Raw genomic sequence first — 53,754 nt, 5'->3', positions numbered from 1 at the left:
TGATCGCCGCCGCCCCGGCGCTGCTGCTGGCGGTGCCGATGGTGCAGGTGTTCCTGAACTCGGCTTCGGACAGCTATGCCAGCATGCCCATCGTGCTGGCGCAGGGCGTCTCGTCGGTGGTGGGCGATGCCTGGCCGATGTTCGCGCCGCTGATCGGGGCCATGGGCGCCTTCGTCGCCGGCTCGAACACGGTCAGCAACATGATGTTCTCGCTGTTCCAGTTCTCGACCGCCGAGCAGATCGGCCTGGGGGCGGCGGGCGCGGGCACCGTGGTGGCGCTGCAAGCCATCGGGGGCGCGGCCGGCAACATGATCTGCGTGCATAACGTCGTCGCCGCCTCGGCCACCGTCGGCCTTGTGGACCGCGAGGGCGCGATCATCCGCAAGACCCTGATCCCCATGGCCTATTACGTGGTGCAGGGCGGGCTGATCGGCTTCGCGCTGCTGACCGGCAACCTGATGTGGTGGGCCGCCGCCGCGATCTGGGCCGCCGCCGTGCTGTTCTTCATGTCGCGCAACCGCGGCGCCGTCCCGGCCGCCGTGACCAACTAGGGGAAAGCCCATGACCGGAGAGCCAAAACCGACGGTCGGTCTGTTCGTGACCTGCCTTGTCGACGCCATCCGCCCGCAGATCGGCTTCGCAACCCTCCAGCTTCTTCAGGAGGCGGGCTGCGTGGTCGAGGTGCCGCAGGCCCAGACCTGCTGCGGCCAGCCGGCGCTGAACAGCGGCGACGACCGCGACGCGGCGCATCTGGCCCGCCAGACCATCGCGGCGTTCGAGGGCTACGACTATGTCGTCCTGCCCTCGGGCTCCTGCGCGGCGACCATGGTGCATGGCTATCCGGAGCTTCTGGCGGGCGACCCGGACTGGGCCGCCCGCGCCCAAGCCATGGCCGCGAAAACCCATGAGATCACCAGCTTCCTCTGCGATGTCATGGGCTACGCGCCCGCGGGGCGGAGGCTCAATGCCTCCGCCACCTATCACGACAGCTGCTCGGGCCTGCGCGAGCTTGGCATCGCCGCCCAGCCCCGCGCGCTGCTCAGCCATGTCGAGGGGCTGGAAATGCGCGGCCTGCCCGGCAACGATGTCTGCTGCGGCTTCGGCGGCACGTTCTGCGTGAAATATTCCGACATCTCGAACGCCATCGTCACCGAAAAGGCCGAGGCCGTCGAGGAGACCGGCGCCGAGATCCTGCTGGCCGGCGATCTCGGCTGCCAGATGAACATGGCCGGCAAACTGCATCGCCGCGGCGCAAAGACGCGCTGCTTCCACGCGGTCGAGGTGCTGGCCGGCCGTGCCGACGGCCCCGCCATCGGCGAGGAGGCATCATGAGCGCCCGGCCCGATTTCAAGACCCGCGCCGGGGCGGCCCTGGCCGACCCGGTGCTGAAGGTCGCCATCGACCGCACCACCGGCAATGCCGAAAGGAAGCGCGCCGCCGCCCTGGCCGCCTTTCCCGAGTTTGAGACCGCCCGCGCCCGCGGCCAGGCGATCAAGGACCATGTCACCGCCCATCTGGGCCACTATCTGGAACAGTTCGAGCGAAACGCCACCGCCCGCGGCGCGCAGGTCCACTGGGCTGCCGACGATGCCGAGGCCCGCGCCATCGTCACCCGCATCTGCCTGGCCGCCGAGGCGAAGCTCGTGACCCGCGCCAAATCCATGCTGGGCGAGGAAATCGGCCTGCCGCATGCCCTGGCCGATGCCGGCATCGAGCGGGTCGAGACCGACCTGGCCGAGCATATCATCCAGCTGGCGGGCGAGGCCCCCTCGCATATCATCTGGCCCGCCATGCACCGCACCCGCGAACAGGTGGCCGAGCTTTTCAAGACCGGCCACCAGCCGCCCCCCGCCGCCGAGGATCCGGCGACCATGGTGCAAAGCGCCCGCCGGGTGCTGCGCGAGAAATTCCTGTCCGCCGATATCGGCATCTCCGGCGCGAATTTCCTGGTCGCCGATACCGGCGCCACCTGCACCGTCACCAACGAGGGCAATGCCGAGCTGACCACCACGCCGCCGCGCATCCATATCGTGACCGCGGGGATCGAAAAGCTGGTGCCCTCGACCGCGCATGCCTTTGCGCTCTTGCGCCTGCTGGTGCGGTCGGCGACGGGCGGCGAGATGACGCAATACACCACCTTCCATGCCGGCCCCAGGCGCCCCGGCGATGCCGACGGGCCCGAGGAGATGCATATCGTGCTGGTCGACAACGGCCGCAGCCGGATGCTGGCCGACGAGTTCCGCGAGATGCTGCGCTGCATCCGCTGCGGCGCCTGCATGAACCATTGCGTCGTCTATCGCCAGATCGGCGGCCATGCCTATGGCGGCACCTATCCCGGCCCGATGGGCTCGGTGCTGACGCCGGTGCTGGACGGGCTCGCGGCCTCGCGCGACCTGCCCAATGCCTGCACCATGAACGGCCGCTGCGCCGAGGTCTGCCCGGTCGGCATCCCGCTGCCGACGCTGTTGCGCGCCTGGCGCCGCCGCAGCTGGCGCGAGGGGCTGGAGCCCGGATCGCTCCGCGCCGGCATCGGGATCTGGGCGCAAGTCGCCCGCCGCCCGCGGCTCTATCGCCTGGCGACCCGCATCGGCCTGCCGCTGATGCGGCTGTTCGGCAAGGGCGGCTGGATCGCGCGCCTGCCGCTGGCCGGGGGCTGGACCGCGCATCGCGACCTGCCCCGCCCGGCGCCGCAAAGCTTCATGGATCAATACCGCGCCCAGCAAAAGGCCCGCAAATGACCGCCCGCACCCGCATCCTCTCGGCGATCCGCACGGCCCTCGGCCCCGGCAAGCCGCCGGCGCAGATCGCCGCCGAGGCCGCCGCCCTGCTCGACGATCCGGACGCCGCCCGCCCGCGCCTGGCCGCGCCGAGCCTGCCCGACGCCTTCGCGCAGAAGGCGACCGCGCTCGGCACCAGCATCGACCGCATCGGCAGCCTGGCCGAGCTGCCGCGGGCCATGGCCCGCTATCTCGACGCCCATGGCCTGCCGCCCCGCTTCGCCATGCAGCCCGCGCCGGAACTGGCGGCGCTCGACTGGTCGGGCCTCGCCCCGCATCCGGGCATCGCCCCGGACGAGCCCGCCGCGCTCGGCCTCGCGCTGCACGGCATCGCCGAAAGCGGCTCGCTGGTCATCCATTCGGGACCGGAAAACCCGATCCTCATGGCCTTCCTGCCGCTGCACCATGTCGTGCTGCTGCGCGAAGCCACGCTGCTGCCCTATCTGGAAGACTACGCCGCCCGCCTTTCCGCGCAGGCCGTGCCGCGCAACGCCATCCTGATCACCGGCCCCAGCGGCACCACCGATATCGAGGGCAGCTATGTCCGCGGCGCCCATGGCCCCGGCTTCCTGCACGTGATCCTGATCGCCGAGGCCGGGGCAGAACCGGGCTGACCGCCGCCCCGATCTGCCCTAGCATGGCGGCACCCGATCGGAGGGCCGCCATGCAAGACGCCGCGCAAGCGCAGGACATGCAGCAGGAAACGCCGCGCGAGCATTTCCTGCTTTTCGTCGCCATCCCGCCGCCCGAGGTCGCGGCACGGATCGAGGATGCCTGGCGGCTCGCCAATCGCCGCGACCGCTTTCGCCGCGCCACGCTGCACATGACCATCCTGCCGGTGATCCGCACCCCGCAGCTGGCGCCGGGCATGGCCGAGGCGCTCGGCCGGCCGCTCGACGGGCTCGACTTTCCCGCCTTCGACCTGGTGCTGGACCGGCTGACCACCTTCGGCCCGCCGCGCCGCCGCGACCGGCCGCTGGTGCTGGTCGGCCAGCAGGAACACCCCGCCCCCGACGCGCTGTGCCAGGCGCTCTGGCGGCGCCTCGCCCATGCCGGCCTGGCCGTCGCCCGCCACCGCGTCACCCCGCATGTGACCCTGGCCTATGGCAAACCCCTGCCGCCCGAGGGCATCGCCGTGCCGCCCGTGCATTGGCGCGTGGACGAGCTGGTGCTGATCGACAGCCTGCAGGGGCTGGGCCGGCATGTTCCGCTGGCGCGCTGGCCGCTGCCCTGAAACGGCCCCGAAGCCTTATCGACAATCCGCGCCCCCCGGCTTATCCATGCCGCCATGAGCGCAGGATCAGAAGAAACCCTGGCGGTCCGCATCAGCCGCGTGCTGGCCGACCGGATCGTGGCGGGCGAGATCGGCCCCGGCGAGCGCCTGCGCCAGGACCGCATCGCCGAGGAATTCGGCGCCAGCCACGTCCCGGTGCGCGAAGCCTTCCGCCGGCTCGAAGCCCAGGGCCTCGCCATCAGCGAACCGCGCCGCGGCGTCCGCGTCGCCGCCTTCGACCTGCCCGAGGTCAAGGAGGTGGCCGAGATGCGCGCCGCGCTGGAAGAACTCGCGCTGCGCCACGCCGCGCCGCACCTGACCCCGGCGATCCTCAATGCCGCCGAGGAGGCGACCAAGGCCGGCGACGCCTCGCGCGACGTGCGCTCGTGGGAGGCGGCGAACCGCCGGTTCCACAAGCTGATCCTGACCCCCTGCGCCATGCCGCGCCTGCTCGCCGCCATCGACGACCTGCATGCCGCCAGCGCCCGCTTCCTGTTCGCCGCCTGGCAGTCGAACTGGGAAACGCGCACCGACCACGACCACCGCGCCATCCTGGCCGCGCTGCGCAAGGGCGAGGTGGACCTGGCCTGCGCCACGCTGGCGCGCCATGTGCGCTGGATCGGCCGCCGCCCGGCCCCCCCGGCCAGCGACAAGCGCGACGCCTTCGCCATCCACGGCTAGGCCGCCTTCCGCGCCACCAGCCAGCTTGCGACATAGGTCAGCGCCACGCCCCGCGCCCCGCCATGCCGCGCCTCGTAACGTGCCATGAAGTCGCGCAGCGCGCCGGGCGAGCGGAACTGCCCGGCGCAGCCGTTGACCCCGGTGGCGCGCAGATGCCGCAAGACCTCCAGCGCGCCGGGGAAATGCAGCACGATCCGCCATTCCCCCGCGCCATGGCCCTGCCAGCCCGGCGGCAGCAGCGCCGCCATCCCGGCCCCGGTCAGATAGGACGGCGCCGCCGCCCGGCTGCCCAGCGCCCGCAGCTCGGGAAAATGCCCCGGCGCAAAGCCCGAAATCGCCAGCCAGCCGCCCGGTGCCACCGCCCCGCACAGCCGCGCCATCACCCGCGCCGGATCCTCGACCCATTGGAGCATCGAGGCCGAGGCCGCCAGCTCCACCGCCCCCGGCAGCGCCACCTCGGCCACGTCGCCCGGCAGGTAATCCGCCGCGACCCCCGGCAGTTCCGGCGCCGCCAGGTCGTTCAGCCACAGCCGCGCCGGCCGCAGCCCCAGCAGGTGCCGGGTCAGATGGCCCGAGCCATGGCCCGCCTCCAGCACCCGCGTCGGCCGATGCCCCGGCGCGGCGCGGCGATAGGCCGCAAACAGCCGCGCCGCGATCCGCCTTTGCGCCAGCGCCGCGCCGTCATAGGTCGCCATGCCGCGCGCGAAGGACCGCGCCACCCGCCCGGCCAGCGCATTCATGCCCCGGCCCCCGGCATGGGGCGGCAGGGCAAGGGCTTCCCCCGGCCCGCGCCTTTCGGACCGCACCCATGCCCCCCGGCCAGCGCGAATGCCGATGCCCGGCTCATGCCAGCACCTCGGCCCAGTCGCGCCATTGCGCAAAGGGATTGTGCCCGCGATCCAGCACCCGCATCTCGACCGGCCAGCCCTGCCAGGCGCGGCGCAGGTTCCTCAGCGCAAAGATGCGGTCGGCCGCGCCCAGCCAGATGCGGTCGAAGCCCGGCACCTGCCCGGCATCCCAGCCCATCACCGCCTGCAATTCCTCGCGCAGCGCGGCGGGATCGGCGCCCGCGGCGACGGCGCAGCCCGCCCGCCGCCCGAATTTCCGCAGCGCGGCCGGCGACAGGTTCTCGGCCGTGGCCCGCACCACGTCCCGCGGGATGCCCAGATCGTCGTCGCAGGGCGCCCATGAGCCGCAGGCCGCCACCTTGCGGCGGAACAGGTCCAGCCCCGGCAGCCGGCAGGCCGCCGCCACGCCAAAGGACCAGGCGACCAGGTCCATCGCCGCATAGCCCCGCGGCCAGTCCGGCGGTGTCAGGTCGCGGTAATCCGACAGCACCAGCACATCGGCCGGACCGGCCAGGTGCCGGAACGGCTCGGGCCCCACCGCCCAGCCGGTCAGCACCACGATCAGTTCCTCGGCGCCCGCGCGCTTCAGCCATTCCGCCCTCATGGCCAGCCCGCGATCTCGACCATGGCGGCGCAGATGCGCGCCACCTCGTCCGGCGCCGCGACAAAGGGCGGCATGCAGTAAAGCAGCCGCCCGAAGGGCCGCAGCCACACCCCGCTGTCGCGGCAAAAGCCATGCGCGCGCGCCATATCGACGGGCTCGCGCAATTCGATCACCCCGATGGCGCCCAGCACCCGCACATCGCGCACGCCGGGCAACCCGCGCGCCGGGGCAAGGCCGCGGCGCAGCCCCGCCTCGATCCCCGCGACCTGCCCCTGCCAGCCGCCCTCGGCCAGCAGGTCCAGGCTCGCGCGGGCCGCGGCGCAGGCCAGCGGATTGCCCATGAAAGTCGGCCCGTGCATCAGCACCGGCGCCGGCCCCTCCGCAATCGCCTCGGCCACCCGGCCTGACGCGACGGTGGCGGCAAAGCTCATCATGCCGCCGGTCAGCGCCTTGCCGAGGCACAGGATGTCCGGCACCACCCCGGCGCGCTGCATGGCGAACAGCGTGCCGGTGCGGCCGAATCCGGTGGCGATCTCGTCCAGGATCAGCAGCACGCCATGCCGGTCGCACAGCGCGCGCAGCCCCTCCAGCCAGCGCGGGTGATAGAACCACATGCCGCCCGCGCCCTGCACCACCGGCTCGACGATGAAGCCGGCGATCTCATGCGCCTTCTCGGCAAACAGCGCCTCGACCGCGGCAAGCCCGTTCCGCGCCGGATCCTCGTCCCATTCCGCACCGAAGGGAATGGGCGGGCGCGGCACGAAATGCTGCACCTGCAAGGCGGCGCCGAAATGGGCATGCATCCCGGTTTCGGGATCGCAGAGGCTCATCGCCTTCCAGGTATCGCCGTAATAGCCGCCGCGGGCGCTGGCGAAACCCGTCCGCCCCGCCTGCCCCAGCCCGGCCTGGGCCTGCACCGCCATCTTCAGCGCCACCTCGACCGCGACCGAGCCGCTGTCGCTGTAAAAGATGCGGTCCAACCCCGCCGGCAGCATCGCGACCAGCCGCCGCGCCAGCCCGACGGCCGGGGCGTGCGTCAGCCCGCCGAACATCACATGCGGCAGGCGCTCCAGCTGCGCCTGCATCGCCGCGACCAGCCGCGGGTGGCGATGGCCATGCGCCGCCGCCCACCAGGAGGACATGGCGTCGATCATCCGCGCCCCATCCGCCAGCGTAAGCCAGACCCCCTCGGCCGCCGCGACCTCATGCACCGGCCCCGGCGCGCGCATCGAGCCATAGGGATGCCACAGGTGCCGCCGGTCGAATGCCAGATCCCGCATCACAGCACCCCCCGGATTGCCGCCACGTCGATGCCGGCAAAGGCATCGGCCAGCGCCTCGGCCGTCACCCGCTCCAGCAGCGGCAGCCGGCCCAGGTCGCGCACCGCGCCGATCTCGCAGATCACCCGGCGGCTGTCCTCGGCCTCCGCGCCGATGAAGGCCACGCCCGCCACCCGGCAGCCCGCCGCCCGCAGCGCCGTCAGCGACAGCAGGGAATGGTTGATGGTGCCCAAGGCGGTGCGGCAGCACAGCACCACCGGCGCGCCCCAGCCGGCGATCACCTGCAGGTAAAGCAGGCGCCGGGTCAGCGGCACCATCAGCCCGCCCGCCGCCTCGACCACCAGCGGGGCCACCGGGGGCAAGGCCAGCCGCACCGGGTCGATCGCGACCCCCTCGCGCTCGGCCGCCAGATGCGGCGAGGCCGGCAGGCGCAGCCGATAGGCCTCGGGCAGCACCGGACGGCCGGAAAGCCGCGCCACGATCTCGCTGTCGGTCTCCTCCTCCAGCCCGGCCTGCACCGGCTTCCAATAGCTCGCGCCCAGCGCGCGGGTCAGCCCGGCGCTGAACACGGTCTTGCCGATGCCGGTATCGGTGCCGGCGACCACCACCGCGCTCATGCCGCCGCCCTTTCCAGCGCCGCGATGGCCGCGAACAGCGCCGCGATATCCTCCGCCCCGACATTGCCGGTGACGGACAGGCGCAGCCGCGCCGTCCCCTTCGGCACGGTCGGCGGCCGGATGGCGCGGATGTCGAAGCCCTGCGCCTGCAAGGCCCCGGCCAGCGCCAAAGCCCGCCGGTCGTCGCCGACGATCACCGGCACGATCTGGCTCTGCGCCGCGATGCCGCAGCCCCGCGCCGCCTCGGCCGCCAGCGCCATGCGCGCCCGCGCGCCCGCGACCAGCGCCGGCTGATCCGCCAGCGCCCGCAAGGCCGCGCGCAGCACCGCCGCCGACAAAGGCGAGGGCGCGGTGGCATAGATGAAGGGTCGCGCCTTGTTCACCAAGGTCTCGACCAGCACCCGGTCGGCGCAGACCAGCGCGCCCGAGCCGCCCAGTCCCTTGCCGCCGGTATGCAGGCTCACCAGCGCGCAGCCCAGCCCATGCGCCAGCCCCCTGCCCTGCGGGCCGAAAACGCCGGTCGCATGCGCCTCGTCGACCACCAGCACCGCGTCCTCGCGCGCGGCCAGCGCGGCCAAAGCCGGCAAGGGCGCCAGGTCGCCCTCCATCGAATAGACGCTTTCGACCGCGATCCAGACCCGGCCGCGGCCGCCCGCATCGCGCCACTCGGCGATCACCCGCGCCGCGTCGCCGGCATCGTTATGGGCAAAGCCGCGGCATTCCGCCCGGCCCAGCCGCATCCCCTCATGCGCGCTGGCATGGACCAGCGCGTCATGGACCACCAGGTCGCCCTGCATCGGCAGCGCCGAAAAGATCGCCTGGTTGGCCTGGAAGCCGCCGCCCATGTAAAGGCACGCCTCGGCGCCGAAGAAATCCGCCGCCTCGGCCTCCAGCGCCTGATGCTCGGCATGGTTGCCGCGCAGCAGCCGCGACCCCCCGGCGCCCACCGGCACGCCGCGCGCCAGCGCATCCCGCGCCGCCCGCGCCAGCAGTGCCGACCCCGCCAGCCCCAGATAGTCGTTCGAGGCGAAGTCCAGCCCCGCCGCCGGCGCCACCCGGCGCAGCCGCCCGCGCCGCGCCAAGGCCTCCAGCGCCGCCCCGTGCCGGGAAAAGCTCATGCCGCGCAGCCCTCCCGCGATGCCTCCGGCACCTCGGCCCGCAGCCCCAGCCTGGCGAACAGCCGCGCATCCTTGTCCTCGCCCGGGTTTCCGGCGGTCAGCAGCACATCGCCGACGAAGATCGAATTGGCGCCGGCGAAAAAGCACATCGCCTGCATCTCGTCGCTCATCTCGGACCGGCCGGCCGACAGCCGCACATAGGATGTCGGCATCAGGATGCGCGCCGTGGCGATGGTGCGCACCATCTCGATCGGGTCCAGCTTGGGCACATCGGCCAGCGGCGTGCCCGCCATCGGCATCAGCATGTTGATCGGCACCGATTGCGGCGGCACCTCCAGCCCGGCCAGCGTCTCCAGCATGGAAATGCGGTCCGCCTCGGTCTCGCCCATGCCGACGATGCCGCCGGCGCAGACATGGATGCCCGCCGCCTGCACCCGCTCCAGCGTGTCCAGCCGGTCCTGGAAGCTGCGCGTGGTGATGATCTCGGAATAATAGCGTTCCGAGGTGTCGATATTGTGGTTGTAATAATCCAGCCCCGCGTCCTTCAACCGCAGCGCCTGGTCCGCGTCCAGCATGCCCAGCGTCATGCAGGTCTCCATCCCCAGCGCCTTGACGCCGCGGATCATCGCCAGCACCGCCGGCATGTCGCGTTCCTTGGGCGACCGCCAGGCCGCGCCCATGCAATAGCGCGTCGCCCCCGCTTCCTTGGCGCGCCGGGCCTCGGCCAGCACCCGCTCGACCTCCATCAGCTTCGAGGCCGAGAGTTCCGAGCCGTTGCGCGCCGATTGCGAGCAATAGGCGCAATCCTCGGGGCAGCCGCCGGTCTTGATCGACAGAAGCTTCGAGCATTGCACGACATTCGGGTCGAAATGCGCCCGATGCACGGTCTGGGCCTGGAACAGCAGGTCCATCAGCGGCTGGCGATAGATCTCGGCGGCGCGGCGCGATTGCTGGGGCATGGATACCTCCCTGAGCCTTGAATCGGGGAGTATCTATAAAACCGGAATCGCGCCCTGTTAATCTGGATATATTATCTATTATTTATCGGGCCGGGATGGGGGCAAGAAAACGTTGACCTTTCAACGCCTTGCGCCTGCCCCTCCCGATCCGGAAGGCCGGTTCAGTCATCCATGCCCAGCTCTGCCAGGCTGGCGGGATGGAACGGCACCTCGACCCGGCGGCCGGTTTCGTCCTTGCCATGCACCTCATTGCAGCCGTCCTCGACGGCGACATTATGGACCGGCCAGCCCTGCCCCTTCAGCCGGGCCTCCAGCCCCTCGACGGGGCGCCCGCCCGCCCGCGGCACAGGGCAATCGGCAAGCGCGGCGACGGGACAGGCCAGGGTGATCAGGGCCGCGGCGCCCAGCGACAGGGCGCATGATTCTTTCTCCTGCATTTGCGTTTTCGCGCCGCCGCAATAGCAGGGCCGGGCTGACAGCCCGCTTGCAGCGCCCGCGCCTTCACGGGCCCAGGATGCGCAGCTTGCCGACGCGCCCGTCGCAGCGTTGCACGGCGATGCGCAGCCGCTCCAGCAGATGCGTCTGGACGTAATTGGCGTGAAAGCGGCTGGGCGCGAACAGGGTCAGGCAGCTTTCGCTGCGCTCGGCCTCGATCAGCCCGGCGAACCAGGCGTCGAACAGCGCCGGATCCTCCTCGGCCAGCCGGGCGCGCGCCTCGGCCCATAGCCCCTCGGCCGGCATCGGCTCGGGCCGGTGCAGCGGCACGACATTGCTCGTCGGCTCGGCGCGCTTGCCGCCGACCCGCTCGACGAAATCCGGGCCGATATTCGGCCATTCCGGCTTTGTATCCAACAGGATACGCTCCAGGTTCAGGCCCAGGACCGACACCCGGCCGCGTGCGCCCTGCTGCTTGATCTCGATCCAGCCCAGGGCGCGCAGCTTGGCCATCTCGCGCTTGACGGTGCGTTCGTCGACGCACCACAGCCGGGCGATCTCGCGCTGGCCGATGGTCAGTTCGTCGCGCTGCCAGTTGTAGCGGGTGGTGATCAGTGCCATCAGCCGCAGCACCAGGCGCTGGCGATGCTTGTCGCCGGCCAGCCCATGCGCCATCATGGCCGAGAGCAAGTCATATTTCTTCGCCGCCGCCTCTCGGCCGACGGCACGCATCACCTGCATGTCTGCTCCTGCGCCCCGGTATTCCCGGCTGCCTTCCATCTGCCCGCCTCGCCCTGCCCATCGGGGCAAGACCGGATGACCGCGTCGGTTTGGCACCGTTTGAAACGCTTTTCGTCATCCCTTTCGTATTTGCGTCCTGAAATCCGATTCTGTCAAGCGATTCCCCGCCGGCCGGATTTCCCGGACCAAATCATCAAAGAAAATCGGTATCAAATGGTATAGGGGGTCATTCAGGCCGTCCCCCATTGCCGCAGTTTTGTCCCCCAATCCGGGGTGCAACGCGCCAACCCGTCCCCCATTGCCGCGTTAGCGTTCCGGGTTTTGCGGCGCCGGGATTCGCCGGGCGATTCGCCGGGCGACGCAGGAAAACCCCGCAATCTCCGCATCCTGACCATTCCATTAAAACGCCTTTTGCCAAATGTGCAAATCCGGCGTAAAAGCGAAACGGAAGAAAATCTGCGTCCTAAAAATACAGGCATCCTATGTATACGCACGAAGACCTCGCCAAGCTGCAGGCGCAATCCTTGAAGATGCAGGGCTGGATCCGGCGCCAGACCTTCAGCCCGGCCAATGAGAAGACGCTGCGCCGCTTCTCGAGCTGGGAGGTGTCCGAACTGATCTTCCGCATCAACCAGTCCACCTTCCGCGGCAAGCTCGCGGCCGAGCCGAACCTTCCCCTCGGGGAAGTCGAGGAGGACGGCCGCCAGCGCTGGTTCTCGCTCGACGAGATCAACGAGCTGCGCCGCCGCATCCGCATCAACCGCAAGACGCTGATGCCCTGGCGCCCCGAGGGCAAGCGCGCCTTCCGCGCCGCCATCGCCAATTTCAAGGGCGGCGCCGGCAAGTCGACCGTGGCGCTGCACTTTGCCCATGCCGCGGCGCTGGACGGCTACCGGGTGCTGGTCGTCGATTTCGACCCGCAGGCGACGCTGAGCCATTCCATGGGCCTGACCGATGTCGGCGAGGACCATACCGTCTGGGGCATCATGGCCCGCGACCTGGAACGCGAGACCGACCGCATGAACGCCGCCGCCCGCGGCGCCGAGTCGGGCACCGCCCTGCCCCAGCGCAAGCTGCCGGCCTCGATCCGCGACATGGGGCTCGGCATGCTGCGCCCGGCGGACTTCATCAAGCCGACCGCCTGGCCGACCATCGACATCATCCCGAGCTGCGCCAATGCCGCCTTCGTCGAGTTCGCCAGCGCCCAGTACCGGCACCTGAACCCGGAATGGACCTTCTTCGGCGCGGTGTCGCGCTTTCTCGACAGCCTGGCGGACGATGCCTATGACCTGATCCTGTTCGACTGCCCGCCGGCCATCGGCTACCAGTCGATGAACGCGGTCTTTGCCGCCGACATGCTCTATATCCCCTCGGGCCCCGGCTATTGGGAATACGACTCGACCACCAGCTTCATCGGCCAGCTCTCCGAGGCGCTGGAAGACCTGTCGCATGGCTTCGAAAACTTCCCCACGGGGAAGATCAGGCTGCCCAAGGCCTTTGCCGACATCCGCTTCCTGATGACGCGCTACGAGCCGTCGAACGAGCTGCACCAGGCGATGTACGGCGCCTTCCAGCAGGTCTTCGGCCAGCACATGGCCCAGCACCCGATCGAGCTCACGCGCGCGGTCGAGCAATCGGGCCGGTTCCTCAGCTCGATCTACGAGATCGACTATCGCGAGATGACGCGCGGCACCTGGCGCCGGGCGCGGGCGACCTTCGACCAGGCCTATGAAGAGTTCAAATCCCATGTCGTCGCGGCCTGGGACAAGCTGGAGGATGAGGCATGAGCCGCAAACGCCGCATGTTCGAAATCGAGATGCCGGACGAGCCCGCCGAGGTCGCGCCGGAAACCTTCCCCGCGGGGAAGGAGGAAAAGGAGCATCGCCGCGGCCCGATGGCCACCGCCATCACCGAGACGGCGGAATCCACCCGCGACCGCGCCCGGCTGGAGGCGCAGATCCGGGCCGAGAACGATGCGCTGGCCCAGGAACATGTGCGGCTGAAGCGGGCCGGGCTGATCACCGACCTGATCCCGCTGGACGCCATCGACGCGCAGAAGCTGATCCGCGACCGCGCCGCGGGGCCGGATTACGAGCTGACCGAACTGGTCGAGTCGATCCGCGACATCGGGCTGTCGAACCCGATCCGGGTCGAGCCGGCCGAGGGCGGCCGCTATGAGCTGATCCAGGGCTGGCGCCGGCTTTCGGCCTATCGCCAGCTGCTGGAGGAGACGGGCGATGCCGAGAAATGGGGCCGCATCCCGGCCGGCATCGCGGCGCGCGGCGACGAGCTGGAGCGGCTATACCGGCGCATGGTCGACGAGAACATGGTGCGCAAGGACATCTCTTTCGCCGAGATGGCGCAGCTGGCGCTGCATTACGCCATGGACCCGGTGACCGAGGAGAGCGACCCCGAGAAGGCGGTGGCGATCCTGTTCAAATCCGCCGGCTACCAGAAGCGCAGCTATATCCGCAGCTTCATCCGGCTGGTCGAGGCCCTGGGCGATGCCTTGCTATACGCGCCCGACATCCCGCGCGCGCTGGGGCTGGCGCTGGCGCAACGGCTGGACGAGGTGCCGGGCACGGCGGCGGCGATCCGGGCCGAGCTGAAGAACTGGGATTCGCGCTCGGTCAAGGACGAGCTGGAGCTGCTGCGCCGCTATGCCGGGCTGGCGGGCGACGCGGAATCGCCGGCCGCCGCGCCGCGCAGCACCACGCCGACCGTCCCCGCGGGGAAGGCCCGCATCAGCTTCCAGATCCAGCGGCCGCAGGGCAGCGCCAAATGCACCGCCTCGAACGGGCGGCTGGAGATCCGGCTGCCGCGCGACTTCTCGGCCGTGGACCGGCGCAAGCTGGAGGCGGCGGTGCGGGTGATGCTGGAGAGCCTGGATTGACCTTCCCCGCGGGGAAGGTCCGGCCCCGGCCGCGGTCCCCGGCGGCCGGGATGGGGCATCGGGGCAGGGGGGTGAAAAGCCCCTCTTCCAGTGATCCGCAAAATGGGGTTATTCTGCGGATAAGGCTGCTTGCAGGTCGGGAAACATGCCATCCGCTTCGGACATAGAATATCACGGAAAATCGGCTGCGCATCAGTTTTTTGATGCGGCGGACTGGTTTTCCGCTCAGGCCGGGCTGGCGCCGGAACTGGCGCGGGCCGCCTTCGCGCTGGGCCGGCTGGAGGGCGCGGTCGCGGCGCTGGAACCCGAGGCGCGGGCCGGCGCCAACCGCCGGCTGGCGCTGATCGAGGTCGAGGCGATGCTGTGGGCGCAGGGCACGCCCTTGCGGCGCGAGGAGATCGGCCGCGACCTGATGGAGGCGCGGGCCGGCGCCGACCTGGAGGCGATGCGGCTGGCGCGCTGGGGCATCCGTCGGCTGGAGGGGCAGGGCGATCCGCGCGAGTTGCGCGGTTTCCTGGGCCTGCACCGGGCCGCGGTCTCGGGGCTGGACGAGCTGCTGGCGACGCGGCCGACCGGGCAGGATTTCGACGCGGCGGTGGAGGAGTTCCGGCAACTGGCCGGGCAGGTCGCGGCGCTGTCGCCGCTGGTCCGGGCGGCGGCGCTGCGGGTGTTGTGGCGGCTGTGCGGTCTGTCGGCGCCCGAGATGCTGGCCGAGCCCGCGACATGGACGGCGCGCGACATGGCCGAGGGCTGCGAGGCGCTGCGCTTTGTCCCGCTGGGCCGGCATGGCCGCGCGGTCTGGGTCGATGCCGGCCCGCCGGCCGAGCGCATGGCGCGGCATCTTGCCGCGGTCACGGCGGGGATTCAGGACGCGCGGCACGAGCTGGCACGGGTCGCCGACTGGCAGGCCCGCGCACAGGCGGCGATGGCCGGGGTCAAGGGCGACAATGCCGGCCGGGTGATCCGGGCGCTGGCGGCGCATCCCCTGCTGAACGCGGCGATGCTGGAGGACAGCGCCGGCATCAGCCGCGACACCGCCGAGCGGATGCTGGCGCGGATGAAGGCCATGGGCCTGGCGCGCGAGATCACCGGCGGGCGGCGGTTCCGGCTGTGGATGCTGGCGGGCTGAGCGCGTCGCGGCGGAAGGCGGCCGGCGTGGTGCCGGCGAGTTTCAGGAAGGCGCGGTGGAAGGCGCTGGGTTCGCCATAGCCGAGCCGGGTGGCGATCTCGGCCACGCTGAGGCCGGTGTCGCGCAGAAGCTGGCGGGCGCGCATCAGCCGGATCTCGGCGCGGATGGCGGAAAAGCCCTGGCCCTCGGCCCGCAACCGGCGGCGCAGGGTGGCGGGGGCCAGGCGCAGCTCGGCGGCGAGGCGGTCGAAATGAGGCCAGTCCTCGGGCGGGGCGGCGCGCAGCCGGCTGCGGATGCGCGCGGAAAGCCCCTGGTCGTGGCGATAGCGCAGCAGGATGTTGGCGGGGGCACCGCGCAGGAAGGTCTCCAGCGCCTTTTCGCTGCGGATGGTCGGCAGCGAGAGGTAGCTGGCGGCGAAGCTCAGCCGGCTGGCGGGCTGGTCGAAATGCACCGGGGCGCCGAAGAACTGGTGATAGTCGCGGCGGTTTTCCGGCGCCGGGCAGGCGAAATCCACCTGCATCAGCGGGATGCGGCGGCCGATCAGCCAGCACATCACCCCCAGCAGGATCAGCCAGTAGCTGCGATAGGCGAAGGCGCGTCGCGGCGGGCCGGCGTCGCTGAGCAGGATCTCGGCCTGGCCGTCGCGCAGGCGCAGGGTGCCGGTGGGGTCGTCCAGGGTGACGGAGAGAAACAGCAGCGCCCGGCGCAGGGCGCGTTCCAGCGTGCCGGCATGCAGCACCGCATGGCAGAGCAGCTGGAAGCTGCCGGGGCGCATGGGGCGGGCGGCCTCGTCGAAAAATTCGTCGCGGATGCGCTCGGCGATGGCGAGCCAGAGCTTGCCGTATTGCAGGTTCGAGACCGGCTCGCCCAGGGCGGGGATGCCGGCATGGGCCAAGAGCGGCGCCGGGTCGATGCCGCGGCGGTGCAGGCAGTCCAGCGCGTCCTCGACGAAGCCGGGGGTGATGGTGCGGCGTTCCATGGCGCCCCTTGTTGCAAAACCGATCAGATATTCTGGCCGCCAATGGCATTGTTTGCAATGTCGCCGGCGCTAAGCTGCCGGCGAACTCGGGGAAACCGCGCCATGCGGGAGAGTTGAGGAGGAGAGACATGTCTGCGACCACCCTGTCCCGGACGCGCTATGACGAGGCCGTGGCGCGCTTTCGCATCGAGGACGCCATCGCCGGGCTGCGCGGCGACCTGGAGACCGGGCTGAATGCCTGCGTCGAATGCTGCGACCGCCATTGCGGCGCGAACCGGGTGGCGCTGCGCTGCCTGTCGCCGGACGAGGCGCTGGTGGAATACAGCTTCGAGGATCTGCGCGGCATGGCGGCGCGGGCGGCGAACCTGATGCGCGACAAGGGCATCCGGCCGGGCGACGTGGTCGCCGGGCTGTTGCCGCGCACGGTCGAGCTGGTCGCGGTGGTGCTGGGCGCCTGGCGGCTGGGCGCGGTCTATCAGCCGCTGTTTACCGCCTTCGGCCCCAAGGCCATCGAGCACCGGCTGAAGACCAGCGGCGCCAAGCTGGTGGTGACGAATGCCGCGCAGCGCCCCAAGCTGGACGAGGTCGAGGATTGCCCGCTGGTCGCCGTGCTGCGCGGCGAGGCGCCGTTGGCGCCGGGCGACGTGGATTTCCGCGCGGCGCTGGCCATGGCCTCGGACCAGTTCGAGCCGGTGATGCGGCGCGGCGAGGATCTGTTCATGATGATGTCCACCTCGGGCACCACCGGCCTGCCCAAGGGGGTGCCGGTGCCCTTGCGGGCGCTCTTGGCCTTTGGCGCCTATATGCGCGATGCGGTGGACCTGCGCGAAAGCGACGTGTTCTGGAACATCGCCGATCCGGGCTGGGCTTACGGGCTTTATTACGCGCTGACCGGGCCCTTGCTGCTGGGCCAGCCGACGATCTTCTACGAGGGCGGCTTTACCGCCGAGACGACCTATCGGATCATCGAGCGCATGGGGGTGACGAGTCTTGCCGGCTCGCCCACCGCCTATCGGCTGCTGATCGCGGCGGGGCCGGAGGCGGCCGCGGCGGTCAAGGGGCAGCTGCGGGTGGTCAGTTCCGCCGGCGAGCCGCTGAACCCCGAGATCATCCGTTGGTTCGGCGAGCATCTTTCGGTGCCGATCCACGACCATTACGGCCAGACCGAGATGGGCATGTGCGTGAACAACCATCACGGGCTGGAGCATCCGGTGCGTCCGGGCTCGGCCGGCCTCGCCATGCCGGGCTATCGCGTGGTGGTGCTGGACGATGACGGTAACGAATTGGGGCCGAACCAGCCGGGCGTGCTGGCCATCGACATGAAGCGTTCGCCGCTGATGTGGTTCTCGGGCTATCTGAACCAGGCGACGCCGGCGCTGGCGGGGGGCTATTACCGCACCGGCGATTCGGTGGAGTTCGAGCCGGACGGGTCGATCAGCTTCATCGGCCGGTCGGATGACGTCATCACCTCCTCGGGCTATCGCATCGGCCCCTTCGACGTGGAAAGCGCGCTGATCGAGCATCCCGCGGTGGTCGAGGCGGCGGTGGTGGGCGTGCCGGACCCCGAGCGCACCGAGATCGTGAAAGCCTTCGTCGTGCTGGCCAAGGGGGCGGAGGGGACCGAGGCGCTGCGCGAGGAACTGGCGCAGCATGTCAAGAAACGCTTGTCGGCCCATGCCTATCCCCGGATGATCGATTTCGTCGCCGACCTGCCCAAGACGCCGAGCGGCAAGATCCAGCGTTTCATCCTGCGCAAGGCGGAAGTCGAGAAACTGGCCCGGAAATAAGGACGCATCATGCAGATCGAGAGCAGGGTTTTTGTGATCACAGGCGCCGGGTCCGGCCTTGGCGCGGCGGTGGCGCGCATGGCGGTGGGCGCGGGCGCGCGGGCGGTGCTGCTGGACGTGAATGCCGATTCCGGCGCGGCCATGGCGGCGGAACTGGGCGAGGCGGCGCGTTTCGTCAGGACCGACGTGACCAGCGGCCCGGAGGGCGAGGCGGCCATTGCCGCGGCGCTGGAGGCCTTTGGCCGGATCGACGTGGCGGTGAATTGCGCCGGCGTGGCGCCGGGCGAGAAGATCGTCGGGCGCGAGGGGCCGCATGGGCTGGAGAGTTTCGCCCGCGCCATCCAGATCAACCTGATCGGCACCTTCAACATGCTGCGGCTGGCCGCCGATGCCATGGCGAAGAATGCGCCGGGCGAGGGCGGCGAGCGCGGGGTGATCGTCAACACCGCCTCGATCGCGGCCTATGACGGGCAGATCGGGCAGGCGGCCTATGCGGCCTCGAAGGGCGGCGTCGCGGCGCTGACCCTGCCGGCGGCGCGGGAACTGGCGCGGCACGGCATCCGGGTGATGACCATCGCGCCGGGCATCTTTGCCACGCCGATGATGGCCGGGCTGCCGCAGGAGGTGCAGGACAGCCTGGGCGCCAACGTGCCGTTTCCGCCGCGGCTGGGCAACCCGGCGGAATATGCGGCGCTGGTGCGCCATATCGTCGAAAACCAGATGCTGAACGGCGAGGTCGTCCGGCTGGACGGCGCGCTGCGCATGGCACCGAAATAAGGGGGGTTCATCATGGATAGCGATCCGATTGTCATCGCGGGCGCGGCCCGCACGCCGATGGGCGGCTTTCAGGGCGATTTCGCCGGGGTCGAGGCCGCGGCGCTGGGCGCCACCGCGATCAAGGCGGCGCTGGGCGGGCTGGACCCGCAGGCGGTGGACGAGATCATCATGGGCTGCGTGCTGCCCGCCGGCCAGGGCCAGGCCCCGGCGCGGCAGGCGGCGCTGGGCGCGGGCCTGCCGCTGGGCGCCGGCGCCACGACCGTCAACAAGATGTGCGGCTCGGGCATGAAGGCGGCGATGCTGGGGCATGACCTGATCCTGGCCGGTTCCGCCGAGGTGGTGGTGGCGGGCGGCATGGAGAGCATGTCGAACGCGCCCTATCTGCTGCCGAAAGCGCGGTCGGGCTATCGCATGGGCCATGGGCAGGTCATGGACCACATGTTCCTGGACGGGTTGGAGGACGCCTATGACAAGGGCCGGCTGATGGGCACATTCGCCGAGGATTGCGCGGAAGTCTATCAGTTCACCCGCGAGGCGCAGGACGAATTCGCGATTGCCTCGCTGACCCGGGCGCAGAAGGCGATTGCCGCCGGGCATTTTGCGGGCGAGATCGCGCCGGTGACGGTCAAGGGCCGCGGCGGCGAGACGGTCGTGGATACCGACGAGCAGCCGGGCAAGGCGCGGCTGGACAAGATCCCGACGCTGAAGCCCGCCTTCCGGCCGGGGGGCACGGTGACGGCGGCGAATTCCTCGTCGATCTCGGACGGGGCGGCGGCGCTGGTCTTGATGCGGGCCTCGGAGGCCGAGCGGCGCGGGCTGGTGCCGCGGGCGCGGATCCTGGGCCACGCGACCTATGCCGACAAGCCGGGGCTGTTTCCGACCGCGCCCATCGGCTCGGTCCGGCGCCTGCTGGAGCGGACGGGGACGGCGCTTTCGGATTACGACCTGTTCGAGGTGAACGAGGCTTTCGCCGTGGTCGCCATGGCGGCGATGCGCGACCTTGGCCTGTCGCATGAGGTGGTGAACATCCATGGCGGCGCCTGCGCGCTGGGCCATCCCATCGGCGCATCCGGCGCGCGGGTGCTGGTCACGCTGCTGGCGGCGCTGGAGACGCATGGCGGCCAGCGCGGCATCGCGTCCCTGTGCATCGGCGGCGGCGAGGCGACGGCGGTGGCCATCGAGAGGATGCCATGATGCTGACCGAGGAACAGGAACAGATCCGCGACGCCGCCCGCGACTTTGCGCGCGAACGGCTGGCGCCGGGGGCGGCGCAGCGCGACCGCGAACATGCCTTTCCGCGCGCCGAGCTGACCGAGATGGGCGAACTGGGCTTTCTGGGCATGCTGGTGCCCGAGGAACATGGCGGCTCGGAAACCGGCGCGGTCGCCTATGCACTGGCGCTGGAGGAGATCGCGGCGGCGGACGGGGCGTGCTCGACCATCATGTCGGTGCACAGCTCGGTCGGCTGCGTGCCGATCCTGCGTTTCGGCACCGACGAGCAGAAGGCGCGCTTCCTGCCGAAGATGGCCAGCGGCGCGTGGATCGGCGGTTTCGCGCTGACCGAGCCGCATGCCGGCTCGGACGCCTCGAACCTGCGCACCAAGGCGCGGCGCGAGGGCGACCATTACGTCATCGACGGGGCCAAGCAGTTCATCACCTCGGGCAAGAACGGCAAGGTGGTGATCGTCTTTGCGGTGACGGATGCGGCGGCGGGCAAGAAGGGGATTTCCGCCTTCATCGTGCCGACGGATACGCCGGGCTACGAGGTGGTCTCGGTCGAGCACAAGCTGGGCCAGCACAGTTCGGACACCTGCGCGCTGGCATTCACCGGCATGCGGGTGCCGGTCGAGAACCGGCTGGGCGCCGAGGGCGAGGGCTACCGGATTGCGCTGTCGAACCTGGAGGGCGGGCGCATCGGCATCGCCGCCCAGGCGGTCGGCATGGCGCGCGGCGCCTATGAGGCGGCCCTGGCCTATGCGCGCGAACGCATCACCTTTGGCCGGCCGATCATCGAGCATCAGGCGGTGGCCTTCAGGCTTGCCGACATGGCGACGCAGATCGACGCGGCGCGGCTGATGGTGCTGCGCGCCGCCATGTTGCGCGAGGCCGGCAAGCCCTGCCTGACCGAGGCCAGCATGGCCAAGCTTTTCGCCTCGGAAATGGCGGAAAGGGTCTGTTCGGCGGCGATCCAGCTGCATGGCGGCTATGGCTACCTGGCCGATTACCCGGTCGAGCGCATCTATCGCGACGTGCGCGTGACCCAGATCTATGAGGGCACGAGCGAGGTGCAGCGCCTCGTCATCGCCCGCAACCTGTGAGGGGGGAGCATGGCTGAACTGATCGAGATCACGCGGGAGGGCCGCGTGGCGCTGATCCGGCTGAACCGGCCCGAGGCGCTGAACGCGCTGAACTCGGCCCTGGCCGAGGAACTGACGGCGGCGGCCGAGGCGCTGGATGCCGACCGGGGCGTGGGGGCCGTGGTCGTCACCGGCTCGGAGCGCGCCTTCGCGGCGGGGGCGGATATCTCGGAAATGGCCGAAAAGAGCGCCGAGGAGATGGTCGAGGCGGATTTCTTTGCCATCTGGGACCGGTTCGCGGCGACGCGCACGCCCAAGATCGCGGCGGTGAACGGCTATGCGCTGGGCGGCGGCTGCGAGCTGATGATGATGTGCGATTTCGCCATTGCCGGCGAGGGGGCGAAATTCGGCCAGCCCGAGGTCAAGCTGGGCGTGATCGCCGGCATGGGCGGCACGCAGCGCATGACCAAGCTGATCGGGCGGGCGCTGTCGATGGACCTGCACCTGACCGGCCGGATGATGGACGCGGCCGAGGCGCTGCGCGCCGGGCTGGTGGCGCGGGTGGTGCCCGACGATCAGGTCGTGGCCGAGGCGATGGCGGCGGCGCGGCAGATCGCCGGCTATTCGCGGCCGGCGACGCGGCTGGCGCGCGAGGCGGTGATGCGGGCCGAGGAGCTGTCGCTGGCCGAGGGCGTCGCCTGGGAACGGCGGCTGTTCCACCGGCTGTTCGGCACCGAGGGCCAGCGCGAGGGCATGCGGGCCTTTCTGGAAAAGCGCAAGCCGGCGTTTCACCGCGACTGACCCGGAAGCGGGGGCGGCGGCCCGCCGCCCGGGCGGCGCTTTGCGTTGCGCGGCCGGCGGGCGGCGTGTAGAACCTGCCCGATTGAGCGTTGCGAAGGGAGCCCGTGCATGCGCAGAGTTGTCGTCACCGGACTGGGGATGGTCACGCCGCTGGCCTCGGGGGTCGAGGAGACCTGGTCGAGGCTTCTGGCCGGGGAATCCGGCGCCGGACCGATCACCCGGTTCGACACCAAGGACGTGGCGACGAAATATGCCTGCGAGATCCCCTTTGGCGACGGCTCGGGCGGGACGTTCAACCCCGACGACTGGATGGAGCCCAAGGACCGGCGCAAGGTCGACGACTTCATCCTTTACGGCATGGCCGCCGCCGAGCAGGCGGTGAAGGATTCCGGCTGGGAGCCCGCGAACGAGGACGAGCGCGAGCGCACCGGGGTCATGATCGGCTCGGGCATCGGCGGGCTGTCCTCGATCGCCGATACCGCGGTGCTGATCAAGGAACGCGGGCCGAAACGGGTTTCGCCGTTCTTCATTCCGGGGGCGCTGATCAACCTGGTCTCGGGCCAGGTCTCGATCCGCTTCGGCTTCAAGGGGCCGAACCATGCGGTCGTCACCGCCTGCTCGACCGGCGCCCATGCCATCGGCGACGCGGCGCGGCTGATCGCGCTGGGCGATGCGGATGTCATGGTGGCCGGCGGCACCGAGAGCCCGATCTGCGAGATCGGCATCGCCGGCTTCAACGCCTGCAAGGCGCTGTCCACCAAGCGCGAGGACGATCCCAAGGCGGCGAGCCGGCCCTGGGACGAGGATCGCGACGGCTTCGTCATGGGCGAGGGCGCCGGCGTCGTGGTGCTGGAGGAATACGAGCATGCCAAGGCGCGCGGCGCCAGGATCTATGCCGAGATCCTGGGCTATGGCATGTCGGGCGACGCCTATCACATCACCGCGCCCAGCGAGGATGGCGACGGCGGTTTCCGCAGCATGACCAATGCGCTGAAGCGCGCCAACCTCGCGCCGGGCGCGCTGGACTATATCAACGCGCATGGCACCTCGACCATGGCCGACGTGATCGAGCTGGGCGCGGTCGAGCGGCTCTTGGGCGATGCGGCGGGCAATGTGGTGATGTCCTCGACCAAGTCGAGCATCGGGCACCTGCTGGGCGCGGCGGGGGCGGTCGAGGCGATCTTCTGCATCCTCGCCATCCGCGACCAGATCTGCCCGCCGACCATCAACCTGGACAAGCAGGCGCGCGAAACCCCGGTCGACCTGGCCGCCAATGCCGCGGTGCGGCGCAAGGTGGATCACGTGCTGTCCAACAGCTTCGGCTTCGGCGGCACCAATGCCAGCCTGGTGATGGGGCGGGTCAAGGAATGATCTGGCGCCATATCGCGTCGAATTTCCTGACGCTGCTGATCGTGATCCTGATCGCGGTCGCGGCGGCCATCGCCTGGGGCAAGCACGAATACACCCGGCCCGGCCCCAGCGCCTTGGCCGCCTGCGTGCGCGTCGCCCCCGGCGCCAGCCTGAACGCGGTGAGCCAGCAGCTGGCCGAGCAGGGCGTGGTGTCCAATGCCTATGTGTTCCGGGCGGGCGCCGATTATGCCGGGAAATCGCGCGATCTGAAATACGGCTCCTACCTGATGCCGCCGCATGCCAGCATGGCGGAGATCGTCCGGGTCATCACCGCCGGCGGTCCCAGCACCTGCGGCACCGAGGTGGTGTTCCGCATCGGCGTGCGCGAGAACTCGGTGATCCTGCGCGACATGGATGCCGAGACCGGGGTCTTTGCCGAGCAGGCCAAATACAACCCCGCCAGCGAGCCGGCGCCCGAGGTCGTCACCGCGGCGGAGGCCAAGCCCGATGCGCGGCTGCGCATCTCGGTCGCCGAGGGGGTGACGAGCTGGCAGGTGGTCGAGGGGCTGAAACAGGCCGGTTTCCTGGGCGGCGAGGTCGCGGACCTGCCCGAGGAGGGCAGCCTCGCCCCCGACACCTATGATGTGCAGAAGGGCGCCGACCGCGCCGCGCTGCTGGCCGAGATGGCGCGGCGGCAAGAGGCGATCCTGGCCGCGGCCTGGGAGGCGCGCGAGCCCGACCTGCCCTATGCCACGCCCGAGGAGGCGCTGGTCATGGCCTCGATCATCGAGAAGGAGACCGGCCAGCCGGAAGAGCGCCGGGTGGTGGCCAGCGTCTTTGTCAACCGGCTGCGGCAGGGCATGCGGCTGGAGACCGACCCGACGGTGATCTATGGCATCACCGAGGGCAAGGGAGTTCTGGACCGCGGCATCCGCGCCTCGGAACTGCGGCGGCGCACGGCCTATAACACCTATCAGATCGACGGGCTGCCGCCGACGCCCATCGCCAATCCCGGCCGGGCCGCCATCGCCGCGGCGATGGACCCGGAGGATACCGATTACGTCTTCTTCGTCGCCGACGGCTCGGGCGGGCATGCATTCGCCCGCACGCTGGAGGAGCATAACCGCAACGTCGCCCGCTGGCGCGAGATCGAGCGCCAGAGGGGCCAGCCGCTGTCGCCGGTGCAGGGCGACTGACGGGCGCCGGGGTGCAGGTGGGAGGCGCGGCCGGCGTGAGCGGGGCGCGCTTGCGCCCCTGGCCCGGTTGCCGTCCCGGGTATTTGGGGAACGAAGAAGCGATGCGGCGGGCCGCGTCCGGTTCCGGCCCTGTTGCGCAGGGCGCGCGGCGGGTGTTGCTTTTGGCAAGCCGTTGATTTCGCTTGGCTATGGCAGCGGCGACCGCGCAATCCCCGGTTTTGCGTTGACTCGGCGCACGCCCTGAAGTAGAAATTCCCCATGCTGGGAGAGATGGGCAAGCGGCCGGGGGCGACCCCGAGGCCGCTTTTTTCATGTCTCGCTCGTGCGGACAGGCACAGGACGGCAGGGCGATCAAGAATGACCAAGAGTTTCGATCCGGGGCCAGGGGCGCCGGAAGGGCCTTTCGTGCCCGGCGCCGAGGCGCCGGACACAAACGTGCTGGAGATCGCGGACGGGCTGTTTCGGTCCTATGCGGCGGAACTGAACCGGCTGCGAGAGCGGATCGAGGCCGGCGAGACGGGCGAGTTGAAGGAATCCGGCAAGCTGGTGCGCGAGTTGCGGGCCGCGACCCAGATGGTGCTGGAGGAAAGGAGCAAGGTTGACAAGCTTCGCAAGGATGCTGCCGGGCGGGTCGGTGCAGGCGCACTCGACCTTGACGCGGCACGAGACGAGATCGGGCGCCGCCTGGCTTGCCTGCGCCGCGCAGGAGGAGGTTGACGCGTTCCTGGCGGGTCTGGGCGAGAATGCGCTGGCCAGCCTGCCCTGGCTTTTCGAGTTCTGGGCGCTGCCGCACCAGCTGCCGCCCGAGGGCGACTGGAAGAGCTGGGTCATCATGGGCGGGCGCGGTGCGGGCAAGACCCGCGCCGGCGCCGAATGGGTGCGCGCCCAGGTCGAGGGCGCAACCCCCGAGGCGCCGGGCCGCGCGCGCCGGGTGGCGCTGGTCAGCGAGACGCTGGACCAGGCCCGCGACGTGATGGTGTTCGGGGAATCGGGGATCCTGGCCTCGTCGCCGCCCGACCGGCGGCCGGTCTGGGAGGCGGGGCGGCGGCGGCTGGTCTGGCCCAATGGCGCGGTGGCGCAGCTTTACTCGGCCCATGAGCCCGAGGCGCTGCGCGGGCCGCAATTCGACGCGGCCTGGGTCGACGAGCTGGCCAAGTGGAAGAAGGCCGAGGAGACATGGGACATGCTGCAATTCGCGCTGCGGCTGGGTCCGCATCCGCAGCAGGTCGTCACCACCACGCCCAGGAACGTGGCGGTGCTGAAGCGGCTGTTGCGGCAGTCCTCGACCGTGACCACCCATGCGCCGACCGATGCGAACCGGGCCTATCTGGCGGAAAGCTTCATGGCCGAGGTGCAGGCGCGCTATGGCGGCACCCGGCTGGGGCGGCAGGAGCTGGAGGGGTTGCTGCTGGAGGATGTCGAGGGGGCGCTGTGGAGCGCCGCCCTGCTGGAGCGCTGCCGCGTCGAGGCTTGCCCGGCGCTGTCGCGCATCGTCGTCGCGGTCGATCCGGCGGTGACGGGCGGCGCGGCGTCGGACGAATGCGGCATCGTGGTGGCCGGGGCGGTGGCCGAGGGGCCGGCGACCGAATGGCGCGCCTATGTGCTGGAGGATGCCTCGGTCCGGGGCGGGCCCTTGGACTGGGCGCGGGCCGCCATCGCCGCCATGCAGCGCCACGGCGCCGAGCGGCTGGTGGCCGAGGTCAACCAGGGCGGCGACCTGGTCGAGAGCGTGATCCGCCAGGTCGATCCGCTGGTGCCGTTCCGCGCCCTGCGCGCCGGGCGCGGCAAGGGCTTGCGCGCCGAGCCGGTGGCGGCGCTTTACGAGCAGGGGCGGGTCAGCCACCTGCGGGGGCTGGGCCAGCTGGAGGAGCAGATGTGCCGCATGACGGTGGCGGGCTATGACGGGCGCGGCTCGCCCGATCGGCTGGATGCGCTGGTCTGGGCCATCCACGAGCTGGTGATCGCGCCGGCCGCGCATCACCTGCGCCCGGCGGTGCGGGGGCTTTAGGGGGCTTTGCCCCCCGCGCCTGCCGCCCCCCTGGACGGGGGGCCGCAGGCGCTTCCCCCCAGGGTATTTTCGAAACGGTGAAAGGGCCTTGCGGGGTCCGGGAGGGGTCGCGGGCGCGGCCCCTTTTTCATTGGCATTTCAGGAGGAACCGATGGCATTTCCCTGGTTCGGGCGGGGGGCTGCGCNCCCCCCGCGCCTGCCGCCCCCCTGGACGGGGGGCCGCAGGCGCTTCCCCCCAGGGTATTTTCGAAACGGTGAAAGGGCCTTGCGGGGTCCGGGAGGGGTCGCGGGCGCGGCCCCTTTTTCATTGGCATTTCAGGAGGAACCGATGGCATTTCCCTGGTTCGGGCGGGGGGCTGCGCCCGCGCGGCCGCCCGGCGCGGTCGAGAAGAAGGCCAGCGCCGCCGGCAAGCTGGTGGCGCTGGCGGCGGGTTCGGGCCGCGTGGTCTGGTCGCCGCGCGACACGGTCAGCCTGACGCGGCTGGGCTTCGTCGGCAATCCGGTCGGGTTCCGCGCCGTGCGGCTGATCGCCGAGGCCGCCGCCGCCGTGCCGCTGATCTGCCAGGACCGCGAGCGCCGCTATGAGGTGCATCCGGTGCTGGACCTGATGCGCCGGCCCAATCCGGGCCAGGGCCGGGCCGAGCTGTTCGAGGCGCTCTACGGCCAGATCCTGCTGAGCGGCGACGGCTATCTGGAGGCGGTGGGCGAGGGTGCGCAGGGGCTGCCGGCCGAGCTGCACGTGCTGCGCTCGGACCGGATGGCGGTGGTGCCGGGGGCGGACGGCTGGCCGGTCGCCTATGAATATGGCGTGGGCGGGCGCAAGGTCCGCTTCGACATGGCCGGCAGTCCCGATCCGATCTGCCATATCCGCAGTTTCCATCCGCTGGACGACCATCACGGGCTGTCGCCGATGCAGGCGGCGGCGGTGGCGGTGGATGTGCATAACAGCGCCTCGAGCTGGTCCAAGGCGCTTTTGGACAATGCGGCGCGGCCCAGCGGCGCCATCGTCTACAAGGGCGCCGACGGGCAGGGCGGCCTGTCGCCGGACCAGTATGAGCGCCTGGTGACGGAGATGGAGATGCATCACCAGGGCGCGCGCAATGCCGGGCGGCCGATGCTGCTGGAGGGCGGGCTCGACTGGAAGCCGATGGGGTTCTCACCCTCGGACATGGAGTTTCACCAGACCAAGCTGGCGGCGGCGCGCGAGATCGCCCAGGCCTTCGGGGTGCCGCCGATGCTGATCGGCATTCCGGGCGAGGCGACCTATGCCAATTACGCCGAAGCGCATCGGGCCTTTTACCGGCTAACCGTGCTGCCGCTGGTCTCGCGCGTGGCCGGTGCCCTGGCCTGGTGGCTGTCCGAGCATCTGGGGGCCGAGATCGACCTGCGCGCCGATCCCGACCAGGTGCCGGCCCTGGCCGAGGAGCGCGACCAGCATTGGAAGCGCGTCGGCGAGGCCGGCTTCCTGACCCCGGCCGAGAAGCGGGCGGCGCTGGGGCTGCCGCCCCTGCCGGAGGGGGAGGGGTGAGATGGAGGGCTCGCGTTTCGTCAAGGAGCCCTTCGACTGGCACGACCAGCGCCTCGAGACGCAGGAGCGGATCATGGCGCTGCAATTTTCCCAGGTGGAGCGCCGGCTGGAGCGCATCGAGGCGCTGATCGAGGGGCTGGAGCGGCGGCTGTGGATGACCGTCTATGGCGTCGTCGCGGTCATCCTGACCCAGGCGGTGCAGTCCATCCTGGAATATGCCCCGAAAGGAGGGTGAGGTGGATTCGAAAGATTACGGGCTGGAGCTGAAATATGCCGCCGGCGGGTCGCTGGTGGCCGAGGGCACGCGGATCGAGGGCTATGCCAGCCTGTTCGGCCTGGCCGACCAGGGCGGCGATGTCGTGGTCCGCGGCGCCTATGCCGCCAGCCTGAAGCGGCTGGAGGCGCGGGGCGACCGGGTGCGGATGCTGTGGCAGCACGATCCCGCCCGGCCCATCGGGGTCTGGGAGGAGATCCGCGAGGACGGCAAGGGGCTGTGGGTCAAGGGGCGGCTGCTGCCCGAGATCGCCCAGGCCCGCGAGGCGGCGGCGCTGGTCGCGGCGGGCGCCATCGACGGGCTGTCGATCGGCTATCGCACCATTTCCGCCGAGCGCGACGGCAAGGGCCGGCGGCTGCTGTCCGAGGTCGAGCTGTGGGAGGTGTCGCTGGTCACCTTTCCGATGCTGGCCGAGGCCAGGGTCGGCACCAAGTCCGACCGGCTGCACGAGATGGCGGCGGCCTTTCGGGCCGCGACGCAGGCGCTGCGCGCCGAGTGAGTTTCACCGAAACGGAGGGGATCATGACCGAGGTGAAAGCCGCGGCCGGGGCGGATGTGCCCGGCGACCTGGGGGCCGAGATGCTGGGCTTTGTCCAGGAGTTGAAGGCATTCCGCAGCGAGATTCAGAACCGATTGGAAGCACAGGAAACACGCATGACCATGCTGGACCGCAAGACGATTTCCCGCCCCCGCGCGCCGCTGTCGGCCGAGGCCGACCAGGGTGCGCCGCATCAGAAGGCCTTCGACGCCTATATCCGCCACGGCGATGACGGCGCGCTGCGCGGGCTGCCGCTGGAGGGCAAGGCGATGACCACCACCAGCGACGGCGGCTTCCTGGCGGCGCCGACCGTGGCCATGCAGGTACAGGAGGCGCTGAACGTCACCGCCTCGTTGCGCCGTGTCGCCAATGTGGTGACGGTGGAATCGGCGAGCTATGAGGTGCTGGTGGACATGGGCGACATCGCCCATGGCTGGGCGGCCGAGACCGCCGCCCAGGCCGAGACCGGCACCCCCAGCGTGCAGCGGGTGGTGATCCCGGTGCATGAGCTTTCGGCCATGCCCAAGGCCAGCCAGCGCCTGCTGGACGACGCGGCCTTCGATGTCGAGACCTGGCTGGCCGGGCGCATCGCCGAGAAATTCGCCCGCGCCGAGGCCACGGCCTTCATCAGCGGCGACGGGGTGAACAAGCCGCGCGGCCTGCTGACCCATGCCAAGGCGCCGAACGGCAGCGCGACCAATGTGCAGATCGGCACCATCCCCTCGGGCGGGACCGGCGATTTCGCCGCCACCAACCCGGCCAATGCGCTGATCGACCTGGTCTATGCGCTGGGCGCGCAATACCGCGCCAATGCGAGCTTCGTGATGAATTCCAAGACCGCCGCCGCGGTGCGCAAGATGCGCGACGCGGATGGCCGCTTCCTGTGGGCGGACAGCCTGGCCATGGGGCAGCCGGCGCAGCTTCTGGGCTATCCGGTGCTGGTCTGCGAGGACATGCCCGACATCGCCCAGGGCTCGCATTCCATCGGGTTCGGCGATTTCCGCTCGGCCTATACCATCGTCGAGCGGCCGGATCTGCGGGTGCTGCGCGATCCGTTCTCGGCCAAGCCGCATGTGCTGTTCTATGCCAGCAAGCGCGTCGGCGGCGGCGTCACCGATGCGCGCGCCGTCAAGCTGATGGTCTTCGGCTGATCCGGGGCCGAAGCGGGGGCCGCGCCGGGAAACTGCGCCCTGCTGGCAAGTGCAGCTGTCCGCGCGCGCGAGGGTGCAGCGGCGCGGCCCCCTTTGCCCGAAGCCCTGCGAATGGGAGAGACGAGGATGATGCTTGTGGAAGTGACGGCGCCCGCGGCCGAGGCGCTGCCCGTCGCGATGTTGCGCGACCATCTGCGGCTGGGGACCGGTTTCGGCATGGCCGAGGACGCGGCCGAGACCGCGGCGCTGGCGGGGTTCCTGCGCGCGGCCATCGCCACCGTCGAGGCGCGCACCGGCAAGGTGCTGCTGGCCCGGCGGTTCCGGCTGCGGCTGGAGGCATGGCGCGATCCCGAGGGCCAGCCCTTGCCGCTGGCGCCGGTCGAGGCGGTCGAGCGGGTCGAGACGGCGGATGCGACGGGCGTTTCGGTGGTCGTCGACGCGGGGCTTTACCGGTTGGTGCCGGACATGCAGCGGCCGGTGCTGGCGCCGGTGGGGGCGTTCCTGCCGGCGGTGCCCCTGGGCGGGTTCGCCGAGATCACCTTGCGCGCCGGGTTCGGGGCGGAATGGGCGCAGGTGCCGGCCGACCTGGCGCAGGCGGTGCTGCTGCTGGCCGCGCGCTATCACGAGGATCGCAGCTTTGCGGGATCGGCGGGGGCGCTGCCCTTTGGCGTCGGCGCGCTGATCGAGCCCTGGCGCTCGGTCCGGGTGCTGGGGGGGCGCGGCAACCCGCGCGGCCGGGCATGAGCCTGCCGCGGCCGACGGTGCCGCTGGTCGTGGAATCCCCGGTCCGGGAGCCCGACGGGATGGGCGGGTTCCGCCTGGCCTGGCAGGAGGTCGGGCGCCTCTGGGCCGAGATGCGGTCGGGCGCGGGGGCGGAGCGCATCGCCGAGGTGGGGGCGCAGAGCGTCGTGACCTGGCGGATCATCGTCAGGGCGGCGCCGGTGGGCGATGCCCGCCGCCCGCGCCCCGAGCAGCGGCTGCGCCTGGGCGAGGGCGAGACGGCGCGCCGGTTCCGCATCGAGGCGGTGGCCGAGAGCGATGCCGGCGGCCGCTGGCTGGTCTGCATCGCCAAAGAGGAGGCGGGGGCATGAGCTACCGTGGAACGGCCGCGCTGCAGGTGGCGGTCTATCGCGTGCTGCGCGAGGACGCGGCGCTGGGGGCCATGGTGGGCGACGCGATCTATGACGCCATGCCGGTGGCGGCGCCGGCGGGGATCTATGTCGCGCTGGGCCCCGAGGAGGTGCGCGACGCGGGCGACATGACGGCGCCGGGCGCAGTGCATGATTTTGTGGTCTCGGTCCTGTCGGGGGCCGAGGCGGCGGGCGGTTTCGGTGCCGTCAAGGCGGCGGCGGTCGCGGTCAGCGAGGCGCTGGAGGGCGCCGCGATGGCGCTGGAGCGCGGGCATCTGGCGGGGCTGTGGTTCCTGCGCGCCCGCGCCCGGCGGGTGGAAAACGGCGCGGGGCGGCGGGTCGACCTGACCTTTCGCGCGCGCATCGACCTGGGTTGAGGAGAGACGGCGATGGCGGTGCAGAACGGACGCGACCTGCTGATCAAGATGGACATGACCGGCGACGGCCATTTCGAGACCGTGGCGGGGCTGCGGGCGACCCGGCTGGGCTTCAATGCCGAGACGGTGGACGTGACCAGCCTGGAAAGCGAGGGGCGCTGGCGCGAGCTGCTGGCGGGCGCCGGGGTGCGCTCGGCCAGCATCTCGGGGTCCGGGGTGTTCCGGGACGGGACCACGGACGAACGCGCGCGGCAGGTGTTCTTCGACGGCGAGGTGCCGCGCTTCCAGGTGGTGATCCCGGATTTCGGCACGGTCGAGGGGCCGTTCCAGATCACGGCGCTGGAATATGCGGGCAGTTACAATGGCGAGGCGACATATGAGATTTCCATGGCAAGCGCGGGCGCGATCAGCTTCGTCGCCTTCTGAGCCGGTCAACCCGCTGGCGGGCGAGGTCGAGATCTGGCTGGACGGGCGGCGCCATGTCGCCCGGCTGACGCTGGGCGCGCTGGCCGGGCTTGAGGCGGAACTGGGCGCCGAGAGCATGATCGCGCTGGTCGAACGCTTCGAGGGCGGGCGGTTCTCCAGCCGCGACGTGATGGCGGTGCTGGTCGCCGGGCTGCGGGCGGGCGGCTGGCCGGGCGGCATGGCGGAACTGGCCGCGGCCGAGTTGCGCGGCGGGCCGGTCGCTGCCGCCCATGCGGCGGCGGCGCTGCTGGCGCGGGCCTTTCGCGTCGAGGGGACATGAGCGGCGGGCTGGACTGGCCGGGGCTGATGCGCATGGGGATGGGTCCGCCGCGGCTGGGCGGGCTGGGGCTGCGGCCGGCCGAGTTCTGGGCGCTGACCCCGGCCGAGCTGGCCCTGATGCTGGGCGTCGAGCCGGGGCGCCGGGGCGCGATGACCCGCGACCGGCTGGCGGAACTGGTCGCGCGCTATCCCGACCGGCCCGCAGGTTAGCATGAAAGGAGGCGCCGTCATGGCGGAGAAGGACGGATTGGACCGGCTGGACGAGGACGGGCCGGCGCTGGGCCGCGGCCTGGAGCAGAGCGCCCGGCTGGCGGCGGAGTTCGACGCGGAACTGGCGCGGCTGCGGCAGTCGATGGTCCATACCAATCGCGAGGTCGGCACGCTGGCATCGGGGATCGGCAACGGGCTGCGCCGGGCGTTTTCGGGGCTGGTCTTCGACGGCATGAAGCTGTCGGACGCGCTGAAGGGCATCGCGCGCAGCATGGCCGACAGCGCCTTTGCCGTGGCGATGAAACCGGTCGAGCAGGCGCTGGCCGGGGCCATCGCGCAGGGGGTGAACGGCATGGTCTCGGCCGTGCTGCCCTTTGGCCAGGGGGCGGCGTTTTCGCAGGGGCGGGTGATGCCCTTTGCCAAGGGCGGCGTGGTGAGCCAGCCCACCTATTTCCCGATGCGCGGCGCGACCGGGCTGATGGGCGAGGCCGGGGCCGAGGCGATCATGCCCCTGCGCCGCGGCGCCGACGGGCGGCTGGGGGTCGCGGCGGCGGGCGGCGGCGGGCGGCCGGTCAATGTGACCTTCAATGTCTCGACCCCCGACGTGGCGGGGTTCCAGCGCAGCCAGAGCCAGATCGCCGCGCAGATGGCGCGGCTCCTGGCGCGCGGGGAAAGGAACGGCTGAGATGGCATTTCACGAGATCAGGTTCCCGGCGAACCTGTCCTTCGGCTCGGTCGGCGGGCCGGAGCGGCGCACGGAAATCGTCGCGCTGACCAACGGGCACGAGGAGCGGCGCACGCCCTGGGCGCATTCGCGGCGGCGCTATGACGCCGGGCTGGGCCTGCGCTCGCTGGACGACGTGGCGGCGCTGATCGCCTTTTTCGAGGCGCGGGCCGGGCAGATGCACGGGTTCCGCTGGAAGGACTGGGCGGATTGCAAGTCCTGCGCGCCAAGCGGGACGGTGAGCTTTCAGGACCAGGAGATCGGCATGGGCGACGGGGTGCGGCGCGAGTTTGCGCTGCGCAAGGCCTATGCCTCGGGTCCGGGGCGCTATTGGCGGCCGGTGGCCAAGCCGGTCGAGGGCACGGTGCTGGCCGGGGTGGGCCAGGTGGAACTGCGCGCCGGCGTGGATTTCGCCGTCGATTGGGCGGCGGGCGTGATCCGTTTCGCCGCGCCGCCCGAGCCGGGGGCCCTGGTCACGGCCGGGTTCGAGTTCGACGTGCCGGTGCGCTTCGACACCGACCGGATCGCGGTCTCAGTCGCGTCCTTCCAGGCGGGCGACCTGCCGCAGGTGCCGGTGGTGGAGGTGCGGCTATGAGCGAGACGATCGCGCGGGCCTGGGCGGTCGAGCGCCGCGACGGGCTGGTGCTGGGATTTACCGATCACGATGGGGCGCTGGATTTTGACGGCATCGCCTTTCGCCCCGACAGCGGGCTGAGCGCGCGGGCGCTGGTGCAGGGCCTCGGCCTGTCGGTGGACAATAGCGAGGCGGTGGGGGCGCTGTCGGACAGCGCCATCACCGAGCGCGACCTGATGGCCGGGCGCTGGGACGGCGCCGAGGTGCGGCTGTGGGAGGTGGACTGGTCCGATACCGCGAACCGGCGGCTGCTTTTCCGCGGCCATCTGGGCGAGGTGCTGCGCAGCGGCGCGGCGTTCCGGGCCGAGCTGCGCGGGCTGTCGGAGCCCCTGGGCCGGGCGCAGGGGCGGGTCTATCACCCGCGCTGCTCGGCCGTGCTGGGGGACGGGCAGTGCCGGTTCGACCTGTCCCGGCCGGGCTATGCGGCCGAGGGGGTGGTCGAGGCCGAGGCCGAGGGCCGGCTGGCGCTGTCGGGCGTCGACGGCCATGACGCGGGCTGGTTCGAGCATGGGCAGCTTGTGGTGCTGTCGGGCGAGGCTTTGGGCCTGTCGGCGCGGGTCAAGGCGGATGCCGCCCTGCCGGGCGGGGGCCGCGAGGTCGAGCTTTGGACCGCGCTGGGCATCCGGCCCGCCGCGGGCGACCGGGTGCGGCTGGAGGCGGGCTGCGACAAGCGGGCCGAGACCTGCCGGATGAAGTTCCTGAACTACCTGAACTTTCGCGGCTTTCCGCATCTGCCGCCCGAGGACTGGCTGATCGCGCCCAAGGTGAACCGATGAGCGCGGTCGTTCAGGCGTCGCGGGGCTGGATCGGCACGCCCTATGTGCATCAGGGCTCGGCCAAGGGGGCGGGGACGGATTGCCTGGGGCTGGTGCGCGGGGTGTGGCGCGAATTGTGCGGCGCCGAGCCCGAGGCCATGCCGGCCTATACGCCCGACTGGGGCGAGGTCGGCGGGGCGGAGCTGCTGCTGGGCGGGGCGGGGCGGCTGCTGCTGCCTGCGCCCGACGAGCGGCCGGGCGATGTGCTGGTCTTTCGCATGCGGGCCGGGGCGCCGGCCAAGCATATGGGAATAGCGGCGGAAATCGGCGCGCGGGCCAGCTTCGTGCATGCCTATGACCGGCATGGCGTGGTGGAAAGCCCGCTGTCGGCGCCGTGGCGGGCGCGGATCGCCGGGCGGTTCCGGTTTCCGCCGCATTGAGGGAAAGGAAGGGGCGCAATGGCGACGATTCTGCTGGCGGCGGCGGGGGCCTCGCTGGGGGCGGGCTTTGGCGGCACGGTTCTGGGGCTTTCGGGCGCCGTCATCGGCCGGGCGGTGGGCGCGAGCCTGGGCCGGGTGATCGACCAGCGCCTGCTGGGTGGCGGCTCGAAGGCGGTCGAAACCGGCCGCGTGGACCGGATGCGCATCCAGACCGCGGGCGAGGGCACGCCGATCGCGCGGGTCTGGGGTCAGATGCGGGTGCCGGGCCATGCGATCTGGGCCGGCCCGCTGGTCGAGACCCGGCGCAGCCAGGGCGGCGGCAAGGGCTCGGGCCCGCGGGTGACGCAGATCGGCTATCGGCTGAGCCTGGCCCTGGCGCTGTGCGAGGGGCCGATCCTGGGCGTGGGCCGCATCTGGGCCGATGGCGAGGAGGTCTCGGCCGACGAACTGAACATGCGGGTCTATCCGGGCTGCGAGGAGCAGCTGCCCGACCCGGCCATCGCCGCCGAGGAGGGCGAGGCGGCGCCGGCCTATCGCGGCTTGGCCTATGTGGTGCTGGAGGATCTGGCGCTGGAGAAATGGGGCAACCGGGTGCCGCAGCTGTCCTTCGAGGTCACGCGGGCGGCCAGGCAGGGCGGGGGCCTTGCGCGCGAGGTGCAGGCGGTGGCGATGATCCCCGGCACCGGGGAATATGCGTTGGCGACCACGCCGGTCAGCTATGACATCGGCCTGGGCGAGATGCGGGTCGCCAATCGCAACAGCGCGCTGGGGGCGACGGATTTCCTGGCCTCGATGGCGACATTGGGGCGGGAATTGCCCAATGTCGGCTCGGTCTCGCTGGTGGTGTCCTGGTTCGGCGACGATCTGCGGGTCGGCGAATGCCGGCTGCGGCCCAAGATCGAGGATCTGTCGCGCGATGGGCGGGGGATGGCCTGGCGCGCCGGCGGCATCGGGCGCGGCGAGGCGCAGGCGGTGGCGCGGGTCGATGGCCGGCCGATCTATGGCGGCACGCCGGCCGACGGCGCGGTGATCGAGGCGCTGCGGGCGATCGCGGAAAGCGGGCGCAAGGCGGTGTTCTATCCCTTCATCCTGATGGAGCAGCTGGCGGAGAACGGCCGGCCCGATCCCTGGAGCGGGGCCGCGGACCAGCCGGTCATGCCCTGGCGCGGGCGCATCACCACCAGCGTCGCGCCGGGACGCGAGGGCAGTCCCGTGGGCACCGCCGCGGCCGCGGCCGAGGTGGCGCGGTTCTTCGGCGCGGCCGAGGCGGGGGATTTCACCCGCAACGGTTCGGTGATCCGCTATCGCGGGCCGGAGGAGTGGTCCTATCGCCGGTTCATCCTGCATTACGCGCATCTTTGCGCCGCCGCGGGGGGCATCGACGCCTTTCTGATCGGCTCCGAGATGGTCGGGCTGACCACGATCATGGCGGCGGGGCATTCGTTCCCGGCCGTGCAGCAGTTGCGGCGGCTGGCGGCGGATGTGCGCGGGATTCTGGGCGAGGGGGTCAGGATCGGCTATGCCGCCGACTGGTCGGAATATTTCGGCCATCACCCCGGGGGTGGCGACGTGCATTTCCACCTGGACCCGCTTTGGGCGGACGAGAACATCGACTTTGTCGGCATCGACAATTACATGCCGCTGTCGGATTGGCGCGAGGGCGAGGATCATCTGGACGCGCATTGGCGGCGCATCGACGATCCGGCCTATCTGCTGGGCAATGTCGCCGGCGGCGAGGGTTACGACTGGTATTACGCCAGCGATGCCGACCGGCTGGCGCAGCGGCGCACCCCCATCCATGACGGCGCGCATCACGAGCATTGGATCTGGCGCTACAAGGACATCCGCGGCTGGTGGCAGAACGCGCATCACGACCGCATCGGCGGGGTGCGGCAGGCGCAGCCCTCGGCCTGGGTGCCGGGCCTGAAGCCGATATGGTTCACCGAGATGGGCTGCGCGGCGCTGGACAAGGGCACCAACCAGCCCAACAAGTTCCTGGACGCGATGAGTTCCGAGTCGATGCTGCCCTGGTTTTCGGACGGGCGGCGGGACGACCTGGTCCAGGCGGCCTATGTGCGGGCGATGACCGGGTTCTGGTCGGACCCGGCGAACAATCCGCCGCGCGGGGCATTCGGCAGGACCGGGGCGGGGCGGATGGTGGATATGGCGCGCGCGCATGTCTGGTGCTGGGATGCGCGGCCCTATCCGGCCTTTCCGGCGCGGACCGACCTGTGGTCGGACGGCCCGGCCTGGGAGCGCGGGCATTGGCTCAACGGCCGGGCCGGCGCGGTGCCGCTGGCCGATGTGGTGGCCGAGATCTGCCGCGAGGCGGGCGTGCGGGCCTTCGACGCCGAGGGGCTGCGCGGGCTGGTGCGCGGCTATGCGCTGTCGGGCGCCGAGAGCGGGCGCGCGGCCTTGCAGCCCCTGATGCTGGCGCATGGTGTCGACGCGGTCGAGCGCGACGGCGTCCTGCGCTTCGTCATGCGGGGCGCGCGGGTCGATGCGGAACTGGGGCCCGGCGACATGGCGCTGGCCGAGGAGGTCGAGGCGCCCGAGGTCTCGCGCGCCGCCGATGCCGAGATGGTGGGCCGCATCCGGCTGACCCATGTCGAGGCGGGCGGCGATTATGCCGCGCGCACGGCCGAGACGATGATGCCGGGGGCCGAGTTCCTGGCGGTCTCGGACAGCGAGCTGGCCATGGCGCTGACGCGGGCCGAGGGGCGGGCGCTGGCGGAACGCTGGCTGTCCGAGGCGGCGGTGGCGCGGGACGCGGTGCGGTTCGCGCTGCCGCCTTCGCTGGGGCATCTGGGGCCGGGGGACGTGGTGCGACTGGCCGAGCCGGGCACGCAGGCGAAACGCTGGCGCATCGACCGCATCGAGCGGGCGGGCGCGATCACGGTGGATGCGGTGCGGGTCGAGCCGGGGGTCTATCGCCCGGCCCGCCTGGTCGAGGAGGGGGCGGTGCTGCGCCCCTTCGTGCCGCCGATCCCGGTCTGGCCGGTGTTTCTGGACCTGCCGCTGTTGCGCGGCGACGAGGCGGCGCATGCGCCGCATCTGGCGGTGACGGCGACGCCCTGGCCGGGGGCCGCCGCCGCCTGGGTCTCGACCGAGGAGGCGGGGGGCTATGCGCTGAACGCGACGCTGGCCGAGCCTTCGGTCATGGGGGTGACGGAAGGGCCGCTGTCGGCGGCGCGGCCGGGGGTCTGGGATCGCGGGCCGGCGCTGCGGCTGCGGGTCAAGGGCGGCAACCTGCGCTCGGCCAGCGCCGAGGCGCTGCTGGCGGGGGCGAACCTGCTGGCGATCGGCGACGGATCGGCCGAGGGCTGGGAATTGCTGCAATTCGCCGAGGCGCGGCTGGTCTCGGCCGGGCTCTGGGAGATCTCGACGCGGCTGCGCGGGCAGGCGGGGACGGATGCCTTCATGCCGGAGGTGTGGCCGGCCGGCAGCGTGGTGGTGCTGCTGGACGGGGCGGCGGCGCAGGTCGACCTGCCGCCCTCGGCCCGCAACCAGCTGCGGCATTGGCGCATCGGGCCGGCCTCGCGCAGCCCGGACGATGCCAGCTATCGCCATATCGCCGCGGCGTTCCGCGGCGCCGGGCTGCGGCCGCTGTCGCCCTGCCACCTGGAGGTCCGCGGCCGGGTCGTGACCTGGATCCGGCGCACGCGGGTGCAGGGCGACGGCTGGGACGGGCCGGACGTGCCGCTGGGCGAGGCGCAGGAGCGTTACGCCGCCCGGCTGGTCCGGGACGGGCAGGTGCTGGCCGAGGCCGTGCTGGCCGAGCCGCGCTGGGCGGTGCCGGACGGCGCCTGGTCCCAGGCCGCCTCGGGTGGCGGCTTTGCCGTCGAGGTCGCCCAGCTTTCCGACACGTTCGGGGCCGGGCCCTATGCAAGGAGGATGATCCATGTCTGAGAACACGACCGCGAATTGCGCCCTGCCGCTGCTGATGCCGGCGCAGGCGCAGAAACATGTCACGGTGAACGAGGCGCTGATGCGGCTGGACGGGCAGGTCGATCTGGTGCTGCAAAGCCTGACCCGCATCACCCCGCCCGAGACGGTGGTGGACGGGCTGTGCTGGGGCGTGCCGCAGGGCGCCGTCAACGCCTGGGAGGGGCAGGGCGGCAAGATCGCCATCGGCGCGAATGGCGGCTGGGTCTTTGTCGAGCCGGGTTTCGGCCGGCGCGCGCTGGTCGCCGATCAGGGGGTGGTGGCGATCCATGGCGGCGGGGCCTGGGTGCCCGGCGCCATCACCCTGGGCCAGCACGGATCGGGCCTGCTGGCACGGCAGCTGCACGAGGACGTGACGCTGGGCGCGGGCGACTGGGCCGAGACGGCGATGGCGGTGCCGCCCGGCGCGCTGGTCATCGGCGCCACCGCGCGGGTGCTGGAGGCGATCACCGGCAGCGCGAGTTCGTGGTCCTTGGGCACGGCGGGCAGTTCGGACAGCCTGACGCGATTCGGTCACGGGCTGGGCAAGGCGCAGGGCTCCTGGGCGCGCGGGCTGGCTTCGCCGCCCGTGGTGTTCTGGGAGCCCGCGCCCCTGCGGCTGACGGCCGCGGGCGGGCAGTTCGCCGGCGGCAAGGTGCGCATCGTGCTGCATTGGTGGGAATTGCGGCTGCCGGACTGAGCGGACTTTTCGCGCCCGCCGGTTTCCGCTAGACTCGGCGGGTGAAACTGACGGGCGCCCGTATGAACTTGCAGAAAGACATGATCGAGCCGCTGTCCGATGCGCGCGATGCCCCGCGCGATTCGGTCTGGGGCCGCATCCAGCGCGAGGCGCGGATCGCCGTGCGCGACGAGCCCCTGCTGGGCGCGCTGATCCATGCCGGGCTGCTGCATCACGCCACGTTCGAGGCGGCGCTGGCCTATCGCTTTTCGCTGAAGCTGGCCTCGCGCGAGATGAGCGAGCAGATCCTGCGCGAGATCGCCGACGATGCCTTTGCCCGCGCGCCGGAACTGTCGGCGGCGGCGCAGGCCGACCTGCTGGCGGTCTATGAGCGCGACCCGGCGACGCATCGGCTGATGCAGCCGATCCTGTTCTTCAAGGGCTACCAGGCGCTGCAGGCCTATCGCATCGGGCATTGGCTGTGGCAGCAGGGCCGGCGCGACATGGCCTATTTCGTGCAGATGCGCTGCTCGGAAGTGTTCGGCGTCGATATTCACCCGGCGGCGAAGATCGGCACGGGCGTGATGATCGACCATGCCCATTCCATCGTCATCGGCGAGACGGCGGTGGTCGGCAACGACGTGTCCATGCTGCATTCGGTGACGCTGGGCGGCACCGGCAAGGAGGATGGCGACCGCCATCCCAAGATCGGCAACGGCGTGATGATCGGCGCCGGCGCCAAGGTGCTGGGCAATATTCGCGTGGGCCATCATTCGCGCATCGCCGCCGGCTCGGTGGTGCTGGCCGAGGTGCCGCCCTGCAAGACCGTGGCCGGGGTGCCGGCGCGGATCGTGGGCGATGCCGGCTGCTCGGACCCGTCGAACACCATGAACCAGCTTCTGGGTCACGAAGACCTGTTCTAGAGCCAGTCCGCGTTGCCGCTGCCGGTCAGTTCGGCCAGCGTGAGGTTTTCGCGCGCGAGCCGTTCGTCGAGGTCGCGTGCGATCCGGGCGGCGAGCGAGAAGCCCTGGTAGACCAGCGCGGAATAGATCTGCACGGCCGAGGCGCCGGCGCGCAGCTTTTGCCAGGCCTGCTCGGCCGAGCCGATGCCGCCGACGCCGATCAGCGGCACGCGGCCGCCGGTCTCGCGCCAGAGCCGGGCGAGGATGCGGGTCGAGCGGTCGAAAAGCGGCGCACCGGAAAGGCCGCCGGCCTCATTGGCCTGCGGCGAGGCGAGACCGTCGCGCGAAAGCGTGGTGTTGGTGGCGATGATCGCATCGACCGGGGCGGCCAGCGCCACGGCGGCGATATTGGCCAGCGCGGCATCGTCGAGGTCGGGAGCGATCTTGATGAACACCGGCGGGCGGTTCGGCAGCGCGTCGCGCGCCGCCAGCACGCCTTGCAGCAGGGCTGACAGCGCCTCGGGCCCCTGGAGGTCGCGCAGCTTTTCGGTATTGGGCGAGGAGACGTTGACGGTCAGGAAATCGGCGTGCAGGCCGGCGATGCGCACCACCTGCGCGAAATCGGCGCTGCGGTCGGCGCTGTCCTTGTTGGCGCCGATGTTCAGCCCGACCGGGATACCTGCCGGGCGCTGCGCCAGCCGGTCGGCGATGGCCTGTGCGCCCTGGTTGTTGAAGCCGAAGCGGTTGATGATGGCGCGGTCCGGGGTCAGGCGGAACAGGCGCGGCTTGGGGTTGCCGGGCTGCGGGCGCGGGGTGGCGGCGCCGATCTCGACGAAGCCGAAGCCCGCGCGCATCAATGCGGGCAGGGCGCGGGCGTTCTTGTCGTAGCCGGCCGCCAGCCCCACTGGGTTCGGCAGCTCGAGCCCGGCGATGCGGGTGCGCAGCCGGTCCGAGGTGACGGGTTTGCCCGGCAGCGGCACCAGCCCGAGCCGCAGGGCGAGGATCGAGAGATCATGCGCGCGTTCCGGGTCCAGGCGATGCAGCGCGGCAAGGCCCAGCCGCTCGATGGGGGTCATGCGAGATCTCCGATGTCGTGGCCGGCGGGGCCGAGGGGCAGGGGGCGGCTCCAGAGCACGTCGCCCATGCGCAATTCGCGGTAGAGATGCGGAAAGAGATCGCCGCCGCGCGAGGGCTCCCAGCGCAGCTCGGGCAGGGTGTCGCCGTCCAGCGCCAGCAGGTGCAGCCCGTCCTCGGCCGCGAAATGGCGTGCGAGTGTGCCGGGCAGCTGCGCGGCGGTGGAGAGGTGGACATAGCCGTCCGCCAGGTCCACCGGCGCGCCGGCGCTGCGGCCCTGCCGTTGGAATGCCTGGAACTCGGCGGCGCGGAAGATCTTGTAAACCAGCATGGCGGGTTCATGCGTCGCGTGATGCGCTCCGTCAAGCGGCATCGCGTCGCCCCTGCAGCTTCGTCGATTGACGCCGCGGCCGGCATCCCGCAATCTGCCGTTCATTCGGACATTCGGGGTGAGAGGGATCGAGATGAAACGCTGGCTCATGGTTTCGGCGGCGATCGTCGCGCTGTCTTCTGGCGCGGCGCAGGCGGATTACACGCTGCATGTGCTGCATATCAACGATTTCCATAGCCGGATCGAGCCGATCAACGCCTATGACAGCACCTGCGACGCCGAGACCGAGGCGAAGGGCGAATGCTTCGGCGGCGTGGCGCGCCTGGCGACCAAGATCCGCGAGCTGCGCGACGGGCTGAAGGCCGAGGGCCAGAACGTCATCGTGCTGGATGCGGGCGACCAGTACCAGGGCAGCCTTTTCTATACGACCTACAAGGGCAAGGACACGGTCGAGTTCATGAACGCCATCGGCTTCGACGCCATGGCGGTCGGCAATCACGAATTCGACGACGGGCCGCAGGGCCTGCAAATCCTGGCCGAGGGCGCCAAGTTTCCGGTCGTCTCGGGCAACCTGGACCTGTCGCAATCGCCCGAGTTGAAGGACAAGGTCGGCGACGTTCTGGTGCTGGATGTCGGCGGGGAGCAGGTGGGCATCGTCTCGGCCCTGGCGATGGACACGCCCGAGACCGCCGCGCCCGGCGACAAGGTCATCTTCCTGGACGACATGGACAGCCTGAAGGCCGATGTCCAGGAATTGACCGAGCAGGGCGTGAACAAGATCATCGCCCTGACCCATTCCGGCTACAGGCGCGATCAGGAATTCGCGGCCGAGGTGGCCGGGATAGACGCGGTCATCGGCGGCCACAGCCATACGCTGCTGGGACAGTTCGAGGGTGCCGCCGGACCCTATCCGACCATGGTCAAGGGCGCGGACGGCACCGAGGTTCCGGTGGCGACCGCCTATGCCTATGGCAAATACCTGGGCCATCTGGTCCTGACCTGGGACGACGAGGGCAAGCTGGTCAAGGCCGAGGGGCAGCCGATCCTGCTGGACGGCTCGGTCGCGCCGGACGAGAAGCTGGCCGCGCGGGTCAAGGAGATGGCGGCGCCCATCGAGCAGCTCAAGCAGAAGCGCGTGGCCGAGATCGCGGCGCCGATCGACGGCAGCCGGGAATCGTGCCGGGCGCGGGAATGCGAGATGGGCAGCCTGGTGGCCGATGCCATGCTGGCGCGCGTCAAGGACCAGGGCATCACCATCGCGATCCAGAACGGCGGCGGCCTGCGCGCCTCGATCCCGGCGGGGGTGGTGACGATGGGCGACGTGCTGTCGGTGCTGCCGTTCCAGAACACGCTTTCCACCTTCCAGCTGAAGGGCGCGGACGTCATCGCGGCGCTGGAAAACGGCGCCAGCCAGATCGAGGAGGGCGCCGGGCGCTTCGCCCAGGTCGCGGGGCTGAAATACACGCTGGACCCCGAAGCCCCGGCCGGCAGCCGGATCAGCGAGGTGCTGGTGCGCGACGGCTCGGACTGGGTGCCCATCGACCGCGAGGCTGTCTATGGCGTGGTGTCGCAGAACTACATGCGCGCGGGCGGCGACGGCTATCGGGTCTTTGCCGAGAATGCGATGAACGCCTATGATTTCGGCCCGGACCTGGCGGATGTGCTGGCCGAATACCTGGCGCGGCAGGGGCCTGGCTTCGTGCCGAAGCTGGACGGCCGCATCACCGTGAAATGAGAGGCGCAAGGGCCGGGCATCTGCCCGGCCCTTTTTGCATTCCAGGGCTGCGCGGCGCGGGCGTCAGGGGGGGGCATCTCCGTCCGTCAACGGCAGGGCTTCGCGCAGGAAGCGTTCGAAATCGTCCAGGTCCACCGGCTCGAACTGGCCGAAACCCTGCATCCAGACCGAGGCGTTGCGCAGCCCGTCGGGTTCCAGCTTGCACCAGATGATGCGGCCGCGCCGTTCCTGCCGGATCAGCCCGGCCGCCGCCAGCACCGCGAGATGCTTGGAGATCGCCGCCAGGCTCATCTCGAAGGGCGCCGCCACATCCGTCACCGCCATGTCGTCCTCGAGCAGCATGGCAAGGATCGCCCGCCGCGTCGGATCGGCGAGGGCGGAGAAAATGGCGTCGAGGCTGGGCTGCTGTGCGGGCATCGGCTTTGCTTAACTTGCCGGTTGAATATGGAGCGGATGCCCACCGGATCGCAAGGCCGGGTTTCCGCCATGGGCGTCTTTTGCAGAACCGTTGTTTTTCAATTGGTTGCGATTTCCGGTGCCTTGCTTGACTCGGGGGGCGCGAGTCCCTATCACCGCGCCAACCGATAACGGGGGTGTGAGCCGTGGCCGAGGACGACCATGATGCCGCGCGATCCCGAGACGCGGAGCGGCTGCGCGCGCTGGAGGCCCGGCTGGGCAAGAAGGCGGCGGGCAAGTCCCCCTCGCGCGGGGAAGAGCATTTCAGCCAGGCCAACATGGCCTGGCGCATGGTGACCGAGCTGGTGGCGGGATTGGCCCTGGGCTTCGGGATCGGATACGGGCTGGACTATCTGACCGGCCTGCGACCGGTCTTCATGGTGGTCTTCGTGCTGCTGGGACTGGCGGCCGGCATCAGGACCATGATGCGGACCGCGAACGAGATAGGCAAGACACCGGGGCGTCCCGGCGACGACAAGGGTGAATGACGATGGCAGAAGAAGAAGCAGGTGGTCTGGTTTTCCATCCGATGGACCAGTTCGTCGTCAAACCGCTGTTTGGCGAAGGGCCGGTGAACTGGTACACGCCGACCAATGCGACGCTGTGGATGGCGCTGGCGGCGCTGGCCATTACCGCGCTTCTGGTCTTTGGCACCCGCGGCCGGGCCATCGTGCCGAACCGCGTCCAGTCCATCGCCGAACTGCTTTACGGCATGGTCCACAAGATGGTCGAGGACGTGACCGGCAAGGACGGGCTGAAATACTTCCCCTATGTGATGACGCTGTTCTGCTTCATCCTGTTCGCGAACTTCCTGGGCCTGCTGCCGAAAAGCTTTTCGCCGACCTCGCATATCGCCGTGACGGCGGTGCTGGCCGTGCTGGTCTTTGCCGGCGTGACCGTGCTGGGCTTCGTCAAGAACGGCGCGCATTTCCTGGGCCTGTTCTGGGTCAGCTCGGCGCCGCTGGCGCTGCGCCCGGTGCTGGCGGTGATCGAGCTGATCTCGTATTTCGTGCGCCCGGTCAGCCATTCGATCCGACTTGCCGGCAACATCATGGCGGGGCACGCGGTGATCAAGGTCTTTGCCGCCTTCGCCGCCGTTGCCGCGATCGCCCCGGTCTCGGTCGTCGCCATCACCGCCATGTATGGGCTGGAGGTGCTGGTGTGCCTGATCCAGGCCTATGTCTTCACCATCCTGACCTGCGTCTATCTGAAGGACGCGCTGCATCCGGCGCACTGAGCCGGGCAGCCAAGGTCTGAAAACGAAAACCCTTTCCAAAGCCTCAAGGAGCATGAACATGGAAAATCTGGGTCAACTGGGACAGTATCTCGGCGCCGGTCTGGCTTGCGTCGGCATGGCGGGCGCCGCCATGGGGGTGGGCAATGTCGCCGGCAACTATCTGGCGGGCGCGCTGCGCAACCCGTCGGCCGCTGCCTCGCAGACCGCCACGCTGTTCATCGGCATGGCCTTCGCGGAAGCCCTGGGCATCTTCTCGTTCCTGGTCGCGCTGCTGCTGCTGTTCGCAGTCTGATCCTTTTGCCATCCTTGCGGTTGGGTGGGCGCATGATGCGCCCACCCGATTGTGAAACGACCGGCATGGGGTAGGATATGTTCAGCCTGTTGCAACAGACCGCGCCCGTCGTGGTCGAAGACTCTGAAACGGTGGTCATCACCGAATCCGCCGAAGCGGCGGGTCATGGCGCCGATGCGGCCCATGCCGTAGCCGGCGCGGCGGATGCAGCCCATGGCGCGGCCGGCCATGCCGCCAGCGCCCCCGGCATGCCGCAACTGGATTTCACCACCTTCGGCAACCAGATCTTCTGGCTGCTGGTCATCCTGGCGGTGATCTACTGGGTTCTGTCGCGGATCGCGCTGCCGCGCATCGGCGGCGTCATCTCGGACCGCCAGGGCGCCATCACCGGCGATCTGATGGCTGCCGAGGAATTCAAGCAGAAGGCCAAGGAAGCCGAAGCCGCCTATGACAGGGCGCTGGCCGATGCCCGCGCCGAGGCCGGCAAGATCGTGGCCGCCAACAAGGCCGAGATCCAGAAGGAACTGGACGCCGCCATCGCCCATGCCGATGCGGAAATCGCCGCGCGCGCGGCGGAATCCGAAAAGCGCATCGGCGAGATCCGCGCCTCGGCCATCGAGGATGCGCGCAATGTCGCCCGCGAGGTGACTGCGGCGCTGGTGGAGAATTTCGGCGGCAAGGTCGATCAGGCTCTGGTCGATGCGGCGGTCGACCAGCGACTGAAGGGGGCGCTGCAATGAAACGTCTGAGCGTTCTCTTTGCCCTGATGGCGAGCCCTGCGCTTGCCGCTTCGGGCCCGTTCTTCTCGCTGCGCAACACCGACTTCATCGTCACGCTGGCCTTCCTGCTGTTCGTCGGCATCCTGGTCTATTTCCGGGTGCCGCAGATCGTCGGCGGGTTGCTGGACAAGCGGGCCGAAGGCATCCGCAATGATCTGGCCGAGGCCCGTCGCCTGCGCGAGGAAGCGCAGGAGATCTATGCCAGCTACGAGCGCCGCCAGCGCGAGGTGAAGGGCCAGGCGGACGAGATCGTCGCCAATGCCAAGCGCGAGGCGGTTTCGGAAGCCGAGAAGGCCAAGAAGGCGCTGCAACTGTCGATCGAGCGCCGCCTGAAGGCCGCCGAGGAGCAGATCGCCAGCGCCGAGGCCGAGGCCGTGCGCGCCGTGCGCGACCGCGCCATCCAGACGGCGATCGGCGCCGCGACCGAGATCCTGGGCAAGCAGGCCAGCCCGGCCGAGCGCAGCGCCGGCATCGACAAGGCGATCGAGGAAGTAGGCCGGCGGCTGAACTGAGGCTGTGGATCGCCCAAGAGGGATGCGGCCACGCATCTTCATGGGACAAGGACCGGACCCCCGAGGCGGAGACGCTTCGGGGGTTTTTCCGTTTTCGCCCGTCCGGGATGCGGACGGAAAGGGCGCAAAAGCAGAGGGCCGGCCGCCTTTCGGCAGCCGGCCCGCGCCTGGCATCCCTGCTGCGATCAGCGGGTCGGAACGATCAGGATTTCCACGCGGCGGTTCTGCGCCCGGCCCGCGGCGGTGTTGTTCGAGGCGACCGGCTGGGTCGCGCCGCGGCCCAGGGTGGTGAGGCGCGATTGCGACACGCCGCCGGCGGCCAGGATGCCCGCAACCGAACGCGCCCGGCGCTCGGACAGATCCTGGTTGTAGGCGGCCGAGCCGGTGCTGTCGGTATGGCCGACGATCTGGATACGGCTGTTCGGATATTGGTTGAGGTTGCGGGCGATGGTGTAGAGATCGTTCTGCCCCTGCGCCCCCACCGCCGCGGAATCGGTGGCGAACAGCGTGGTTTCCGGCATCACCACCGACAGGTGGGTGCCGTGGTTCACGATCTGGATGTTCGGGTTGTTCAGCGATTGCTGCAACGCGCGCTGCTGCTGGTCCAGGATCGAGCCGCCCACGGCGCCCGCCGTGGCGCCGATGATCGCGCCCTTGACGGCGTTCGAGCGGCTTTCGCCGGCACCGATCAGGCCGCCCACCACCGCGCCGGCAATGGCACCCTGCTGGGTCCGGCTGGTCTGCTGGGGCTGGCCGTAGGGATCGGTCGGCGCGCAGGCGCTGATGGCGATCACGCCCGCCGAGGCGAGAAGCAGCGAAATACGGGTCTTCATTCTTTTACCTTTCTTTTCAGGGCGATCCGACGCCGCCTGTCCTTGCGACGCGGCCGGCCCCTGGCTTGCCGGGACCGGCGGCTGATGCCCAAACGCGGTCACATTGGCATGGGTTCCGGACCAACTCCACAGGAATAGACGGGAAATCGCCGCGCGCGGCTCACAAAGCGGCGATGGCGGGGGGTGCGATGCTCGCGCCTTCGCGCGCGAGCAGGGCGCGCTTGACCGCCTCGCCCCAGTGATAGCCGCCGATGCGGCCGTCGGTGCGGATCACGCGATGGCAGGGGATCGCCCAGGAGACCGGGTTCTGCCCGACCGCCGTGCCCACCGCACGCAGGGCGTTGGGGCGGCCGATGCGTTCGGCCAGCATGGCATAGCTGATGACCTGGCCCGGCGGCACCTGGGCCAGGGCCCGCCAGACCTGCATCTGGAACGCGGTGCCCGTCAGGCGCACGGCAATCTCGCCCTCGCCGGCCAGCAGCGCCTGGACGGCCGGTGCCAGCGCCTCGGGCGCCTCGACCAGCCGGGCGCCGGGGAAGCGGGCGATGAGATCGGCCTCGACCCGGTCCTCGGGGATGGGGCCGGCAAAGCCCAGGCCCCAGAGCGCGCCACCCGCCCCCAACGCGACCACGGTGCCGAGCGGCGTCGGAAAGCGCCCGCGACAAAGCACCGCGCCGGCATTCTGGTCCGGCTGGGTGGTGAGCGTAACCCGCAGACCCGGCTGGGGCTGGGCAAGGGAGAAAAGCGTTCCTGTCATGCCTGACTCGCTACTGTCGCCGGGGCAGACTAGCGCAACCGCGCCCCGAATCCATGCGCGAATGCTTGCGCATGGCACCGTGGCAGGGCATCTGGGGCGCATGGCACGCAGCACCCTTTCCCGCCTTCCGCCCGCCTTGCCCTATGCCGCCCAGGTCGCGATCTTTTCGCGCCTGCGCGAGGCCAATCCGCATCCCGTGACCGAACTGCAATATGTGAACGCCTTCACCCTGCTGGTGGCGGTGGCGCTGTCGGCGCAGGCGACCGATGTCGGGGTGAACAAGGCGACGAAATCGCTGTTCCAGCGCGTGACCACGCCGCAACAGATGCTGGAACTGGGCGTCGAGGCGCTGACCGAGGAGATCAAGACCATCGGGCTTTACCGCCAGAAAGCGAAGAATGTCATCGCCCTGTCGCGCCGGCTGGTCGAGGAATATGGCGGCGAGGTGCCGCAATCGCGCGCGGCGCTGATGACCCTGCCCGGCGTCGGGCGCAAGACCGCCAATGTGGTGCTGAACAGCGTGTTCAACTTTCCGGCCCAGGCGGTGGACACGCATATCTTCCGGGTCGGCAACCGCACCCGCATCGCGCCGGGCCGCGATGTCGAGGAGGTCGAGCGTGCCATCGAGGACAACGTCCCCGTCCCCTTCCAGCAGAACGCGCATCACTGGCTGATCCTGCACGGCCGCTATATCTGCCAGGCCCGGCGGCCGCGCTGCCGGATCTGCCCCATCGAAGATCTCTGCCCCTACGAGGAGAAGACCGAATGACCACCCCCTATGTGATCGGGATCGGCAATGCCGTGATGGACGTGATCGCGCCGACCTCGGACGCCACGCTGACGCGGCTGGAGGTGGAAAAGGGCATCATGCAGCTGATCGACCGCGAGCGGTCCGAGTTCCTGATGGCCGCGCAATCGGCCGACCCGCAGGCGGGCAAGGCGCGGCTGGTGCCGGGCGGCTCGGTTGCCAATACGCTGGCGGGGCTGGGGATGCTGGGGCTGCGCACCGCCTTCATTGGCAAGGTGGCGGGCGATCCCCTGGGGCTGAGCTATGCCGAGCAGACCGAGGCGCAGGGCACGGTTTTCGTCAACCCGCCGGTGGCGGGGGATGTCGCGCCGACCTCGCGCTCGATCATCTTCGTCACGCCGGATGGCGAGCGGTCGATGAACACCTATCTGGGGATTTCCGGTGAATTGGGCCCCGACGACGTGAACCCCGCAACCTTCAGCGGCGCCGGCTGGCTGTTCCTGGAAGGCTATCTCTTCGACAAGGATGCCGGCAAGGCGGCCTTCCTGAAGGCGGCCGATGCCTGCCACAAGGCGGGCGGACAGGCGGGGATCGCGCTGTCGGACCCGTTCTGCGTCGACCGCCACCGCGCCGATTTCCGCCGGCTGGTGGCCGGGCCGATGGATTACGTCATCGGCAATGTCCACGAATGGCAATCGCTCTATCAGGTCGAGGATCTGGAGGAGGCGCTGCGCCTGGCCACGGGTGATTGCGGCACGGTGATCTGCACCCGCTCGGGCGAGGATGCGATCCTGATCCGCGGGGCCGAACGGGTGAGCGCGCCGGTGCATCGCGTGGTGCCGGTGGATGCGACCGGGGCGGGCGACCAGTTCGCGGCCGGGCTGATCTACGGCCTGGCCGTGGGCGCCGACCTGGCGGCGGCGGGGCGCATGGGCTGCATCGCGGCGGCCGAGGTCATCGGCCATGTCGGCGCCCGGCCCGAAAGCGACCTGCGCGTGGCGTTCCGGGCCGAAGGGCTGATCTGATCGCGCCTTGGGGCGCGGTTGCCGGGGTATTTGGGGAACAGAGAAGCGCCGGAGGGACAGCCCTTCGGCGCTTTTCGAGTATTTGGGAAACGGTGAGCCGCCCTGGTCGCGCCTTTTCTGCCGAGGTTTCGGCATTGGCCCGGCAGCGGCTTTCTCCGTTCTGAAAATACCCCGGCAACCGGGCGGACAGGGCCAGGCCGGCCCTGTCCGCCGCGAGATTTCAGGCAGCCTGCTTGCCGGCGCCGAAGCGGCCGTAGAAGCTTTCGCCCTTGGCGGCCATGTCCCTGAGCAGCTGCGGGGCGGCGAAGCGGCGGCCGGATTTTTCCGCCAGGCTGTCGGCGATCTCGACCGCGCGCGGGGCGCCCAGCATGTCGAGCCAGCCGAAGGGGCCGCCCGACCAGGGCGCGAAGCCCCAGCCGAGGATGGCCCCGACATCGCCTTCGCGGATGTCCTCGAGCACGCCTTCCTCGAGCGCCCGGACCGCTTCCAGCGATTGCGCGAACATCAGCCGGTGCTGGATCTCGGTCAGTTCGGGCTGGGTCTCGGCTTCCGGCCATTCGGTCGCAAGGCCGGACCAGAAGCCCTGGCGCTTGGCCCCCTCGTCATAGTCGTAGAAACCGGCCTTGGTCTTGCGGCCCAGCCGGCCCTGGTCGGCGAGCTTGAAGATCACCGCATCCACCGCCCCGTCCGGATAGGCGTCGCCCATGGCCGCCTTCGTCGCCTTGGCGATCTTGACGCCGAGGTCGATCGAGGTCTCGTCCACCAGTTGCAGCGGCCCCAGCGGCATGCCCATCATCTTGGCGGCGTTCTCGATCAACACCGGGCTGACCCCTTCGGCCACCATGCGGATGCCCTCGTTGATATAGGGGATGATGCAGCGGTTGGCATAGAAGAAGCGCGCGTCGTTGACCACGATGGGGGTCTTGCGGATCTGGCGCACGAAATCCAGCGCCTTGGCCACCGCGCGCGGGCCGGTCTCGCGGCCCTTGATGATCTCGACCAGCAGCATCTTGTCCACGGGGCTGAAGAAATGGATGCCGATGAACTGGTCGGGCCGGGCGCTGGCCTTGGCCAGTTCGGTGATCGGCAGGGTCGAGGTGTTGGTGGCGAAGATCGCGTCCTGCGGGATCGCCGCCTCGGCCCGTTTCGTAACCTCGGCCTTGACGGCGGGATCTTCGAAGACCGCCTCGACCACCAGGTCGCAGCCTTGCAGGGCGGCGTAATCGGTGGTGGGCGTGATGCGGGAAAGCACTTCGGCCTTCTTCTCCTCGGTGGATTTGCGGCGGCTGATCGCCTTGTCGAGCAGGCCCGTGGAATAGGACTTGCCGCGCTCGGCCGCCTCTTGCGTCGAATCGATCAGCACCACCTCGATCCCGGCCATGGCCGAGACATAGGCGATGCCGGCGCCCATCATGCCGGCGCCGAGGATCCCGACTTTCCTCACGCTTTGATCGGGGACTTCGGGGCGGTTCGCGCCCTTCTCCAGCGCCTCCTTGTTGATGAACAGGCTGCGGATCATCGCGGTCGAGCTGGGGTTCATCAGCACATTGGTAAACCAGCGCGCCTCGATCTTCAGCGCCGTGTCGAAGGGCACCATGGCGCCCTCGTAGACGGCGCTCAGCAGCGCCTTGGCGGCCGGATAGACGCCCAGCGTCTTGCCATGCACCATGGCGCTGGCGCCGACGAAGGTCATGAAGCCGGCCGGGTGGTAAGGTTCGCCGCCCGGCATCTTGTAGCCCTTGGCGTCCCAGGGCTTGACCAGGTCGGCGTCGCTGGCCTTCAGCACCCATTCGCGGGCCGCGGCGACCGGATCGGCCACCACCTCGTCGATCAGCCCGGCGGACTTGGCCCTGGCCGGGTCGTTGAGCTTGCCCTCCAGCAGGAAGGGCGCGGCGCCCATGGCGCCCAGCTTGCGCACCAGCCGGGTGGTGCCGCCGGCGCCGGGAAAGATGCCGACCATGATCTCGGGCAGGCCGATCTTGGCCTTGGAGTTCTCGGCGGCAAAGATGCGATGCGTGGCCAGCGGCAGTTCCAGCCCGATCCCCAGCGCGGTGCCGGGCAGGGCGGCTGCGACGGGCTTGCCGCCCTTCTTGGTCTTGGGGTCCATCCCCGCCAACTCGATCTTGCGCAGCAGATGATGCAGCGTCATCACGCCGTCGAACACCGCCTGCGCGCCGCCCTGCTTCATGCCGGCGATGACGTTCAGGTCCATGCCGGCGGCGAAATCCTTCTTGCCGCTGGTGATGACCACGCCCTTCACGGCCGCGTCGGCCAGCGCATCGTCGATCAGCGCGTTCAGTTCGGCGGCGCCGTCCAGCGACAGCACGTTCATCGACTTGCCCGGCACGTCCCAGGTGATGATGGCGACGCCGTCGGCGCCCTTATCCATGGTGAAATCGGTCATCTTCCCCTCCCTCAGACGCGCTCGATGATGGTGGCCGCGCCCATGCCGGACGCGATGCAGAGCGTGGCAAGGCCCACGGTCTTGTCCTGCCGCTCCAACTCGTCGAGCAGCGTGCCGATGATGATGGCGCCGGTGGCGCCCAGCGGGTGGCCCAGGGCGATGGCGCCGCCATTGACGTTGACCACGGCGGGATCGACCTGGAAGGCCTGCATGAAGCGCAGGACCACGGCCGCAAAGGCCTCGTTCACCTCGAAAAGGTCGATGTCGCTGATCGCCATTCCCGAATCGCGCAGGATCTTTTCCGTCACCGGCACCGGGCCGGTCAGCATGATCGTCGGATCGGTGCCGATCTTGGCGGTGGCGCGGATGCGGGCGCGGGGCTTCAGCCCGTGGGCCTTGCCGAATTCCGCATTGCCGATCAGCACCGCGGCGGCGCCGTCGACAATGCCCGAGCTGTTGCCGGCATGGTGGATATGCTCGATATGGTCCAGATGCGGGTATTTCAGCATCGCCACCTTGTCGAAGCCGGGCATGGTCTCGCCCATCTCCTTGAAGCTGGCCTTCAGCCTGGCCAGATCCTCCAGCGTGGTGCCGGGCCGCATGTATTCGTCGTGGTCGAGGATGGTCAGCCCGTTCTGGTCCCTGACCGGCACGATGGACCTGGCGAAGCGACCCTCCTCCCAGGCGATGGCGGCGCGGCGCTGGCTCTCGACGGCCAGGGCATCGGCCTCCTCGCGGGAAAAGCCGTATTCGGTGGCGATGATGTCGGCGCTGATGCCCTGCGGCACGAAATAGGTCTTGAAGGTCAGGCTGGGATCGACCGCGATGGCGGCGCCGTCGCTGCCCATGGCGACGCGGCCCATCATCTCGACGCCCCCGGCGATATAGGCCTGGCCGGCGCCGCCCCGGACCTGGTTCGCGGCCAGGTTCACCGCCTCCATGCCCGAGGCGCAGAAGCGGTTGATGGCAAGGCCGGGGATCGACTCGTCCAGGTCGGATTCCAGCACCGCC

Annotated in this window: 59 protein-coding genes (2 of these 59 running past the window's edge); 43 read left to right on the top strand and 16 right to left on the bottom strand. The window is 70.4% G+C overall.

Annotation, left to right across the window (positions count from 1 at the left end; translation table 11 throughout):
* The 6 genes in view from ACDP63_RS06205 to ACDP63_RS06180 are tightly spaced (at most 54 nt apart) and all read left to right on the top strand, a layout consistent with a single transcriptional unit that may run on beyond the window.
* Window positions 1–551 carry the final stretch of an L-lactate permease gene (locus ACDP63_RS06205; protein WP_074990415.1) on the top strand. Its footprint begins 1,216 nt before the window's first position, so only the last 551 of its 1,767 coding nucleotides appear in the window; the start codon falls outside the window, past its left edge; the stop codon is at window positions 549–551.
* Between the two features lie 10 nt (window positions 552–561).
* Window positions 562–1,332 carry a (Fe-S)-binding protein gene (locus tag ACDP63_RS06200; protein ID WP_409927857.1) on the top strand — a complete coding sequence of 257 codons (771 nt, stop codon included), beginning with the start codon at window positions 562–564 and terminating at the stop codon, window positions 1,330–1,332.
* Window positions 1,329–2,738 carry a lactate utilization protein B gene (locus ACDP63_RS06195; protein WP_024843718.1) on the top strand — a complete coding sequence of 470 codons (1,410 nt, stop codon included), beginning with the start codon at window positions 1,329–1,331 and terminating at the stop codon, window positions 2,736–2,738. Before ACDP63_RS06200 ends, ACDP63_RS06195 begins: the two co-directional genes overlap by 4 nt.
* Window positions 2,735–3,391: a lactate utilization protein C gene (locus ACDP63_RS06190; RefSeq protein ID WP_024843717.1), complete on the top strand. Its 657-nt coding sequence runs from the start codon at window positions 2,735–2,737 to the stop codon at window positions 3,389–3,391. Before ACDP63_RS06195 ends, ACDP63_RS06190 begins: the two co-directional genes overlap by 4 nt.
* Window positions 3,392–3,441: 50 nt before the next feature.
* Window positions 3,442–4,011, top strand: a complete 570-nt coding sequence (locus tag ACDP63_RS06185; protein ID WP_024843716.1) for a 2'-5' RNA ligase family protein — start codon at window positions 3,442–3,444, stop codon at window positions 4,009–4,011.
* 54 nt (window positions 4,012–4,065) lie between these two features.
* Entirely contained in the window at window positions 4,066–4,731 is a 666-nt protein-coding gene (locus ACDP63_RS06180; protein WP_024843715.1) for a GntR family transcriptional regulator, read from the top strand.
* Here the strand turns inward: ACDP63_RS06180 and ACDP63_RS06175 are convergent.
* The 8 genes from ACDP63_RS06175 to ACDP63_RS06140 form a co-directional block, all read right to left on the bottom strand.
* Entirely contained in the window at window positions 4,728–5,471 is a 744-nt protein-coding gene (locus ACDP63_RS06175) for a methyltransferase domain-containing protein (protein WP_024843714.1), read from the bottom strand. The two genes, ACDP63_RS06180 and ACDP63_RS06175, sit on opposite strands and share 4 nt — an antisense overlap.
* 103 nt (window positions 5,472–5,574) lie before the next feature.
* A complete protein-coding gene (locus ACDP63_RS06170) occupies window positions 5,575–6,183 on the bottom strand; it encodes a pimeloyl-ACP methyl esterase BioG family protein (RefSeq protein ID WP_024843713.1) in 609 nt (202 codons plus the stop codon).
* On the bottom strand, window positions 6,180–7,463 hold the full coding sequence (gene bioA / locus ACDP63_RS06165) for an adenosylmethionine--8-amino-7-oxononanoate transaminase (protein ID WP_024843712.1): 1,284 nt from the start codon (window positions 7,461–7,463) through the stop codon (window positions 6,180–6,182). Before bioA ends, ACDP63_RS06170 begins: the two co-directional genes overlap by 4 nt.
* Window positions 7,463–8,080, bottom strand: coding sequence for a dethiobiotin synthase (bioD, locus tag ACDP63_RS06160; RefSeq protein ID WP_024843711.1), 618 nt, complete (start codon window positions 8,078–8,080; stop codon window positions 7,463–7,465). Before bioD ends, bioA begins: the two co-directional genes overlap by 1 nt.
* A complete protein-coding gene (locus tag ACDP63_RS06155) occupies window positions 8,077–9,198 on the bottom strand; it encodes an aminotransferase class I/II-fold pyridoxal phosphate-dependent enzyme (protein WP_024843710.1) in 1,122 nt (373 codons plus the stop codon). Before ACDP63_RS06155 ends, bioD begins: the two co-directional genes overlap by 4 nt.
* Window positions 9,195–10,157 carry a biotin synthase BioB gene (gene bioB, locus ACDP63_RS06150; protein WP_024843709.1) on the bottom strand — a complete coding sequence of 321 codons (963 nt, stop codon included), beginning with the start codon at window positions 10,155–10,157 and terminating at the stop codon, window positions 9,195–9,197. The genes ACDP63_RS06155 and bioB overlap by 4 nt, the downstream gene beginning before the upstream one ends.
* 161 nt (window positions 10,158–10,318) lie before the next feature.
* Window positions 10,319–10,594, bottom strand: a complete 276-nt coding sequence (locus ACDP63_RS06145; protein ID WP_024843708.1) for a PepSY domain-containing protein — start codon at window positions 10,592–10,594, stop codon at window positions 10,319–10,321.
* Between the two features lie 64 nt (window positions 10,595–10,658).
* The gene (locus ACDP63_RS06140; protein WP_024843707.1) at window positions 10,659–11,333 is read right to left on the bottom strand and encodes a DnaA N-terminal domain-containing protein; all 675 of its coding nucleotides are present in this window, start codon (window positions 11,331–11,333) and stop codon (window positions 10,659–10,661) included.
* 482 nt (window positions 11,334–11,815) lie between these two features.
* On the opposite strand from ACDP63_RS06140, the gene ACDP63_RS06135 reads away from it, so the two are divergent.
* From ACDP63_RS06135 to ACDP63_RS06125, 3 genes are all read left to right on the top strand, one after another.
* Entirely contained in the window at window positions 11,816–13,120 is a 1,305-nt protein-coding gene (locus tag ACDP63_RS06135) for an AAA family ATPase (protein WP_028709961.1), read from the top strand.
* Complete coding sequence (locus ACDP63_RS06130; protein WP_024843705.1) at window positions 13,117–14,226, top strand: ParB/RepB/Spo0J family partition protein; 1,110 nt, start codon at window positions 13,117–13,119, stop codon at window positions 14,224–14,226. Before ACDP63_RS06135 ends, ACDP63_RS06130 begins: the two co-directional genes overlap by 4 nt.
* 145 nt (window positions 14,227–14,371) lie before the next feature.
* A complete protein-coding gene (locus ACDP63_RS06125) occupies window positions 14,372–15,355 on the top strand; it encodes a hypothetical protein (protein WP_024843704.1) in 984 nt (327 codons plus the stop codon).
* Here ACDP63_RS06125 and ACDP63_RS06120 read toward each other — a convergent pair.
* Window positions 15,312–16,334 carry an AraC family transcriptional regulator gene (locus tag ACDP63_RS06120; RefSeq protein WP_024843703.1) on the bottom strand — a complete coding sequence of 341 codons (1,023 nt, stop codon included), beginning with the start codon at window positions 16,332–16,334 and terminating at the stop codon, window positions 15,312–15,314. The genes ACDP63_RS06125 and ACDP63_RS06120 overlap by 44 nt on opposite strands.
* A 128-nt stretch (window positions 16,335–16,462) precedes the next feature.
* Between ACDP63_RS06120 and ACDP63_RS06115 the strand changes: the two genes are divergently transcribed.
* From ACDP63_RS06115 to cysE, 26 genes are all read left to right on the top strand, one after another.
* Complete coding sequence (locus tag ACDP63_RS06115; RefSeq protein WP_024843702.1) at window positions 16,463–18,121, top strand: acyl-CoA synthetase; 1,659 nt, start codon at window positions 16,463–16,465, stop codon at window positions 18,119–18,121.
* Between the two features lie 9 nt (window positions 18,122–18,130).
* Window positions 18,131–18,898 (top strand): SDR family NAD(P)-dependent oxidoreductase, encoded by a 768-nt coding sequence (locus ACDP63_RS06110; protein WP_024843701.1) that lies wholly within the window; start codon window positions 18,131–18,133, stop codon window positions 18,896–18,898.
* A 12-nt stretch (window positions 18,899–18,910) separates the two neighbouring features.
* A complete protein-coding gene (locus ACDP63_RS06105; protein ID WP_409927856.1) occupies window positions 18,911–20,092 on the top strand; it encodes an acetyl-CoA C-acyltransferase in 1,182 nt (393 codons plus the stop codon).
* Window positions 20,089–21,216 carry an acyl-CoA dehydrogenase family protein gene (locus ACDP63_RS06100; RefSeq protein WP_024843699.1) on the top strand — a complete coding sequence of 376 codons (1,128 nt, stop codon included), beginning with the start codon at window positions 20,089–20,091 and terminating at the stop codon, window positions 21,214–21,216. The genes ACDP63_RS06105 and ACDP63_RS06100 overlap by 4 nt, the downstream gene beginning before the upstream one ends.
* Window positions 21,217–21,225: 9 nt before the next feature.
* The gene (locus ACDP63_RS06095; RefSeq protein WP_024843698.1) at window positions 21,226–21,996 is read left to right on the top strand and encodes an enoyl-CoA hydratase-related protein; all 771 of its coding nucleotides are present in this window, start codon (window positions 21,226–21,228) and stop codon (window positions 21,994–21,996) included.
* A 108-nt stretch (window positions 21,997–22,104) separates the two neighbouring features.
* On the top strand, window positions 22,105–23,367 hold the full coding sequence (gene fabF / locus ACDP63_RS06090) for a beta-ketoacyl-ACP synthase II (protein ID WP_024843697.1): 1,263 nt from the start codon (window positions 22,105–22,107) through the stop codon (window positions 23,365–23,367).
* On the top strand, window positions 23,364–24,542 hold the full coding sequence (gene mltG / locus ACDP63_RS06085) for an endolytic transglycosylase MltG (protein ID WP_036747269.1): 1,179 nt from the start codon (window positions 23,364–23,366) through the stop codon (window positions 24,540–24,542). Before fabF ends, mltG begins: the two co-directional genes overlap by 4 nt.
* A gap of 357 nt (window positions 24,543–24,899) precedes the next feature.
* Complete coding sequence (locus tag ACDP63_RS06080; protein WP_024843695.1) at window positions 24,900–25,259, top strand: hypothetical protein; 360 nt, start codon at window positions 24,900–24,902, stop codon at window positions 25,257–25,259.
* The gene (locus tag ACDP63_RS06075; RefSeq protein ID WP_177209316.1) at window positions 25,159–26,550 is read left to right on the top strand and encodes a DNA-packaging protein; all 1,392 of its coding nucleotides are present in this window, start codon (window positions 25,159–25,161) and stop codon (window positions 26,548–26,550) included. Before ACDP63_RS06080 ends, ACDP63_RS06075 begins: the two co-directional genes overlap by 101 nt.
* 328 nt (window positions 26,551–26,878) lie before the next feature.
* Complete coding sequence (locus ACDP63_RS06070; RefSeq protein ID WP_024843693.1) at window positions 26,879–28,078, top strand: phage portal protein; 1,200 nt, start codon at window positions 26,879–26,881, stop codon at window positions 28,076–28,078.
* Between the two features lies 1 nt (window position 28,079).
* Window positions 28,080–28,313: a hypothetical protein gene (locus ACDP63_RS06065; protein ID WP_024843692.1), complete on the top strand. Its 234-nt coding sequence runs from the start codon at window positions 28,080–28,082 to the stop codon at window positions 28,311–28,313.
* Window positions 28,294–28,851 (top strand): HK97 family phage prohead protease, encoded by a 558-nt coding sequence (locus tag ACDP63_RS06060; RefSeq protein ID WP_024843691.1) that lies wholly within the window; start codon window positions 28,294–28,296, stop codon window positions 28,849–28,851. The genes ACDP63_RS06065 and ACDP63_RS06060 overlap by 20 nt, the downstream gene beginning before the upstream one ends.
* A gap of 23 nt (window positions 28,852–28,874) precedes the next feature.
* Window positions 28,875–30,041 carry a phage major capsid protein gene (locus tag ACDP63_RS06055; protein ID WP_024843690.1) on the top strand — a complete coding sequence of 389 codons (1,167 nt, stop codon included), beginning with the start codon at window positions 28,875–28,877 and terminating at the stop codon, window positions 30,039–30,041.
* A 126-nt stretch (window positions 30,042–30,167) separates the two neighbouring features.
* Window positions 30,168–30,785: a hypothetical protein gene (locus ACDP63_RS06050; protein WP_024843689.1), complete on the top strand. Its 618-nt coding sequence runs from the start codon at window positions 30,168–30,170 to the stop codon at window positions 30,783–30,785.
* Window positions 30,782–31,132: a head-tail adaptor protein gene (locus tag ACDP63_RS06045; RefSeq protein WP_024843688.1), complete on the top strand. Its 351-nt coding sequence runs from the start codon at window positions 30,782–30,784 to the stop codon at window positions 31,130–31,132. Before ACDP63_RS06050 ends, ACDP63_RS06045 begins: the two co-directional genes overlap by 4 nt.
* On the top strand, window positions 31,129–31,548 hold the full coding sequence (locus ACDP63_RS06040) for a DUF3168 domain-containing protein (RefSeq protein ID WP_024843687.1): 420 nt from the start codon (window positions 31,129–31,131) through the stop codon (window positions 31,546–31,548). The genes ACDP63_RS06045 and ACDP63_RS06040 overlap by 4 nt, the downstream gene beginning before the upstream one ends.
* A 12-nt stretch (window positions 31,549–31,560) precedes the next feature.
* A complete protein-coding gene (locus ACDP63_RS06035; protein WP_024843686.1) occupies window positions 31,561–31,974 on the top strand; it encodes a phage major tail protein, TP901-1 family in 414 nt (137 codons plus the stop codon).
* Window positions 31,925–32,293 carry a gene transfer agent family protein gene (locus ACDP63_RS06030; protein WP_024843685.1) on the top strand — a complete coding sequence of 123 codons (369 nt, stop codon included), beginning with the start codon at window positions 31,925–31,927 and terminating at the stop codon, window positions 32,291–32,293. Before ACDP63_RS06035 ends, ACDP63_RS06030 begins: the two co-directional genes overlap by 50 nt.
* Window positions 32,290–32,502 carry a phage tail assembly chaperone gene (locus tag ACDP63_RS06025; protein WP_024843684.1) on the top strand — a complete coding sequence of 71 codons (213 nt, stop codon included), beginning with the start codon at window positions 32,290–32,292 and terminating at the stop codon, window positions 32,500–32,502. The genes ACDP63_RS06030 and ACDP63_RS06025 overlap by 4 nt, the downstream gene beginning before the upstream one ends.
* 19 nt (window positions 32,503–32,521) lie before the next feature.
* A complete protein-coding gene (locus ACDP63_RS06020) occupies window positions 32,522–33,187 on the top strand; it encodes a phage tail tape measure protein (RefSeq protein WP_024843683.1) in 666 nt (221 codons plus the stop codon).
* Window position 33,188: 1 nt separating this feature from the next.
* Window positions 33,189–33,821: a DUF2460 domain-containing protein gene (locus ACDP63_RS06015; protein WP_024843682.1), complete on the top strand. Its 633-nt coding sequence runs from the start codon at window positions 33,189–33,191 to the stop codon at window positions 33,819–33,821.
* Window positions 33,818–34,636: a DUF2163 domain-containing protein gene (locus ACDP63_RS06010; protein ID WP_333483913.1), complete on the top strand. Its 819-nt coding sequence runs from the start codon at window positions 33,818–33,820 to the stop codon at window positions 34,634–34,636. Before ACDP63_RS06015 ends, ACDP63_RS06010 begins: the two co-directional genes overlap by 4 nt.
* The gene (locus ACDP63_RS06005; RefSeq protein WP_409927855.1) at window positions 34,633–35,055 is read left to right on the top strand and encodes an NlpC/P60 family protein; all 423 of its coding nucleotides are present in this window, start codon (window positions 34,633–34,635) and stop codon (window positions 35,053–35,055) included. The genes ACDP63_RS06010 and ACDP63_RS06005 overlap by 4 nt, the downstream gene beginning before the upstream one ends.
* Window positions 35,056–35,073: 18 nt before the next feature.
* Entirely contained in the window at window positions 35,074–38,964 is a 3,891-nt protein-coding gene (locus ACDP63_RS06000) for a glycoside hydrolase/phage tail family protein (RefSeq protein WP_409927854.1), read from the top strand.
* Window positions 38,957–39,679, top strand: coding sequence for a DUF2793 domain-containing protein (locus ACDP63_RS05995; RefSeq protein ID WP_024843678.1), 723 nt, complete (start codon window positions 38,957–38,959; stop codon window positions 39,677–39,679). Before ACDP63_RS06000 ends, ACDP63_RS05995 begins: the two co-directional genes overlap by 8 nt.
* A gap of 62 nt (window positions 39,680–39,741) precedes the next feature.
* Window positions 39,742–40,581, top strand: a complete 840-nt coding sequence (gene cysE / locus ACDP63_RS05990; RefSeq protein WP_036747268.1) for a serine O-acetyltransferase — start codon at window positions 39,742–39,744, stop codon at window positions 40,579–40,581.
* Here the strand turns inward: cysE and ACDP63_RS05985 are convergent.
* On the bottom strand, window positions 40,578–41,636 hold the full coding sequence (locus ACDP63_RS05985; RefSeq protein WP_024843676.1) for a quinone-dependent dihydroorotate dehydrogenase: 1,059 nt from the start codon (window positions 41,634–41,636) through the stop codon (window positions 40,578–40,580). The two genes, cysE and ACDP63_RS05985, sit on opposite strands and share 4 nt — an antisense overlap.
* The gene (locus ACDP63_RS05980) at window positions 41,633–42,007 is read right to left on the bottom strand and encodes a DUF952 domain-containing protein (protein WP_081750459.1); all 375 of its coding nucleotides are present in this window, start codon (window positions 42,005–42,007) and stop codon (window positions 41,633–41,635) included. The genes ACDP63_RS05985 and ACDP63_RS05980 overlap by 4 nt, the downstream gene beginning before the upstream one ends.
* Before the next feature lie 91 nt (window positions 42,008–42,098).
* Here ACDP63_RS05980 and ACDP63_RS05975 point away from each other — a divergent pair, with 91 nt between their 5' ends.
* Window positions 42,099–43,700: a bifunctional metallophosphatase/5'-nucleotidase gene (locus tag ACDP63_RS05975; RefSeq protein WP_028709964.1), complete on the top strand. Its 1,602-nt coding sequence runs from the start codon at window positions 42,099–42,101 to the stop codon at window positions 43,698–43,700.
* Between the two features lie 63 nt (window positions 43,701–43,763).
* Here ACDP63_RS05975 and ACDP63_RS05970 read toward each other — a convergent pair whose 3' ends face one another.
* Complete coding sequence (locus ACDP63_RS05970) at window positions 43,764–44,117, bottom strand: ArsR/SmtB family transcription factor (protein WP_024843673.1); 354 nt, start codon at window positions 44,115–44,117, stop codon at window positions 43,764–43,766.
* Between the two features lie 185 nt (window positions 44,118–44,302).
* Here ACDP63_RS05970 and ACDP63_RS05965 point away from each other — a divergent pair, with 185 nt between their 5' ends.
* The 5 genes from ACDP63_RS05965 (at window position 44,303) to ACDP63_RS05945 (ending at window position 46,976) form a co-directional block, all read left to right on the top strand.
* Entirely contained in the window at window positions 44,303–44,644 is a 342-nt protein-coding gene (locus tag ACDP63_RS05965) for an AtpZ/AtpI family protein (RefSeq protein WP_024843672.1), read from the top strand.
* 2 nt (window positions 44,645–44,646) lie between these two features.
* Window positions 44,647–45,393, top strand: coding sequence for a F0F1 ATP synthase subunit A (locus tag ACDP63_RS05960; protein WP_024843671.1), 747 nt, complete (start codon window positions 44,647–44,649; stop codon window positions 45,391–45,393).
* Between the two features lie 58 nt (window positions 45,394–45,451).
* On the top strand, window positions 45,452–45,685 hold the full coding sequence (locus ACDP63_RS05955) for a F0F1 ATP synthase subunit C (RefSeq protein WP_010394077.1): 234 nt from the start codon (window positions 45,452–45,454) through the stop codon (window positions 45,683–45,685).
* Between the two features lie 77 nt (window positions 45,686–45,762).
* Window positions 45,763–46,425: a F0F1 ATP synthase subunit B' gene (locus ACDP63_RS05950; protein ID WP_409927853.1), complete on the top strand. Its 663-nt coding sequence runs from the start codon at window positions 45,763–45,765 to the stop codon at window positions 46,423–46,425.
* On the top strand, window positions 46,422–46,976 hold the full coding sequence (locus tag ACDP63_RS05945; protein WP_024843669.1) for a F0F1 ATP synthase subunit B: 555 nt from the start codon (window positions 46,422–46,424) through the stop codon (window positions 46,974–46,976). The genes ACDP63_RS05950 and ACDP63_RS05945 overlap by 4 nt, the downstream gene beginning before the upstream one ends.
* 185 nt (window positions 46,977–47,161) lie before the next feature.
* Here ACDP63_RS05945 and ACDP63_RS05940 read toward each other — a convergent pair whose 3' ends face one another.
* Both ACDP63_RS05940 and ACDP63_RS05935 read right to left on the bottom strand, forming a co-directional pair.
* Entirely contained in the window at window positions 47,162–47,809 is a 648-nt protein-coding gene (locus tag ACDP63_RS05940) for an OmpA family protein (RefSeq protein WP_024843668.1), read from the bottom strand.
* 160 nt (window positions 47,810–47,969) lie between these two features.
* Window positions 47,970–48,566, bottom strand: a complete 597-nt coding sequence (locus tag ACDP63_RS05935; protein ID WP_024843667.1) for a methylated-DNA--[protein]-cysteine S-methyltransferase — start codon at window positions 48,564–48,566, stop codon at window positions 47,970–47,972.
* 100 nt (window positions 48,567–48,666) lie between these two features.
* Between ACDP63_RS05935 and nth the strand changes: the two genes are divergently transcribed.
* Together nth and ACDP63_RS05925 are read left to right on the top strand one after the other, a co-directional pair.
* Window positions 48,667–49,335 carry an endonuclease III gene (gene nth, locus ACDP63_RS05930; protein WP_051419489.1) on the top strand — a complete coding sequence of 223 codons (669 nt, stop codon included), beginning with the start codon at window positions 48,667–48,669 and terminating at the stop codon, window positions 49,333–49,335.
* On the top strand, window positions 49,332–50,339 hold the full coding sequence (locus ACDP63_RS05925) for an adenosine kinase (RefSeq protein WP_024843665.1): 1,008 nt from the start codon (window positions 49,332–49,334) through the stop codon (window positions 50,337–50,339). The genes nth and ACDP63_RS05925 overlap by 4 nt, the downstream gene beginning before the upstream one ends.
* Window positions 50,340–50,559: 220 nt before the next feature.
* On the opposite strand, the gene ACDP63_RS05920 is transcribed toward ACDP63_RS05925, so the two are convergent.
* Window positions 50,560–52,743 carry a 3-hydroxyacyl-CoA dehydrogenase NAD-binding domain-containing protein gene (locus tag ACDP63_RS05920; protein ID WP_024843664.1) on the bottom strand — a complete coding sequence of 728 codons (2,184 nt, stop codon included), beginning with the start codon at window positions 52,741–52,743 and terminating at the stop codon, window positions 50,560–50,562.
* Window positions 52,744–52,754: 11 nt separating this feature from the next.
* A protein-coding gene (locus ACDP63_RS05915) for an acetyl-CoA C-acetyltransferase (protein WP_024843663.1) crosses the window boundary here: on the bottom strand, window positions 52,755–53,754 show its 3' portion. Its footprint extends 212 nt past the window's final position; only the last 1,000 of its 1,212 coding nucleotides appear in the window; its start codon lies beyond the right edge, outside the window — the gene reads right to left on this strand; it ends in the stop codon at window positions 52,755–52,757.

Source organism: Paracoccus sp. P2 (assembly GCF_046335115.1).
Taxonomy (GTDB): domain Bacteria; phylum Pseudomonadota; class Alphaproteobacteria; order Rhodobacterales; family Rhodobacteraceae; genus Paracoccus; species Paracoccus pantotrophus.
This window is presented reverse-complemented; position numbering and strand designations above follow the sequence as displayed.

Bases quoted from the DNA above. Each gene is read 5' to 3' on its own strand.
- ACDP63_RS06200 (WP_409927857.1), top strand. From the start codon at position 562: ATGACCGGAGAGCCAAAACCGACGGTCGGTCTGTTCGTGACCTGCCTT.
- ACDP63_RS06195 (WP_024843718.1), top strand. From the start codon at position 1,329: ATGAGCGCCCGGCCCGATTTCAAGACCCGCGCCGGGGCGGCCCTGGCC.
- ACDP63_RS06190 (WP_024843717.1), top strand. From the start codon at position 2,735: ATGACCGCCCGCACCCGCATCCTCTCGGCGATCCGCACGGCCCTCGGC.
- ACDP63_RS06185 (WP_024843716.1), top strand. From the start codon at position 3,442: ATGCAAGACGCCGCGCAAGCGCAGGACATGCAGCAGGAAACGCCGCGC.
- ACDP63_RS06180 (WP_024843715.1), top strand. From the start codon at position 4,066: ATGAGCGCAGGATCAGAAGAAACCCTGGCGGTCCGCATCAGCCGCGTG.
- ACDP63_RS06175 (WP_024843714.1), bottom strand. From the start codon at position 5,471: ATGAATGCGCTGGCCGGGCGGGTGGCGCGGTCCTTCGCGCGCGGCATG.
- ACDP63_RS06170 (WP_024843713.1), bottom strand. From the start codon at position 6,183: ATGAGGGCGGAATGGCTGAAGCGCGCGGGCGCCGAGGAACTGATCGTG.
- bioA (WP_024843712.1), bottom strand. From the start codon at position 7,463: ATGCGGGATCTGGCATTCGACCGGCGGCACCTGTGGCATCCCTATGGC.
- bioD (WP_024843711.1), bottom strand. From the start codon at position 8,080: ATGAGCGCGGTGGTGGTCGCCGGCACCGATACCGGCATCGGCAAGACC.
- ACDP63_RS06155 (WP_024843710.1), bottom strand. From the start codon at position 9,198: ATGAGCTTTTCCCGGCACGGGGCGGCGCTGGAGGCCTTGGCGCGGCGC.
- bioB (WP_024843709.1), bottom strand. From the start codon at position 10,157: ATGCCCCAGCAATCGCGCCGCGCCGCCGAGATCTATCGCCAGCCGCTG.
- ACDP63_RS06145 (WP_024843708.1), bottom strand. From the start codon at position 10,594: ATGCAGGAGAAAGAATCATGCGCCCTGTCGCTGGGCGCCGCGGCCCTG.
- ACDP63_RS06140 (WP_024843707.1), bottom strand. From the start codon at position 11,333: ATGCAGGTGATGCGTGCCGTCGGCCGAGAGGCGGCGGCGAAGAAATAT.
- ACDP63_RS06135 (WP_028709961.1), top strand. From the start codon at position 11,816: ATGTATACGCACGAAGACCTCGCCAAGCTGCAGGCGCAATCCTTGAAG.
- ACDP63_RS06130 (WP_024843705.1), top strand. From the start codon at position 13,117: ATGAGCCGCAAACGCCGCATGTTCGAAATCGAGATGCCGGACGAGCCC.
- ACDP63_RS06125 (WP_024843704.1), top strand. From the start codon at position 14,372: ATGCCATCCGCTTCGGACATAGAATATCACGGAAAATCGGCTGCGCAT.
- ACDP63_RS06120 (WP_024843703.1), bottom strand. From the start codon at position 16,334: ATGGAACGCCGCACCATCACCCCCGGCTTCGTCGAGGACGCGCTGGAC.
- ACDP63_RS06115 (WP_024843702.1), top strand. From the start codon at position 16,463: ATGTCTGCGACCACCCTGTCCCGGACGCGCTATGACGAGGCCGTGGCG.
- ACDP63_RS06110 (WP_024843701.1), top strand. From the start codon at position 18,131: ATGCAGATCGAGAGCAGGGTTTTTGTGATCACAGGCGCCGGGTCCGGC.
- ACDP63_RS06105 (WP_409927856.1), top strand. From the start codon at position 18,911: ATGGATAGCGATCCGATTGTCATCGCGGGCGCGGCCCGCACGCCGATG.
- ACDP63_RS06100 (WP_024843699.1), top strand. From the start codon at position 20,089: ATGATGCTGACCGAGGAACAGGAACAGATCCGCGACGCCGCCCGCGAC.
- ACDP63_RS06095 (WP_024843698.1), top strand. From the start codon at position 21,226: ATGGCTGAACTGATCGAGATCACGCGGGAGGGCCGCGTGGCGCTGATC.
- fabF (WP_024843697.1), top strand. From the start codon at position 22,105: ATGCGCAGAGTTGTCGTCACCGGACTGGGGATGGTCACGCCGCTGGCC.
- mltG (WP_036747269.1), top strand. From the start codon at position 23,364: ATGATCTGGCGCCATATCGCGTCGAATTTCCTGACGCTGCTGATCGTG.
- ACDP63_RS06080 (WP_024843695.1), top strand. From the start codon at position 24,900: ATGACCAAGAGTTTCGATCCGGGGCCAGGGGCGCCGGAAGGGCCTTTC.
- ACDP63_RS06075 (WP_177209316.1), top strand. From the start codon at position 25,159: ATGCTGCCGGGCGGGTCGGTGCAGGCGCACTCGACCTTGACGCGGCAC.
- ACDP63_RS06070 (WP_024843693.1), top strand. From the start codon at position 26,879: ATGGCATTTCCCTGGTTCGGGCGGGGGGCTGCGCCCGCGCGGCCGCCC.
- ACDP63_RS06065 (WP_024843692.1), top strand. From the start codon at position 28,080: ATGGAGGGCTCGCGTTTCGTCAAGGAGCCCTTCGACTGGCACGACCAG.
- ACDP63_RS06060 (WP_024843691.1), top strand. From the start codon at position 28,294: ATGCCCCGAAAGGAGGGTGAGGTGGATTCGAAAGATTACGGGCTGGAG.
- ACDP63_RS06055 (WP_024843690.1), top strand. From the start codon at position 28,875: ATGACCGAGGTGAAAGCCGCGGCCGGGGCGGATGTGCCCGGCGACCTG.
- ACDP63_RS06050 (WP_024843689.1), top strand. From the start codon at position 30,168: ATGATGCTTGTGGAAGTGACGGCGCCCGCGGCCGAGGCGCTGCCCGTC.
- ACDP63_RS06045 (WP_024843688.1), top strand. From the start codon at position 30,782: ATGAGCCTGCCGCGGCCGACGGTGCCGCTGGTCGTGGAATCCCCGGTC.
- ACDP63_RS06040 (WP_024843687.1), top strand. From the start codon at position 31,129: ATGAGCTACCGTGGAACGGCCGCGCTGCAGGTGGCGGTCTATCGCGTG.
- ACDP63_RS06035 (WP_024843686.1), top strand. From the start codon at position 31,561: ATGGCGGTGCAGAACGGACGCGACCTGCTGATCAAGATGGACATGACC.
- ACDP63_RS06030 (WP_024843685.1), top strand. From the start codon at position 31,925: ATGAGATTTCCATGGCAAGCGCGGGCGCGATCAGCTTCGTCGCCTTCT.
- ACDP63_RS06025 (WP_024843684.1), top strand. From the start codon at position 32,290: ATGAGCGGCGGGCTGGACTGGCCGGGGCTGATGCGCATGGGGATGGGT.
- ACDP63_RS06020 (WP_024843683.1), top strand. From the start codon at position 32,522: ATGGCGGAGAAGGACGGATTGGACCGGCTGGACGAGGACGGGCCGGCG.
- ACDP63_RS06015 (WP_024843682.1), top strand. From the start codon at position 33,189: ATGGCATTTCACGAGATCAGGTTCCCGGCGAACCTGTCCTTCGGCTCG.
- ACDP63_RS06010 (WP_333483913.1), top strand. From the start codon at position 33,818: ATGAGCGAGACGATCGCGCGGGCCTGGGCGGTCGAGCGCCGCGACGGG.
- ACDP63_RS06005 (WP_409927855.1), top strand. From the start codon at position 34,633: ATGAGCGCGGTCGTTCAGGCGTCGCGGGGCTGGATCGGCACGCCCTAT.
- ACDP63_RS06000 (WP_409927854.1), top strand. From the start codon at position 35,074: ATGGCGACGATTCTGCTGGCGGCGGCGGGGGCCTCGCTGGGGGCGGGC.
- ACDP63_RS05995 (WP_024843678.1), top strand. From the start codon at position 38,957: ATGTCTGAGAACACGACCGCGAATTGCGCCCTGCCGCTGCTGATGCCG.
- cysE (WP_036747268.1), top strand. From the start codon at position 39,742: ATGAACTTGCAGAAAGACATGATCGAGCCGCTGTCCGATGCGCGCGAT.
- ACDP63_RS05985 (WP_024843676.1), bottom strand. From the start codon at position 41,636: ATGACCCCCATCGAGCGGCTGGGCCTTGCCGCGCTGCATCGCCTGGAC.
- ACDP63_RS05980 (WP_081750459.1), bottom strand. From the start codon at position 42,007: ATGCCGCTTGACGGAGCGCATCACGCGACGCATGAACCCGCCATGCTG.
- ACDP63_RS05975 (WP_028709964.1), top strand. From the start codon at position 42,099: ATGAAACGCTGGCTCATGGTTTCGGCGGCGATCGTCGCGCTGTCTTCT.
- ACDP63_RS05970 (WP_024843673.1), bottom strand. From the start codon at position 44,117: ATGCCCGCACAGCAGCCCAGCCTCGACGCCATTTTCTCCGCCCTCGCC.
- ACDP63_RS05960 (WP_024843671.1), top strand. From the start codon at position 44,647: ATGGCAGAAGAAGAAGCAGGTGGTCTGGTTTTCCATCCGATGGACCAG.
- ACDP63_RS05955 (WP_010394077.1), top strand. From the start codon at position 45,452: ATGGAAAATCTGGGTCAACTGGGACAGTATCTCGGCGCCGGTCTGGCT.
- ACDP63_RS05950 (WP_409927853.1), top strand. From the start codon at position 45,763: ATGTTCAGCCTGTTGCAACAGACCGCGCCCGTCGTGGTCGAAGACTCT.
- ACDP63_RS05945 (WP_024843669.1), top strand. From the start codon at position 46,422: ATGAAACGTCTGAGCGTTCTCTTTGCCCTGATGGCGAGCCCTGCGCTT.
- ACDP63_RS05940 (WP_024843668.1), bottom strand. From the start codon at position 47,809: ATGAAGACCCGTATTTCGCTGCTTCTCGCCTCGGCGGGCGTGATCGCC.
- ACDP63_RS05935 (WP_024843667.1), bottom strand. From the start codon at position 48,566: ATGACAGGAACGCTTTTCTCCCTTGCCCAGCCCCAGCCGGGTCTGCGG.
- nth (WP_051419489.1), top strand. From the start codon at position 48,667: ATGGCACGCAGCACCCTTTCCCGCCTTCCGCCCGCCTTGCCCTATGCC.
- ACDP63_RS05925 (WP_024843665.1), top strand. From the start codon at position 49,332: ATGACCACCCCCTATGTGATCGGGATCGGCAATGCCGTGATGGACGTG.
- ACDP63_RS05920 (WP_024843664.1), bottom strand. From the start codon at position 52,743: ATGACCGATTTCACCATGGATAAGGGCGCCGACGGCGTCGCCATCATC.